52 protein-coding genes and 2 pseudogenes (2 of these 54 cut by a window edge) are annotated in these 57,671 nt (G+C 63.1%); 41 read left to right on the top strand and 13 right to left on the bottom strand.

The window, feature by feature from the left end; all coding sequences use genetic code 11:
- Window positions 1-2,687 carry the 5' portion of an alpha-2-macroglobulin gene (locus PSH87_RS03245; RefSeq protein ID WP_305432514.1) on the bottom strand. 2,212 nt of this gene lie to the left of the window's left edge, so the window shows 2,687 of its 4,899 coding nt (coding positions 1-2,687); its start codon is at window positions 2,685-2,687; its stop codon lies off the left edge, out of view.
- A 284-nt stretch (window positions 2,688-2,971) separates the two neighbouring features.
- Here PSH87_RS03245 and PSH87_RS03240 point away from each other — a divergent pair, with 284 nt between their 5' ends.
- Window positions 2,972-4,309: an MATE family efflux transporter gene (locus PSH87_RS03240; RefSeq protein WP_305432512.1), complete on the top strand. Its 1,338-nt coding sequence runs from the start codon at window positions 2,972-2,974 to the stop codon at window positions 4,307-4,309.
- Here the strand turns inward: PSH87_RS03240 and PSH87_RS03235 are convergent.
- The 5 genes from PSH87_RS03235 to PSH87_RS03215 all read right to left on the bottom strand — a co-directional run bounded on the left by PSH87_RS03235 (window position 4,254) and on the right by PSH87_RS03215 (window position 9,548).
- Window positions 4,254-5,147, bottom strand: a complete 894-nt coding sequence (locus tag PSH87_RS03235) for an alpha/beta hydrolase (RefSeq protein ID WP_305432510.1) — start codon at window positions 5,145-5,147, stop codon at window positions 4,254-4,256. The genes PSH87_RS03240 and PSH87_RS03235 overlap by 56 nt on opposite strands.
- Window positions 5,148-5,317: 170 nt before the next feature.
- Entirely contained in the window at window positions 5,318-7,231 is a 1,914-nt protein-coding gene (speA, locus tag PSH87_RS03230) for an arginine decarboxylase (RefSeq protein ID WP_305432508.1), read from the bottom strand.
- Between the two features lie 143 nt (window positions 7,232-7,374).
- Complete coding sequence (locus PSH87_RS03225; protein ID WP_012722004.1) at window positions 7,375-7,746, bottom strand: translation initiation factor Sui1; 372 nt, start codon at window positions 7,744-7,746, stop codon at window positions 7,375-7,377.
- A 195-nt stretch (window positions 7,747-7,941) separates the two neighbouring features.
- Window positions 7,942-8,478 carry an NUDIX hydrolase gene (locus PSH87_RS03220; RefSeq protein WP_026137018.1) on the bottom strand — a complete coding sequence of 179 codons (537 nt, stop codon included), beginning with the start codon at window positions 8,476-8,478 and terminating at the stop codon, window positions 7,942-7,944.
- 2 nt (window positions 8,479-8,480) lie between these two features.
- The gene (locus PSH87_RS03215) at window positions 8,481-9,548 is read right to left on the bottom strand and encodes a DUF2333 family protein (protein WP_017738541.1); all 1,068 of its coding nucleotides are present in this window, start codon (window positions 9,546-9,548) and stop codon (window positions 8,481-8,483) included.
- Between the two features lie 280 nt (window positions 9,549-9,828).
- Here PSH87_RS03215 and PSH87_RS03210 point away from each other — a divergent pair, with 280 nt between their 5' ends.
- The 13 genes from PSH87_RS03210 (at window position 9,829) to PSH87_RS03150 (ending at window position 26,753) form a co-directional block, all read left to right on the top strand.
- Window positions 9,829-11,499: a PleD family two-component system response regulator gene (locus PSH87_RS03210; protein WP_017738540.1), complete on the top strand. Its 1,671-nt coding sequence runs from the start codon at window positions 9,829-9,831 to the stop codon at window positions 11,497-11,499.
- Between the two features lie 53 nt (window positions 11,500-11,552).
- The gene (locus PSH87_RS03205; protein WP_305432503.1) at window positions 11,553-13,514 is read left to right on the top strand and encodes a methyl-accepting chemotaxis protein; all 1,962 of its coding nucleotides are present in this window, start codon (window positions 11,553-11,555) and stop codon (window positions 13,512-13,514) included.
- A 262-nt stretch (window positions 13,515-13,776) separates the two neighbouring features.
- The gene (aroQ, locus tag PSH87_RS03200; protein ID WP_305432502.1) at window positions 13,777-14,232 is read left to right on the top strand and encodes a type II 3-dehydroquinate dehydratase; all 456 of its coding nucleotides are present in this window, start codon (window positions 13,777-13,779) and stop codon (window positions 14,230-14,232) included.
- Between the two features lie 24 nt (window positions 14,233-14,256).
- Window positions 14,257-14,718, top strand: coding sequence for an acetyl-CoA carboxylase biotin carboxyl carrier protein (gene accB / locus PSH87_RS03195; RefSeq protein WP_017738537.1), 462 nt, complete (start codon window positions 14,257-14,259; stop codon window positions 14,716-14,718).
- Window positions 14,719-14,735: 17 nt separating this feature from the next.
- Window positions 14,736-16,097, top strand: coding sequence for an acetyl-CoA carboxylase biotin carboxylase subunit (accC, locus tag PSH87_RS03190; protein WP_017738536.1), 1,362 nt, complete (start codon window positions 14,736-14,738; stop codon window positions 16,095-16,097).
- A 284-nt stretch (window positions 16,098-16,381) separates the two neighbouring features.
- Window positions 16,382-17,260, top strand: a complete 879-nt coding sequence (gene prmA, locus PSH87_RS03185; RefSeq protein ID WP_124525625.1) for a 50S ribosomal protein L11 methyltransferase — start codon at window positions 16,382-16,384, stop codon at window positions 17,258-17,260.
- A 30-nt stretch (window positions 17,261-17,290) separates the two neighbouring features.
- Window positions 17,291-18,532, top strand: coding sequence for a DUF3426 domain-containing protein (locus PSH87_RS03180; RefSeq protein WP_305432501.1), 1,242 nt, complete (start codon window positions 17,291-17,293; stop codon window positions 18,530-18,532).
- Between the two features lie 185 nt (window positions 18,533-18,717).
- Window positions 18,718-19,731 (top strand): tRNA dihydrouridine synthase DusB, encoded by a 1,014-nt coding sequence (gene dusB, locus PSH87_RS03175; RefSeq protein WP_257783282.1) that lies wholly within the window; start codon window positions 18,718-18,720, stop codon window positions 19,729-19,731.
- Window positions 19,728-20,048: a DNA-binding transcriptional regulator Fis gene (gene fis / locus PSH87_RS03170; RefSeq protein WP_002555375.1), complete on the top strand. Its 321-nt coding sequence runs from the start codon at window positions 19,728-19,730 to the stop codon at window positions 20,046-20,048. Before dusB ends, fis begins: the two co-directional genes overlap by 4 nt.
- 82 nt (window positions 20,049-20,130) lie before the next feature.
- Entirely contained in the window at window positions 20,131-21,741 is a 1,611-nt protein-coding gene (gene purH / locus PSH87_RS03165) for a bifunctional phosphoribosylaminoimidazolecarboxamide formyltransferase/IMP cyclohydrolase (RefSeq protein ID WP_305432499.1), read from the top strand.
- A 167-nt stretch (window positions 21,742-21,908) separates the two neighbouring features.
- Window positions 21,909-23,201, top strand: coding sequence for a phosphoribosylamine--glycine ligase (gene purD / locus PSH87_RS03160; protein WP_026137017.1), 1,293 nt, complete (start codon window positions 21,909-21,911; stop codon window positions 23,199-23,201).
- Between the two features lie 107 nt (window positions 23,202-23,308).
- On the top strand, window positions 23,309-26,080 hold the full coding sequence (locus PSH87_RS03155; protein ID WP_305432496.1) for a hybrid sensor histidine kinase/response regulator: 2,772 nt from the start codon (window positions 23,309-23,311) through the stop codon (window positions 26,078-26,080).
- A gap of 76 nt (window positions 26,081-26,156) precedes the next feature.
- A complete protein-coding gene (locus PSH87_RS03150; protein ID WP_017738529.1) occupies window positions 26,157-26,753 on the top strand; it encodes a MarC family protein in 597 nt (198 codons plus the stop codon).
- Here the strand turns inward: PSH87_RS03150 and PSH87_RS03145 are convergent.
- From PSH87_RS03145 to cobG, 5 genes are all read right to left on the bottom strand, one after another.
- The gene (locus PSH87_RS03145; RefSeq protein WP_017738528.1) at window positions 26,750-27,529 is read right to left on the bottom strand and encodes a hypothetical protein; all 780 of its coding nucleotides are present in this window, start codon (window positions 27,527-27,529) and stop codon (window positions 26,750-26,752) included. The genes PSH87_RS03150 and PSH87_RS03145 overlap by 4 nt on opposite strands.
- A gap of 236 nt (window positions 27,530-27,765) precedes the next feature.
- Window positions 27,766-29,403 carry a precorrin-3B C(17)-methyltransferase gene (gene cobJ, locus PSH87_RS03140; protein WP_305432491.1) on the bottom strand — a complete coding sequence of 546 codons (1,638 nt, stop codon included), beginning with the start codon at window positions 29,401-29,403 and terminating at the stop codon, window positions 27,766-27,768.
- Window positions 29,403-30,134 carry a precorrin-2 C(20)-methyltransferase gene (locus PSH87_RS03135; protein WP_305432490.1) on the bottom strand — a complete coding sequence of 244 codons (732 nt, stop codon included), beginning with the start codon at window positions 30,132-30,134 and terminating at the stop codon, window positions 29,403-29,405. The genes cobJ and PSH87_RS03135 overlap by 1 nt, the downstream gene beginning before the upstream one ends.
- Complete coding sequence (locus PSH87_RS03130; RefSeq protein ID WP_017738525.1) at window positions 30,134-30,760, bottom strand: precorrin-8X methylmutase; 627 nt, start codon at window positions 30,758-30,760, stop codon at window positions 30,134-30,136. Before PSH87_RS03130 ends, PSH87_RS03135 begins: the two co-directional genes overlap by 1 nt.
- On the bottom strand, window positions 30,753-32,099 hold the full coding sequence (gene cobG, locus PSH87_RS03125) for a precorrin-3B synthase (RefSeq protein WP_305432489.1): 1,347 nt from the start codon (window positions 32,097-32,099) through the stop codon (window positions 30,753-30,755). The genes PSH87_RS03130 and cobG overlap by 8 nt, the downstream gene beginning before the upstream one ends.
- A gap of 38 nt (window positions 32,100-32,137) precedes the next feature.
- On the opposite strand from cobG, the gene cbiE reads away from it, so the two are divergent.
- Genes cbiE through PSH87_RS03105 form a run of 4 tightly spaced genes read left to right on the top strand, consistent with a single transcriptional unit; the run spans window position 32,138 to window position 34,956 of the window.
- Window positions 32,138-33,343 (top strand): precorrin-6y C5,15-methyltransferase (decarboxylating) subunit CbiE, encoded by a 1,206-nt coding sequence (cbiE, locus tag PSH87_RS03120; protein WP_305432488.1) that lies wholly within the window; start codon window positions 32,138-32,140, stop codon window positions 33,341-33,343.
- Complete coding sequence (locus PSH87_RS03115) at window positions 33,340-34,065, top strand: cobalt-precorrin-6A reductase (RefSeq protein WP_305432486.1); 726 nt, start codon at window positions 33,340-33,342, stop codon at window positions 34,063-34,065. The genes cbiE and PSH87_RS03115 overlap by 4 nt, the downstream gene beginning before the upstream one ends.
- Window positions 34,066-34,120: 55 nt before the next feature.
- Window positions 34,121-34,471 carry a hypothetical protein gene (locus PSH87_RS03110; protein WP_305432484.1) on the top strand — a complete coding sequence of 117 codons (351 nt, stop codon included), beginning with the start codon at window positions 34,121-34,123 and terminating at the stop codon, window positions 34,469-34,471.
- Window positions 34,468-34,956 carry a PIN domain-containing protein gene (locus tag PSH87_RS03105; RefSeq protein WP_305432482.1) on the top strand — a complete coding sequence of 163 codons (489 nt, stop codon included), beginning with the start codon at window positions 34,468-34,470 and terminating at the stop codon, window positions 34,954-34,956. Before PSH87_RS03110 ends, PSH87_RS03105 begins: the two co-directional genes overlap by 4 nt.
- A 92-nt stretch (window positions 34,957-35,048) precedes the next feature.
- On the opposite strand, the gene PSH87_RS03100 is transcribed toward PSH87_RS03105, so the two are convergent.
- Entirely contained in the window at window positions 35,049-35,225 is a 177-nt protein-coding gene (locus PSH87_RS03100; RefSeq protein WP_305434387.1) for a hypothetical protein, read from the bottom strand.
- A 144-nt stretch (window positions 35,226-35,369) separates the two neighbouring features.
- Here PSH87_RS03100 and PSH87_RS03095 point away from each other — a divergent pair, with 144 nt between their 5' ends.
- From PSH87_RS03095 to ureC, 23 genes and pseudogenes are all read left to right on the top strand, one after another.
- Window positions 35,370-35,678, top strand: coding sequence for a type II toxin-antitoxin system RelE/ParE family toxin (locus PSH87_RS03095; RefSeq protein ID WP_185705212.1), 309 nt, complete (start codon window positions 35,370-35,372; stop codon window positions 35,676-35,678).
- Window positions 35,675-35,962: an addiction module antidote protein gene (locus PSH87_RS03090; protein ID WP_207043650.1), complete on the top strand. Its 288-nt coding sequence runs from the start codon at window positions 35,675-35,677 to the stop codon at window positions 35,960-35,962. Before PSH87_RS03095 ends, PSH87_RS03090 begins: the two co-directional genes overlap by 4 nt.
- 97 nt (window positions 35,963-36,059) lie before the next feature.
- Window positions 36,060-36,455, top strand: a complete 396-nt coding sequence (locus tag PSH87_RS03085; RefSeq protein WP_017738519.1) for a DUF2946 domain-containing protein — start codon at window positions 36,060-36,062, stop codon at window positions 36,453-36,455.
- A 46-nt stretch (window positions 36,456-36,501) separates the two neighbouring features.
- Window positions 36,502-36,984, top strand: a complete 483-nt coding sequence (locus PSH87_RS03080) for a copper chaperone PCu(A)C (RefSeq protein WP_017738518.1) — start codon at window positions 36,502-36,504, stop codon at window positions 36,982-36,984.
- Window positions 36,985-36,995: 11 nt separating this feature from the next.
- Entirely contained in the window at window positions 36,996-37,397 is a 402-nt protein-coding gene (locus tag PSH87_RS03075) for a DUF2946 domain-containing protein (RefSeq protein WP_305432472.1), read from the top strand.
- A 93-nt stretch (window positions 37,398-37,490) separates the two neighbouring features.
- Entirely contained in the window at window positions 37,491-39,551 is a 2,061-nt protein-coding gene (locus PSH87_RS03070) for a TonB-dependent copper receptor (RefSeq protein WP_305432470.1), read from the top strand.
- Between the two features lie 116 nt (window positions 39,552-39,667).
- Entirely contained in the window at window positions 39,668-41,050 is a 1,383-nt protein-coding gene (locus PSH87_RS03065) for a PepSY domain-containing protein (protein WP_305432468.1), read from the top strand.
- A gap of 150 nt (window positions 41,051-41,200) precedes the next feature.
- A pseudogene (locus PSH87_RS03060) lies at window positions 41,201-42,834 on the top strand (TonB-dependent receptor); the annotation flags it as partial.
- A gap of 31 nt (window positions 42,835-42,865) precedes the next feature.
- A complete protein-coding gene (locus PSH87_RS28750) occupies window positions 42,866-43,312 on the top strand; it encodes a TonB-dependent receptor domain-containing protein (protein WP_370695290.1) in 447 nt (148 codons plus the stop codon).
- Window positions 43,313-43,454: 142 nt separating this feature from the next.
- The gene (locus PSH87_RS03055) at window positions 43,455-44,237 is read left to right on the top strand and encodes an ABC transporter ATP-binding protein (protein WP_305432466.1); all 783 of its coding nucleotides are present in this window, start codon (window positions 43,455-43,457) and stop codon (window positions 44,235-44,237) included.
- Window positions 44,234-45,181 carry an ABC transporter substrate-binding protein gene (locus PSH87_RS03050; RefSeq protein ID WP_305432464.1) on the top strand — a complete coding sequence of 316 codons (948 nt, stop codon included), beginning with the start codon at window positions 44,234-44,236 and terminating at the stop codon, window positions 45,179-45,181. Before PSH87_RS03055 ends, PSH87_RS03050 begins: the two co-directional genes overlap by 4 nt.
- Window positions 45,178-46,189, top strand: a pseudogene (locus PSH87_RS03045) (FecCD family ABC transporter permease). Before PSH87_RS03050 ends, PSH87_RS03045 begins: the two are co-directional and overlap by 4 nt.
- Before the next feature lie 186 nt (window positions 46,190-46,375).
- Window positions 46,376-47,641, top strand: a complete 1,266-nt coding sequence (gene urtA / locus PSH87_RS03040) for an urea ABC transporter substrate-binding protein (protein WP_305432462.1) — start codon at window positions 46,376-46,378, stop codon at window positions 47,639-47,641.
- Window positions 47,642-47,781: 140 nt separating this feature from the next.
- Window positions 47,782-49,284: an urea ABC transporter permease subunit UrtB gene (urtB, locus tag PSH87_RS03035; RefSeq protein WP_305432460.1), complete on the top strand. Its 1,503-nt coding sequence runs from the start codon at window positions 47,782-47,784 to the stop codon at window positions 49,282-49,284.
- Window positions 49,284-50,351 (top strand): urea ABC transporter permease subunit UrtC, encoded by a 1,068-nt coding sequence (gene urtC / locus PSH87_RS03030; RefSeq protein WP_305432458.1) that lies wholly within the window; start codon window positions 49,284-49,286, stop codon window positions 50,349-50,351. Before urtB ends, urtC begins: the two co-directional genes overlap by 1 nt.
- A complete protein-coding gene (gene urtD / locus PSH87_RS03025) occupies window positions 50,348-51,181 on the top strand; it encodes an urea ABC transporter ATP-binding protein UrtD (RefSeq protein WP_026137014.1) in 834 nt (277 codons plus the stop codon). Before urtC ends, urtD begins: the two co-directional genes overlap by 4 nt.
- Before the next feature lie 132 nt (window positions 51,182-51,313).
- A complete protein-coding gene (gene urtE / locus PSH87_RS03020; RefSeq protein WP_017738506.1) occupies window positions 51,314-52,012 on the top strand; it encodes an urea ABC transporter ATP-binding subunit UrtE in 699 nt (232 codons plus the stop codon).
- Between the two features lie 31 nt (window positions 52,013-52,043).
- Complete coding sequence (locus tag PSH87_RS03015; RefSeq protein ID WP_017738505.1) at window positions 52,044-52,877, top strand: urease accessory protein UreD; 834 nt, start codon at window positions 52,044-52,046, stop codon at window positions 52,875-52,877.
- 146 nt (window positions 52,878-53,023) lie between these two features.
- Entirely contained in the window at window positions 53,024-53,326 is a 303-nt protein-coding gene (locus PSH87_RS03010) for an urease subunit gamma (RefSeq protein ID WP_010213535.1), read from the top strand.
- A 9-nt stretch (window positions 53,327-53,335) separates the two neighbouring features.
- Window positions 53,336-53,848, top strand: a complete 513-nt coding sequence (locus PSH87_RS03005; RefSeq protein WP_305432454.1) for a GNAT family N-acetyltransferase — start codon at window positions 53,336-53,338, stop codon at window positions 53,846-53,848.
- Between the two features lie 5 nt (window positions 53,849-53,853).
- Window positions 53,854-54,387 (top strand): GNAT family N-acetyltransferase, encoded by a 534-nt coding sequence (locus PSH87_RS03000; protein WP_305432452.1) that lies wholly within the window; start codon window positions 53,854-53,856, stop codon window positions 54,385-54,387.
- Window positions 54,384-54,689: an urease subunit beta gene (locus PSH87_RS02995; protein WP_017737512.1), complete on the top strand. Its 306-nt coding sequence runs from the start codon at window positions 54,384-54,386 to the stop codon at window positions 54,687-54,689. Before PSH87_RS03000 ends, PSH87_RS02995 begins: the two co-directional genes overlap by 4 nt.
- 128 nt (window positions 54,690-54,817) lie before the next feature.
- A complete protein-coding gene (gene ureC, locus PSH87_RS02990; RefSeq protein WP_305432450.1) occupies window positions 54,818-56,518 on the top strand; it encodes an urease subunit alpha in 1,701 nt (566 codons plus the stop codon).
- A gap of 72 nt (window positions 56,519-56,590) precedes the next feature.
- Here the strand turns inward: ureC and PSH87_RS02985 are convergent, their stop codons facing one another.
- Window positions 56,591-57,671: the 3' end of an NEL-type E3 ubiquitin ligase domain-containing protein gene (locus tag PSH87_RS02985; RefSeq protein WP_305432448.1), read on the bottom strand. 5,918 nt of this gene lie beyond the right edge of the window; the window shows 1,081 of its 6,999 coding nt (coding positions 5,919-6,999); its start codon lies beyond the right edge, outside the window — the gene reads right to left on this strand; the stop codon is at window positions 56,591-56,593.

The raw sequence follows: 57,671 nt of genomic DNA, 5'->3' as shown, positions 1-57,671 counted from the left end.
AGGCTGGAGTACGGTTCGGGCGTCGGGTATTCGGTGATATTGAGGATGCCGACGTCTACCGCCGCCACCAGCACATGCACCTGTTTCGGCACGCTGCCATCGGCATTTTTCGCCGCGACTTTCACCGTCAGCGGTTGTTTGGGGCGCATTTTTTCCGGCGCGGTGAGGGTCAGGCCCAGTTTGCGCTGGGTGCGATCCAGCGGCAGGTGCAGCAAGCCCACCGCACGTTTGGGGGTGATATTGGCTTTGCGCTCGCCGGGACGGATCACCAGGGCGCTCACGTACAAGTCATGGCGCGACCATTTCGGGTCCAGCTTCACGGCGAAGCTTTTGCCCTCGGCCGGCACCTCGATTTCCTGCCACCACAACGGGCCTTCGGCGGACTCCACCAACAGGTAGCCTTTACCGGCAGCGGGCGGCGTGACCGTGACGTTGGCGGTGTCGCCGTCGCCATACGCCGGTTTATCCAGCGCCAGCTTGACCTGGTCGGGGCGCACGGCGCCGCCTTCGGTGTTGTCCTGGGCCTGGTAGCCGGCCCAGAAGCGCAGGCTGCTGACCAGCCCGGTCTGCGGATCTTCGACCTCAACACGGTACGGCCCCCACTCGACCTGGAAGCTGACCTTGGCGGTGTCGCCGGCCTTGATGTTCAGGGTCTGCTCATCGAGGTTGAGGAATTTCTCGTTGAAGTGATAGCTCCAGCCATCGTTCTCGGAGTAGTTCCAGTAGTAGTCGCGGCGCTCGCGCACCAGGCGCACCTTGAGGTTTTGCGCGGCGAGTTTCTGCCCGTCCTGGTTGGCCAGCAGCACTTCGAATTCTGCCGGGCCGTCGCCATTGGTTTCCTTGCCGTCAAACAACCCGCGCAGGCCCGGCAGTTGCTCGGCCGGCCAGATCGGCTGCACCAGGCGCCGGGTGATCGGCCGCCCGCCGGACTCTTGCAGGCTGGCCTGCACGATCAATTGCAGCGGCGACTTGGCGTCGGCCCATTTGCTTTCCAGGGTCAGTTCTTCCTGGCCCTTGGCGTCGAGCACGCTTTCGTCCAGTTCGAAGTCCTGGCTCAGTTCTTCTTCGGTGACGGAGCCGAACTGGTAGCCCGGCAGCGATTTGACCGCCTCGCGCAACGGCCGCACATAGACCTGGCCGCTGACCCGATTGCCGGACGCCGGCGCGCCATACAGGTAACGCCCGTTGACCTGGATCACCGGGTTTTCCGCAGGGCTCAATGGCGTGTCGCTGCCCCTGAGTTCCAGCGCCAGGCGTTCGGGCAGGAAGTCTTCGACGAGGAATTCATACAGCTGCGGCTTGCCGTCACCCAGGTCGAACACCAGTTGCCAGCGCCCGGTCGGTGCTTCGCCGGCCAGTTGCAGTGGGTATTGATAGAGGCCGGAAGCGTCGGCGTCCCAGACGAATTTGCGGCTGACCTGCTCGTCCGGGCGGCGCACTTCGACGCTCACCGGTTGCGGTTTGACCGCGTTGCCGTCCTTGTCCCGCAGCAGCGCGTTGAGCAGTACGGTTTCGCCGGGGCGGTACAGGTCGCGCGGGCCGAACACAAAGAACTGCAACGGATGGGACGGCTGGCCGCCGATGTCGAACTCCGCCAGGTCCAGCGCGGCGCTGTCGAGGCGCAGCATGCTGGTCTGCTCGCCCTGCTTGGCCAGCAACACCTGGGCCTTTTTCGGCAACGGCAACTCGGCGTGGCCGCCCTTTTCGGTCTTGCCCTGGCCCAATACGCGGCCGTCGGCATCGAGCACTTCGAGATCGACGCCCTCCAGCGCCTTGCCGCCTTCCAGGGCCTGGGTAAACACGTCCAGGCGATTGGCGTAGCGGTGCACCGACAGGCCGATATCACTCAGGGTGAACAGCGTGGCCGGCTGGGAATAGTTGTAGGTGCCCGACGCACGCATCACCGCCAGGTACACGCCCGGCTGTTGCAGTTGCTTGAGACCGGCGATGGGCAGCAACAGGGTTTCGCGGGTATTGCGCGCCGGGTTCAGGTCGAAGCGGCCGCCGTAGACCAGATCGGCCAGGGGCAGCAGTTCGCGGGATTCATAACTTTGCAGGCTGGTGTTACGCCCCCACTGCGCGAGAAAGGTGGGCAGGGATTCAGGCTTGATGCGGAAGAATTCGACGTCGATCTTGTCAACGTTCAGCGCGATCACCGGCAGGCCTTCGGCCAGACGCGTCGGCAGCAGGGTGCCACGGCTGGCGAAGCCGACGGTGGCTTGCAGGTCGCGGGTTTCCAGGCGGGCGATGTATTCGGCGGCGAGTGTGTTGCCGTTGACCGCCTGCACGCCGGCATCGACGGTGAGCACCAGCTTGCGCTGCGGCTCCAGATGGCGAAGGCGTAATTCCATCAGGTTGTCGGAGATTTCCCAGGCGCCATCGACCTTGCCGGACTTGCTGTCCACCAGGTGGAGCTCGTCGGCGAATTTCTGCTCGGGGTCCAGGGGAATGGAAAAACTCACGGAGAGCGTGCTGGCCCCGTCGAGTTGCACCTCGGACACGTCCACCACGCTCAGCTCGCGCCCGGCGTAGCGCTGCTTCAGCGCTGCCACGTCCACGGCGGCTTTGGCAGGCTTGGGCGCAACCGCCGCTGCTGCTGGGGCCGGCGGGGCTGCCGGTTTATCGGAAGAATCGCAGGCGCTCAGCAGGGCCAGCGCGCAGGCCAGGAACAGTCCTTTGTTAAGCATGGGGCACTCGTAGTGGGAAGGGCCGAGGGGTGAACTATATATCAGCCTGTGGGGGGCCGATGAGGTGCTGGTCACATTGACCGACGGAGGGTGGTTTGGTTCTCAAGCCGAGCCAAATCCTACAAGCACAGAAGATCAAACTGTGGGAGCAAGTTTGTGTGGGAGCTGGCTTGCCTGCGATGCAGGCACCTCGGTACATCAGTTACACCGATGTGATGCTATCGCAGGCAAGCCAGCTCCCACAGGGCTCAACAGTTACAATGCCGCTCTACCAAGGAGCCCTCATGACTGCCCTGCTTACCGACTGGCGCCACCGCCCCACCCACCGCAAGGTCTGGGCTCTGGCCGCGCCGATGATCCTGTCGAATATCTCGGTGCCCTTGGTCGCCCTGGTAGACAGCATGGTCATCGGCCACCTACCCCACGCCCATCAACTGGGCGCCGTGGCCGTCGGCGCCAGCCTGTACACCTTCCTGGCCTGGGCCATGGGCTTCCTGCGCATGGGCTCCACCGGTTTCGCCGCGCAGGCCGCCGGGCGCAATGATGGTGCGGCGTTGCGGCAAATCCTCCTGCAAGGCTTGTTGCTGGCGGTGGGGCTGGCGATGTTGCTGGGCACGGTAGGCATTCCCTTCAGCCATCTGGCCCTGGAGTGGATGCAGCCCTCCCCCGAGCTCAATCAACTGACCGAGGATTTTTTCCACACCCGCCTGTTCGGCCTGCCCGCCGCCCTGGCCAGCTATGCGCTGGTCGGTTGGTTCCTCGGCACGCAAAACGCCCGCGCGCCGCTGGCGATTCTGTTGACCACCAACCTGGTGAATATTGCGCTGAACCTGTGGTTCGTCCTCGGCCTGGATTGGGGCGTAGTCGGCTCGGCACGCGCCTCGGTGATCGCCGAGTGGACCGGCGCCCTGCTCGGCCTCGCCCTCACGCAAAAAGCCCTGCGCGCCTATCCCGGGCATATCGCCTGGGCCGCGCTGAAACTATGGGAGAGCTGGCGCCCGCTGCTGGCGGTGAACCGCGACATCTTTATCCGCAGCCTCGCGTTGCAGTCGGTGTTTTTCATGATCACCGTGCAAGGCGCACGGTTGGGCGATGCCACCGTGGCGGCCAACGCGCTGCTGCTTAACGGCCTGCTGCTGACGGCGCACGCGCTGGACGGGCTGGCCCATGCGGTCGAAGCCCTGTGCGGCCACGCCATCGGCGCCCATGACCGCCAAGCGCTGCGCCGCTCTTTGGTGGTGGCTGGCGGCTGGTCGTTGATCGCCAGCGTCGGCTTTGCCCTGCTCTTTACCGTGGCCGGGCATTTGTTCATCGCCATGCAGACCGATATCCCCAGCGTGCGGGCAACGGCTGATATCTACCTGCCGTATCTGGCAGTGCTGCCGTTGATTGCGGTGTGGAGCTACTTGCTCGACGGCCTGTTCATCGGCGCCACCCGCGCGCGGGAAATGCGCAACGGCATGCTGCTGACCGTGCTGCTCACCCTGCCATTCGCCTGGGCGCTGCAAGGCTTGGGCAACCACGGCCTGTGGATAACCTTCCTGCTGTTCATGGCGTTGCGCAGCCTTACTTTGTGGGCGATTGCCTGGCGCTTGAACCGGCAGGACCAGTGGCTTGGATAAACGCGGTGACGCGGTCCAGCACCGGCGCCAGCCAACGCAGCGGCCTGGAGAGCGAGGCCACCAGCGTCGCGTGGCTGGTTTTATCGAAGTAGAACACTTCCACCGGCACGCCTGCCGTGCGCAGCTTCTGCGCCAGCCCGCCGGTATTGCGCGTGGGGTTGACCAGGTCGTCATCCGTCGAGGCGATCAACAGGCTCGGTGGCGCGCCGGCACTCACATGGTTGATCGGCTGGGACTCCGGCGGCGAGTCGGGGAAGAAAAACACCGGCCGCACGTCGCGGTTTTCAATCGGCAGGAAGTCATAGGGCCCGGCCAGGCCGATCCAGCCTTTGAAGATGGCCGGCGACAAGCCCACTTCATTCAGCCAGCGCGCATCCAGCGCCAGCATCGACGCGTTGTAGGCGCCGGAGCTGTGGCCCATCACGTAGAGCTGCCGGGGGTCGGCGCCGTACTCGGCGCTGTGTTGATACGTCCAGGCCACCGCTTGGGCGCCGTCCTGGAGAAAGGCGGGGTAACGCACTTGCGGGTAGAGGCGGTAATCGGCGATGACCACGACGATGCCGCGTGAAGCCAGGGCTTCGCCGACGAAACCGTAATCGTCCTTGGAACCGTTGTTCCAGCTGCCGCCGTAGAAAAACACCACCACGGGGGCGTTGGCAATCGCCGGGGCAGGCCGGTAGATATCGAGCTGTTGCCGGGGATCGGTGCCGTAGGCGATGGCGGAAGTTTTGGTGTATGTGCTGGAAGGGGTGAGTGCGTTGAGCACTTTGATCGGGGAGCAGGCCGCGAGGAAAGCGGTGAGTGCCAGGGTGAATGCTTGCAGGAGTTTGCTCGACATCGTCTAGCCCTCACACAGAAGCTACTACTAAATACCGATTCAAATGTGGGAGCTGGCTTGCCTGCGATGTAGACACCTCGGTCTATCTGATAAACCGAGGCGATGCCATCGCAGGCAAGCCAGCTCCCACACAAGCCAGCTCACACATTCTAGATGTGTGTAAGCTCAGGTTATGAGGACAGGTACGAAGAACGGGTCAGCCCCAGACGCAACGCGTCGAGGAACTGGGTACGCTCCGCCGCAGTGATCTTCGCGCTCGCGCACTTGTCACGGTAGTGGGTCATCAACTCCTCCGGCGACAAGTGCACATAGCGCAGCATGTCTTCGATGGTGTCGTGGGTCTCGATCCCGGCGCTGTACACCGAACCGTCTTCACGCTGGTAGATGTTCACCGAGTCGGTGTCACCGAACAGGTTGTGCATGTCGCCAAGGATCTCTTGGTAAGCCCCCACCAGGAAGATGCCCAGCAAGTAGTCTTCACCTTCGTTCAAGCCGTGCACGGGCAGGCTGGTCTCGATCGACTGCTCATCGACGTACTGCTTGATCTTGCCGTCGGAGTCGCAGGTCAGGTCTTGCAACACGGCGCGGCGCAGCGGCTCTTCGTCGAGGCGGTGCAGCGGCAGGATCGGCAGGACCTGGCCGATGGCCCAGGTGTCCGGCAGGCTCTGGAATACCGAGAAGTTGCAGATGTACTTGTCGGCCAGCTTGTCGTTGAGTTCGTCCAGCACCTGGCGGTGCGAGCGCTGGCGGGCTTTCAACGAGTTGTGCAGGCGGCGGCACACGGCGAAGTAGCACTGTTCGGCCAAGGCTTTTTCCGCCAGGGTCAGTTTGCCGTCGGCGTACTGGGTGGCCACGTCGCTCATGTAGTGGGTGGCGCGCCAGTAGGTTTCGGTGACCATCTCGATGTCGGTCGGGCCCAGCAGGTCCACCAGCCATTGCACGGTTTCCGGCAGGTTTTCCTTGTTCTCGATCACTGGCACGTCGTCGTTGTGTTTCTCGACGTCGGTCACTTGCACCACCAGCATGGCGTGGTGGGCGGTCAGGGAACGGCCGCTCTCGGAGAAGATGTTCGGGTGCGGCAGGCTCTGCGCGTCGCAGAATTCCTTGAGCATGCCCACGACCACGCCGGCGTAGTCGTCCATGTCGTAGTTGATCGAGCTGGCGTTACGCGAGTGGGTACCGTCGTAGTCCACGCCGAGGCCGCCGCCGACGTCGATGTGGTCCACCGGCAGGCCGAGGTTGCGCAGTTCGCCGTAGTAACGAATGGCTTCCTTGAACCCGTGCTGGTAGTCGGCCAGGTTGGCGATCTGCGAACCCATGTGGAAGTGCAGCAGGCGAATGCCCTGGTCCAGGCCGGCCGCGCGGAAGCGCTCGACCACGGACAGCAGTTGCGCCGCCGACAAGCCGAACTTGGACTTCTCGCCACCGGTGTCTGCCCATTTGCTCGACGCCAGGGACGACAACCGCACACGCAGGCCAACCTGCGGCTTGACCTTGAGGTTGGCGGCTTCTTCGATCACCAGCTCAACTTCGGATTCTTTCTCGATCACGATAAAGACGTTGTGGCCGAGCTTCTGGCCCATCAGCGCGAGGCGGATGAACTCACGGTCCTTGTAACCGTTGCAGACGATGGTGCCGCCCTTCGGCGCCAACGCCAGCACGGCCAGCAGCTCAGGCTTGGAGCCGGCTTCGAGGCCAATGGAGACGTCCTGGGTGGCGATGATGTTCTCGATCACCGCTTCCTGCTGGTTCACCTTGATCGGGTACAGCGCGGTGTACTTGCTCTGGTATTCCAGGCGCTCGATGTTCGCATCGAAGGCGCCGGTCAGCTGGCGTACACGGTCTTGCAGGATGTCGGGGAAACGCACCAGCAACGGCAAGGACAGGCCGCTTTTGCGCAGCTCGTCCACTTGCTCGTACAGGTCGACCGGCGTGCTGTTCGGGCCGTTCGGACGGACTTCAACGCGACCGGCATCATTGATCGCGAAATACCCGGCCCCCCAATGGCGAATCCCATAAACACTGCGGCTGTCCGCAACTGTCCATTGGCTGCCATCGTCTTTGCGTGTGCGTCGTACGGACATCGAAGTCCCCTATAAATGAAGTCGAAGGCGCCGCCCCTATCAGAGGCTGGCGCAGTCTAAAGAATGAAAATGACGATTTGCCTGCGTGCAAGGTAGGACCCCATGCGCAGGACAGAGTTTAGACACAGGTTGGGAAGAGGCTTTCAGCCGCCGGACTTCTTGGCCTTGTAACCGAGCTTGATCAGCTCGGCCAACAGCAGCTCGACGTGATCGCCCTGGATCTCGATGACGCCGTCTTTCAACGCGCCACCGGTGCCACAGCGCTTTTTCAGCGTGGTGGCGAGTTCCTTCAGGGCCTCTTCGGCCAGCGGCACGCCGGTGATGGTGGTCACCGTCTTGCCGCCACGGCCCTTGCTCTCGCGGCGTACGCGGGCAATACCGTCGCCTTCGGGGATCAGGGTCTGTTTGCAGGTACACGAATCCACGGGCTGACGACAGTCCGGGCAGTGGCGACCTGCGTCGGTGGAAAATACCAGGCCACCAAGGGCGGCGAAGGATGCGGCTTTTTTGGCCACCGGCAATCCTCTTGGGAGGACAAAGACAGATCGGTACCCGCAACGGGACTACCGACCGCGAAGCCCCACTCAGGCAGGGGCAGCGCTACCGAACCGCCTTACTCCTAATAGCAGGGTGGCTCGGGTGAAAAGTCGCGCAGTGTAACGGCAAAAAGCCGACTTGCTAAGGGCCAAAACGCGCCAATTTATGCAACTTTAGCGACGCAGGTCCAGATAGCGGCGCAAGCCTTCCTGGGCGTCCGGGCAGTAGGGCTTTTGTTCCGCTTCCTGAAGGACCGTTTCGAGGGGTAAAAAGCGCGCTTCCATGACTTCTTCGGGCTGCAAACGCAGGGGCCCGTCCCACACGGCAGAGTAGGATCGGCACCAGAGCCGGCTGTCGCCGTCGGCAAAGTAAAAGTGGTCATGCTCGACCAGCTCTACCCCGGCCACGCCGAGTTCCTCTTCCAGCTCACGGGCCGCCGAAGCGGCATAACTCTCCCCTGCCGCGACCATCCCACCCGCCGCCGTGTCCCAGAAACCGGGGTACATGGCTTTGCTCAGGGTGCGTCGGTGCACACACAGCTCGCCTAGGGAGTTGAACAGGAAGATAAAGGTGCAACGGCCGATAAGGCCGCGCTGGCGCAGGTCGGACCGGACCAGGTGACCAAGGAGGTTGTCCTCTTCGTCCACCCAGCAGATCAGTTCAGCATCAGAGGCCGCACGGTGCGCGGCCTCTTTTTCAGTAGCGTCCATCATCAACCCTGGTTGAGGAGCTGACGCAAGTCGATCACTGCAGCGTTGGCCCGGGAAATATAGTTGGCCATCACCAGCGAATGATTCGCCAGTACACCGAAGCCACTGCCGTTAAGAATCATAGGACTCCATACCGGTTCCTGCGAGGCCTCCAGCTCACGAATGATCTGGCGCACGCTGACCGTGGCGTTTTTCTTCGCCAGTACGTCGGCAAAATCCACTTCGATGGCGCGCAACAGGTGGGATAACGCCCAGGCCTGGCCACGGGCTTCGTAGAACACGTTGTCGATCTGCATCCATGGGGTTTCCACCACTTCTTCATCGACCTGCGGCACTTCACCCGGCGCCAGGGCTTCGGTTTTCAGTGCGGTGTTCAATTTGACCCGGCCAACGCTGGCCGACAGGCGTTGCGACAGCGAACCCAGGCGGGTCGCCACGTCACCCAGCCAGTTGTTGAGGTTGTCGGCACGGGCATAGAACAGCGCGCCGCGCTGGTTCGGGTCGGACAGGCGCGCTTCATAGCGGCTGAGGGAATTGATGCCTTCCTGGTATTCCGACTCGCTGGACGGCAGCACCCAGCTCTTGTTGTCGAAGTTGAAGCGCGGCTCGGCCTTGGCCAGGTCCGCATCTTCAGCCGACTGCGACTGGGAGCGGGCGAAGTCTTTGCGCAGGGCGCGGGTCAGGTCGCGCACCTGCACCAGCACGCCGTATTCCCAGCTCGGCATGTTGTCCATCCACAGGCCAGGCGGGAAACGGTCGTTGGAAATATAACCACCGGGCTTGTTCAGCAAGGTGCCGACCACGGTCTTGAGGGTTTCGACGGTGGTGTAGCCCACCACCATCTGCTTGCCTTCCTTCTCGGCGGCAATCTGCGCGTTTTGCTGGACCGGGAACAGCGCCGGTTCCTGGCTCCAGTACCACCCCAGGCCGCCGGTGACCAACAGGTACAAGCCCAGCAGGCTGAGCACGGCCCGGCTCATCAGCAGGGTGCGAAAGTAGCTGCGGTTGGCCGACTTGGGCTCAGGGGCGGGGCCTTTGGCACTGTCTGCACGGTTTTTCCAGTCCAGCATGGCGATATCCTTTCAATCACTTGAGTTCATGCACGTCTATAGTCCGGGTGCGTTCAAACACTCCGACCACAACCCTACCCCATCGTGCCCGTCGGCGCGGGGCTTTTAGCGCAAGCACTATAAAGGATGCACGCTTTTCGCGCTGCGCGACCCTTGAGTCAAAAATTGAATGCACAAGTCTCGCAGTTAATTGACGCATGACACTCATGTAACAGAAAAGAGGTGCTAGCATAGAGCCATCAGTTCGACCTCAGCATGCAGCCTAACTAGTAGTCAGGATATGACCGAGCCAGAAGACCCCAGCCGTGAGCGTCTCAAGCACCATTTTGCCCAGCGGGTAATTCATCAGGCACGTCAAATTCTTGAGATCTGGCAGCGCCTGCAACGCAGTGAATGGTCCAACGCCGACCTCTCCGAACTCAGCGAGGCCAACCTGCGCCTGCTGCGTTTTGCCGAACGTTTCGAACAGCCCGAGCACGGCCAGTTGGCCCGGCACATCGGCGAGTCGCTCAAGCTGGTGGACGAAAACCGTGGCCGCCTGAGCAGCCAGCTGATCACCGAACTCAATCGCTTGATGCAGCGCCTGTCGCGCACCGGCCTGCGCCAGGGCGACCAGCTGGAACAAACCTTCCTGCCGCCGATGCGCAAGCCGATCTACGTGATGCTTGCCGATCACGACCGCGCCGAGCGCCTGGCCAAGCAGCTGGAATTCTTTGGCATGAGCGCCCAGTCCCTGGACAGTGTGGCGGCGTTTCGTGCGTCGATGGCCGAGCGCCTGCCCTCGGCCATCGTCATGGACGTGGACTTCTGCGGCCCGGGCCTGGGCCTGCAACTCGCCGCCGAAGCCCAGGAAGGCCTGGAGCAAAAGCTGCCGCTGCTGTTTTTCAGCCTGCACGAGACCGACACCCCGACCCGCCTCGCCGCCGTGCGCGCCGGCGGCCAGGAATTCCTCACCGGCACCCTGGAAGCCTCCAGCCTGCTGGAAAAAATCGAAGTGCTCACCTGCGTCGCCCAGTACGAACCCTACAAAGTCCTGATCATCGATGACTCGCGGGCCCAGGCGCTGCATACCGAGCGGCTGCTCAACAGTGCCGGCATCGTCACCCGCACGCTGATCGAGCCGATCCAGGCCATGGCCGAGCTGGCCGACTTCCAGCCCGACCTGATCATCCTCGACATGTATATGCCCGCCTGTACCGGTACCGAACTGGCCAAGGTGATCCGCCACAACGACCGCTACGTCAGCGTGCCGATCATCTACCTGTCGGCCGAAGACGACCTGGACAAGCAGCTGGACGCCATGAGCGAAGGCGGCGACGACTTCCTCACCAAGCCGATCAAGCCGCGCCACCTGATCACCACCGTGCGCAACCGCGCGGCGCGTGCGCGCCACCTCAAGGCGCGGATGGTGCGCGACAGCCTGACCGGCCTGTACAACCACACCCATATCCTGCAATTGCTCGAAGACTGCAGCTTCCGCGCACGCCGCGAGAACAAGCCGTTGAGCTTTGCCATGCTCGACATCGACCACTTCAAGCGGGTCAACGACAGCCACGGCCACCCCATGGGCGACCGCGTGATCAAGAGCCTGGCGCTGTTTCTCAAGCAGCGGCTGCGCAAGACCGATTACATCGGGCGCTACGGTGGCGAAGAATTTGCCATCGTCATGCCGGACACCGACCTGGAATCGGCCTGCAAGGTGCTGGATGAAATCCGTGGGCGCTTTGCCGAAATTCACTACCCGGCCCAACCGCAAGACCTGTGGTGCACCTTCAGCGCCGGCCTGGTGGAGCTGTGCGACGATTCCGACAGCCTGATGATGGCCGCCCAGGCCGACGAGGCGCTGTACCGCGCCAAGCACGCCGGACGCAACCGGGTACAGGCTGCGCGCACGTCAAAGCAAAGTGCCACCTTTTCACCAGATTCCACTGATACCGTCATAACCCTGTAACTAAAACGCAATAACTTCAGGCACTTACCTTTTGCTGTCGGTTGAAACCACGCATGCGCCTGAAGCTGCTGACCAATCTCAATACCCTTCTGCTGGTGGCCGTGTGCCTGGCGCTCGGGGCGACACTCTGGTGGTCGCAACGGGCACTGGAGCGCCCGTATTTGTTGATGGAACGCTACCTGGGCCTGTCCCAGACCTTCCAGAACCAGGCCGCGCGCAATATCGACGACTACCTCGCCAGCGGCGACGCCCTGCGTTTGAGCAGCGCCAGCCAAAGCCTGGAAAGCCTGCTGCAGCATCTGGATGAACTGCCCGCCGACCTCGCGCAAAACCTGCGCCCGAGCCTTGCCGACCTGGACACCTTCGGCAAGACCGACCTGCTCGCCGCCGGCAAGCTGGCCGGCGACCCGCAAGCCTTGCTGCTGCAAGCCGAGCGCGAACTGGGCGCCAATCTGGAGCAACTGAGCCAATACGCCCTCGGCGTGAACTCCGCGGACGCCGCGCGTTACCTGCCGCCGCTGCTGGCCGCGTCGCAGCACCTGGGCAAGCTGTCCCTGGCCCGCGACAAGCTGGTCAGCAGCGGTCGCGCCGAGCTGGCGGATGATGTGGAACGCGAAGTCGGCAATATCCGCAGCCAGGCCGACGTGCTGGGGCAACTGCCGCTGCTGGGCGTGAAGGCCAGCGCCGAGTCCAGCGCCGACGACTTTTCCGCCTTGATGGGCCTGGAAAACAGCGAAAAAGCCGAAGTTCAGGACACTGGCGTCGACCTCAAGCGCGAACTCAACAGCCTGCTGACCCGCTACCCCGCCGAACTCAAGCGCACCCGCGAACAGATCCAGCAACGCGCCGACCTCGCCGCCAGCACCCACCTGAAAATCAACGCCGTGCAGCAAGCCATCGCCGGCCTGGAGCCGGTGGTGCGTGCGCAACACGGCAGGATCCAGGGCGAAGTGCGGGTGATGCAAGGCGTGATGATCGGCCTGATCCTGCTGATCGCGCTGCTGATCGACACCCTGCAACGCCGTTTGGCGCGGGTGCTGACCAACCTGGCGCCAGCGCTGTCCACTTGGGCCGAAGGCGACTTCAGCCAGCCAATCGCCTTGGGCAAGACCAACCGCGAATTGCACGACATCGAGGCGTCCCTGAACCGCCTGCGCGCCTATCTGGTGGCGTTGGTGGGCACCATTCGCGGCAATGCCGAGGAAGTCGCCGGCAGCAGCCGCGCCCTCGCCGAGCTGAGCAGCGGCCTGCATGACGGCGCCGAGCGCCAGGCCGGCGACACCGCGCAGATCCGCGACTCCCTGGGCGAGCTGGAAGCGACCATTCAACAAGTGGCCGGCGACGCCAGCCAGGCCGCCGGCGCCAGCCGCAGCGCCGGTGAAGCCGTGGAACAGGGCCAGCGGGTAATCGGCCTGAGCCTCACCGGGCTGCACGCGTTGGTGGGTGAAGTGCAGCAAAATGCGCAGATGATCGAGAAACTCGCCGCAGAATCCGCCACCATCGGCGGCGTCCTCACGGTGATCCGCTCGATTGCCGACCAGACCAACCTGCTGGCGCTCAACGCCGCCATCGAAGCCGCCCGCGCCGGTGAAGCCGGGCGTGGCTTTGCCGTGGTCGCTGACGAAGTGCGTTCCCTGGCCCAACGCACCGCCGGCGCCACCGCCGAGATCCAGACCCTGATCGCCGGCCTGCAAACCGCCGCGCACCAATCGGTGCAAGGCATGCGCGCCCAGGTCGAACACGCCGAAGCCACCGCCCAGCAAGCGCAAGCGGCCGACGGCGCGCTGGATGAAATCGTCGGGGCGATCCAGACCATTTCCGACACGGCGGTGCGCATTGCCGATGTGACCGCACAGCAGAGTGGCGCGGTGAGTGAGATTCGTGACAACAGTGAGCGGATTCATCAGCTGGGTGAGGACAATCTGCTGCGCATCGGCCAGGGCCGTAGCCAGGGCGAGCACTTACTGGTACTCGGTGGACAGCTCAACACGGCGGTGCAAGCTTTCCGCGTTTAACACGGCCTCAGCCTGGATGGAGACCAAATGTGGGAGCTGGCTTGCCTGCGATAGCGGCATATCAGTCAAAGATGCATCAACTGACAGACAGCTATCGCAGGCAAGCCAGCTCCCACACTGACCGGATCCAGCCCGGCAGTCACAAATTTTGCGCTATCCTCGCTAATCGTGCTGCCTACTGCATAGAACTGGACAGTCACAAAGGCTTTGCGGCATAGTCGCCGGGTTCTGCCGTACCCCTATCAATAACAAGGAACAGCCGATGGCGACCTTTCTGGTTCTGCACGGACCCAACCTGAACCTGCTCGGCACCCGTGAACCGGGCGTCTACGGGGCAGTGACCCTGGAACAGATCAACCTCGATCTGGAACGCCGGGCCCGTGAAGCCGGCCACCATCTGCTCTACCTGCAAAGCAACGCCGAGTACGAATTGATTGATCGCATCCATGCCGCGCGCGGCGAAGGCGTGGACTTTATCCTGATCAATCCCGCCGCTTTTACGCATACAAGCGTTGCATTACGTGACGCGCTGCTGGCGGTGAGCATCCCATTCATCGAAGTGCATTTGTCCAACGTGCACAAACGCGAAGCTTTCCGCCATCACTCCTACTTCTCCGATGTAGCGGTAGGTGTGATCTGCGGCCTTGGCGCCAGCGGTTACCGACTGGCCCTGGAGGCCGCCCTGGAACACATTGAACAACCGGCCAAGTGCCCCTGACCGACCCTTGGGAGTTGATGATTCATGGATATCCGTAAAGTTAAGAAACTGATCGAGCTGCTGGAAGAGTCCGGTATCGACGAGCTGGAAATCAAGGAAGGCGAAGAATCCGTACGGATCAGCCGCCACAGCAAGACCCCGGCCCAACAGTTCTACGCACCGCAAATGCAAGCACCGGCTCCAGCCGCTGCCGCTCCGGCTGCTGCACCGGCCGCCGCTGCTCCTGCTGCGCCAGCTGCCCCTGTGTTGAACGGTTTCGTGGTCAAGTCGCCAATGGTCGGTACGTTCTACCGCACCCCGGCACCGACCTCGCCAGCCTTCGTTGAAGTCGGCGCAACCGTGAAAGTGGGCGACACCATCTGCATCGTCGAAGCGATGAAGATGATGAACCACATCACCGCTGAAAAAGCCGGCGTGATCGAATCCATCCTGGTAGAAAACGGTCAGCCGGTTGAGTACGACCAGCCGCTGTTCACCATCGTTTGAACCGCGGAGCGCCTTCGATGTTGAAACCTGCGAAGAAACTGCAAAAAGTCCTGATCGCCAACCGCGGCGAGATCGCGCTGCGGATCCTGCGCGCCTGTAAGGAAGAGGGCATCAAGACCGTCGCTGTTTACTCGACGGCCGATACCGAACTGATGCACGTGAAACTGGCGGACGAAAGCATCTGCATCGGCCCGCCACTGGCCACGAACTCGTACCTGAAAGTCTCCAACATCATCGCGGCCGCTGAAGTGACCGGCGCTGATGGCATCCACCCGGGCTACGGCTTCCTCGCGGAAAACGCCGATTTCGCCGAACAGGTGGAAAAATCCGGCTTCGCCTTCATCGGCCCGAAAGCCGAAACCATTCGCCTGATGGGCGACAAGGTGTCGGCCAAGGACGCGATGATCGCGGCCGGCGTGCCAACCGTTCCAGGTTCCGACGGCCCGCTGCCGGAAGACGAGGAAACCGCTCTGCGCATTGGTCGTGAAGTCGGTTACCCGGTGATCATCAAGGCCGCCGGTGGCGGTGGTGGTCGCGGCATGCGCGTGGTGCACAAGGAAGAAGACCTGATCGAAGCGGCCAAGCAGACTCGCTCCGAAGCGGGCGCCTGGTTCGGCAACCCGATGGTCTACCTGGAAAAGTACCTGACCAACCCACGTCACGTGGAAGTGCAAGTACTGTCCGACGGCCAGGGCCACGCCATCCACCTGGGCGACCGCGATTGCTCGCTGCAACGTCGTCACCAGAAGGTACTGGAAGAAGCGCCGGCACCGGGCCTGGACGAAAAAGCGCGCGAAGAAGTCCTGGCTCGCTGCGTCAAGGCGTGCATCGACATCAACTACCGTGGCGCCGGTACCTTTGAGTTCCTCTACGAGAACGGTCGTTTCTACTTCATCGAGATGAACACTCGTGTGCAGGTAGAGCACCCGGTTTCGGAGATGGTCACCGGTATCGACATCGTCAAGGAGATGCTGAGCATCGCCGCTGGCAACCCGCTGTCCTTCACCCAGGACGACGTGAAGATGCACGGCCACTCCCTGGAGTGCCGTATCAACGCCGAAGACCCGAAAACCTTTATCCCAAGCCCTGGCCTGGTCAAGCATTTCCACGCGCCCGGCGGCAACGGCGTACGTGTGGATTCGCACCTGTACAGCGGCTACAAGGTTCCGTCCAACTACGACTCGCTGATCGGCAAGCTGATCACCTGGGGCGCGACCCGCGACGAGGCCATGGCCCGTATGCGCAACGCCCTGGACGAAATCGTGGTAGACGGCATCAAGACCAACATCCCGCTGCACCGGGACCTGGTCCGCGATGAAGGCTTCTGCGAAGGTGGTGTGAACATTCACTACCTGGAACACAAGCTGGCCAACCAGTAAGTGCTCCACCCAACAAAACCGCCTTCGGGCGGTTTTGTTGTTTGTGGGATAGCAAAACACAGCCAATCTTCTGCGGGAGCTGGCTTCTGTGGGAGCTGGCTTGCCTGCGATGCAGGCACCTCGGTTTGTCAGCCAAACCGAGTCGATGCTATCGCAGGCAAGCCAGCTCCCACACAACCCCGCTCCCACATTTGTTATGTGTACACCCCTCCCGCCGCTCGCGTAAACTTGCGCCCTTTCGCGACCCACCCGTCGCACATTCAATTTTTTCAAAGGTGCCCGCCATGCCTTGGCTGCAAGTCCGTCTCGCCATCAGCCCAGAACAAGCCGAAACCTACGAAGACGCGTTCCTCGAAGTGGGCGCCGTGTCGGTGACCTTCATGGACGCCGAAGACCAGCCGATCTTCGAACCCGAACTCAACACCACCCCGCTGTGGTCCCACACCCACTTGCTGGCCCTGTTCGAAGACGGCACCGATGCCGCCGCCGTCCTGGCCCATATGGAACTGCTCACCGGCGGCCCGCTGCCGGAGCATCACAGCGAAGTCATCGAAGACCAGGACTGGGAACGCAGCTGGATGGACAACTTCCAGCCGATGCGTTTCGGCCAGCGCCTGTGGATCGTGCCGAGCTGGCACGCCGCGCCGGAGCCTGACGCCGTCAACCTGCTGCTGGACCCGGGCCTGGCGTTCGGCACCGGCACCCACCCCACCACCGCGCTGTGCCTGGAATGGCTGGACGGCCAGGACCTGGCTGACAGCAACGTGCTGGACTTCGGCTGCGGCTCGGGCATCCTGGCGATTGCCGCCCTGCTGCTGGGCGCCAAGGAAGCTGTCGGCACCGATATCGACGTGCAGGCCCTGGAAGCCTCCCGCGATAACGCCGGGCGCAACAATATTCCCGAAGGCAAATTCCCACTCTACCTGCCGCAAGACCTGCCACAGGTGCAGGCCGACGTGCTGGTGGCGAATATCCTCGCCGGGCCGCTGGTTTCCCTGGCCCCGCAGCTGTCGAGCCTGGTCAAGCCGGGTGGCCGCCTGGCCCTGTCGGGCATCCTCGCCGAGCAAGGTGAAGACGTGGCCGCCGCCTACGCCAAGGATTTCGAACTGGACCCGATCGCCAACCGTGATGGCTGGGTACGCATCAGCGGGCGTCGGCGCTAGAATGAGCGCTTGCCTGAATCGGATGGCCGCATGACCGACAGTTTCGTCACCCAGTGCCCACATTGCCAAGCGCGCTTTCGCGTCAACCACGCTCAACTGAGCGTGGCCCGCGGCGTGGTGCGCTGCGGCTCGTGCCTGCAAGTGTTCAATGCGGTGCGCCAGCTGCTGGAGCAGCGCGCCAGCGCCACGGCGGCGGAACCCGAGGTGCCGATCAGCGTTGAACCGGCCCCCGAGCCGCCCCGCGCCATCAGCCAGAAGCAGTGGACCGCCGAAGAGCTGGACCTCGATAACCTGGACCTGGACCAGGAACTGGCCAAGCTCGAACGCCGCGAGATTCAGCACACCCAACCGTTGGGCGCAGAACGTCGCCAACCGGGCACCGACCGCCGCCAAAAGGACGAACCCCTCAGCGCCAGCCGCGACACCGTCAAGGCCGAGGAAGAGAAGTGGGCCGCCAGCCTGTTCAGCGAACCGCCGGCAGAACGCGTCGCCGCCGACGAAAATGACGCCGAACCGACGAACGCACCTGCGACCCGGCAGCGCACCGAACCATCCATGTCCTTGCACACCGACGATCTGGACGACGAGCCGCCACTGCGCTCGACGCCGGACGAGGACGACATCGACCCGCCGTTCACACCGCTGACCCATGCCGCAGAAGAATCGGAACCCGAAGAGCGCCCGACCTCGCGCCGCAAGCGCCCACGCGCGACCACCAGCGTGCACGACGAAGTGCTGCAGGACCTGGAAGACGACCCGCTGCACCTCTACGCGCAAAAACGCCCGCAGGGCTGGGGCCGCCGCCTGATCTGGATCCTGCTGGTGTTGATCGCCGCCGCAGGCCTCGCCGGCCAGTACATCGCCTATCAATTCGACGACCTGGCCCGCCAGGACGCCTATCGTCCATGGTTCCAGCAACTGTGCCCGACCCTCGGCTGCACCGTGCCATCACGGGTCGACATCGCCCATATCAAGAGCAGCAACCTGGTGGTGCGCAGCCACCCGGAGTTCGCCGGCGCGCTGGTGGTCGATGCCATCATCTATAACCGCGCCACGTTCTCCCAGCCCTTCCCGCTGCTGGAGCTGCGCTTTGCCGACCTCAACGGCAGCCTGATTGCCAGTCGTCGCTTCAAGCCTGCCGAATATCTGAGCGGCGAGTTGGCCGGGGTCAGCGAGATGCCGTCGCAAACGCCGATCCATATCTCCCTGGACATCCTTGATCCAGGCAACAAAGCCGTGAACTACAGCCTGAGCTTCCACTCGCCCGAGTGAATCGGCCGGCATACAAAGGCTTGACGGCGGTTTGTTGACTTTTCGCCGCGCAACCAAACCGGCGGCGATAAAGAAATAACTGTTCAGATTTTATCCAATTCAGCCTTTATCCAGTCATCGAGAGCGGGTATCATGCCAACCCTTTTTCGAACTCTAATGATCCGGCCCCACAACAGGGAAGTCCTATGTCGGCGGTACGCATCGGCCCATACACATTGCACAACGGCTTGATTCTCGCCCCGATGGCGGGCGTCACCGACCAGCCCTTTCGTCAGCTGTGCAAGCGGTTGGGCGCAGGTCTTGTAGTCTCGGAAATGGTCACCAGCGACATGAGCTTGTGGAACACCCGCAAATCGCGGATGCGCATGATCCACGAAGGTGATCCCGAGCCCCGCTCGGTACAGATCGCCGGGGGTGATGCGCAGATGCTGGCGGATGCGGCCCGGGCCAACGTGGAGTTGGGGGCGCAGATCATCGACATCAACATGGGCTGCCCGGCCAAGAAGGTCTGCAACAAGGCCGCCGGTTCCGCGCTGTTGAAAGATGAGCAGTTGGTTGCCGAGATCCTGCAGGCCGTTGTCGCCGCAGTGGATGTGCCGGTGACCCTGAAGATCCGTACCGGCTGGGACCGGGACAACAAGAACGGCCTGACGGTGGCGAAGATCGCCGAACAGGCAGGAATTACAGCGCTGGCGGTGCATGGCCGCACCCGCGCCGACCTTTACACCGGTGAGGCCGAGTACGACACCATCGCTGCGATCAAGCAGGCGGTGTCGATGCCGGTGTTTGCCAATGGCGACATCGACTCAGCCGAGAAAGCCCGGCGCGTGCTCAACGCAACCGGTGCCGATGGCTTGTTGATCGGCCGGGCTGCCCAGGGGCGGCCATGGATTTTCCGTGAGATCGAGCATTTTCTGCGTACCGGCGAAGTGTTGCCGGCACCGGAGTTGATCGAGGTGGAACGTATTCTGCTAGAGCATCTGGCCGCCCTGCACGCCTTCTACGGAGACGTGATGGGAGTACGCATTGCTCGCAAGCATGTCGGCTGGTATCTCGCAACCCTGCCGGGCGCCAGGGAGTTTCGCGCCCACTTCAATCGTTTGGATGATACGGAAGCACAGTGCGCCAACGTTCGTGAGTTCTTCAGCGAGCGTTACAAGAGCCTGGGGACAGGGGACGGAGAGGGGGTGGCCGCATGACGATGATGACCGAGACTTTAGTGAGTGGAACAACACCCGTGAGCGACAACGTCAATTTGAAACAGCACCTGAACACGCCAAGCGAAGAAGGCCAGACCCTTCGCGGGAGTGTCGAGAAGGCGCTGCACAATTATTTCGCCCACCTTGAGGGCGCTTCCGTCACGGACGTGTACAACCTGGTGCTCTCCGAAGTCGAGGCGCCCTTGCTCGAAAGCGTGATGAACTACGTCAAGGGCAACCAGACCAAAGCCAGTGAGCTCTTGGGCCTCAACCGTGGCACCTTGCGCAAAAAGCTCAAGCAGTACGATTTGTTGTAAGCATTCAATCAAACCAGAAAGGCGCCCGCGTAAAAAACGGTCGCCTTTTTTGCTGACTCCTTTGCTTTTGATGGAAATTGAAATGACCGACCAGACTACCCGCCTGCCGATCCGCCGCGCCTTGATCAGCGTTTCCGACAAGACCGGCATCCTCGAATTTGCCCGGGAGCTGGAAGCCCTGGGCGTGGAAATCCTCTCCACGGGCGGGACCTTCAAACTGCTGCAGGACAACGGCGTGGCCGCAGTGGAAGTGGCGGACTACACCGGTTTCGCAGAAATGATGGACGGTCGGGTCAAGACCCTGCACCCGAAAATCCACGGCGGCATCCTCGGCCGTCGCGGCACCGACGACGCGATCATGGCCGAGCACGGCATCAAGCCGATCGACCTGGTGGCCGTCAACCTGTACCCGTTCGAAGCCACCATCAACAAGCCAGGCTGCGACCTGCCGACCGCTATCGAAAACATCGATATCGGCGGCCCGACCATGGTGCGCTCGGCAGCCAAGAACCACAAAGACGTGGCCATCGTGGTCAACGCCAGCGACTACGCCAATGTGCTGGAAGGCCTGAAAGCCGGCGGCCTGACCTACGCCCAGCGTTTCGACCTGATGCTCAAGGCGTTCGAACACACCGCCGCCTACGACGGCATGATCGCCAACTACATGGGCACCGTTAACCAGGCCGCTGAAACCCTGTCGACCGAAGGCCGCAGCCAGTTCCCGCGCACCTTCAACAGCCAGTTCATCAAGGCCCAGGAAATGCGCTATGGCGAGAACCCGCACCAGAGCGCGGCGTTCTACGTGGAAGCCAAGCCCGCCGAAGTGGGCATCGCCACCGCGACCCAGCTGCAAGGCAAGGAACTGTCCTACAACAACGTGGCCGACACCGACGCCGCGCTGGAATGTGTGAAGAGCTTCGTCAAGCCGGCCTGTGTGATCGTCAAGCACGCCAACCCGTGCGGCGTGGCCGTAAGCCCGGACGCTGAAGGCGGTATCCGCCAGGCGTACGAACTGGCCTACGCCACCGACACCGAATCCGCGTTCGGCGGCATCATCGCCTTCAACCGTGAGCTGGATGCCGAGACCGCCAAGGCGATCGTCGAGCGTCAGTTCGTGGAAGTGATCATCGCCCCAAGCGTCAGCGAAGAAGCCCGCGCCATCGTCGCCGCCAAAGCCAACGTGCGCCTGCTGGCCTGCGGCGAGTGGTCGGCTGACCGTGCTGCCGCCTGGGACTACAAGCGCGTCAACGGTGGCCTGCTGGTACAGAGCCGCGACATCGGCATGATCGGCAGCGAAGACCTCAAGGTTGTGACCAAGCGCGCACCGACCGAGCAAGAGATCAACGACCTGATCTTCGCCTGGAAAGTGGCCAAGTACGTTAAATCCAACGCCATCATCGTCTACGCCAAGAACCGCCAGACCATCGGTGTCGGCGCCGGCCAGATGAGCCGCGTGAACTCGGCGCGTATCGCCGCGATCAAGGCTGAGCACGCGGGTTTGCAGGTAGTGGGCTCGGTGATGGCTTCCGATGCGTTCTTCCCGTTCCGTGATGGTTTGGACAATGCCGCAAAAGCGGGCGTGACTGCCGTGATTCAACCGGGTGGTTCGATGCGCGACGCCGAAGTGATTGCTGCGGCTGATGAAGCCGGCATCGCCATGGTCTTCACTGGCATGCGCCACTTCCGCCACTGATCCAATTTGCCTGGTGGGCACTGGCTTGTGTGGGAGCTGGCTTGCCTGCGATGCGGGCGACTCGATGTATCAGATGCACCGAGTCGATGCCATCGCAGGCAAGCCAGCTCCCACAAAAAAGCAGCCCGCATTGTTTCCAGAATTCAGCGTCATCCGAGGTTTTTGAAATGAATGTTTTGATCATTGGCAGCGGTGGCCGTGAACACGCCCTGGCCTGGAAAGTAGCCCAGGACCCACGCGTCCAGAAGGTTTTCGTCGCACCCGGCAACGCCGGCACCGCCATTGAAGCCAAGTGCGAGAACGTCGCTATCGACGTGCTGGCCCTTGAGCAACTGGCCGATTTTGCGCAAAAGAATGTCTCCCTGACCATCGTCGGCCCGGAAGTGCCGCTGGTTGCCGGCGTCGTGGACCTGTTCCGCAGCCGTGGCCTGGACTGCTTCGGCCCTACCGCTGGCGCTGCCCAGCTGGAAGGCTCCAAGGCGTTCACCAAGGATTTCCTCGCGCGCCACAAGATCCCGACCGCCGACTACCAGAACTTCACCGAGATCGAGCCAGCCCTGGCTTACCTGCGTGAAAAAGGTGCGCCGATCGTGATCAAGGCCGATGGCCTGGCCGCCGGCAAAGGCGTGATCGTCGCCATGACCCTGCAAGAAGCCGAAGACGCCGTGCGCGACATGCTCGCCGGCAACGCCTTTGGTGAAGCCGGTTCGCGCGTAGTCATCGAGGAATTCCTCGACGGCGAAGAAGCCAGCTTCATCGTGATGGTCGACGGCAAGAACGTCTTGCCGATGGCCACCAGCCAGGACCACAAACGCGTCGGCGACGGCGACAGCGGCCCGAACACCGGCGGCATGGGTGCGTACTCCCCGGCTCCGGTGGTCACCGCTGACGTGCACCAGCGCGTCATGGACCTGGTGATCTGGCCAACCGTGCGCGGCATGGCCGACGAAGGCAACGTGTACACCGGTTTCCTCTACGCTGGCCTGATGATCGACAAGGCGGGCAACCCGAAGGTCATCGAGTTCAACTGCCGCTTCGGCGACCCGGAAACCCAACCAGTGATGCTGCGCCTGCAGTCGAGCCTGGTATTGCTGGTGGAAGCCGCCCTGGCCCAGGCCCTGGACAAGGTTGAAGCGCAGTGGGACCCACGCCCGAGCGTCGGTATTGTGCTGGCCGCCGGCGGTTACCCGGCCGACTACGCCAAGGGCGATGTGATTGAAGGCCTCGACGCAGCTGCTACGCTGGAAGGCAAGGTGTTCCATGCGGGCACCGCGCTCAAGGATGGCAAGGTTGTGACCGCAGGTGGCCGCGTACTGTGCGCCACCGCGATGGGTGCCAGTGTGGACGCCGCGCAACAGCAGGCGTACAAGCTGGCCGCGAAGATCGACTGGAAAGGCTGTTTCTACCGCACCGACATCGGCTATCGCGCGATTGCCCGTGAACGTGGCGAGAACAACTGATCAGTCGTAGCTATCCGTTCGGTTAGGCAAGGGCCCCTGGCCCTTGCCGTACACATGTCGCCCCGCGCATAGTTAACCCGTGCATCAACCTACGAAGGGATTTCGCCGTGCGCTGGCTCAGGATCGCCATAGGTTTCACAGTCAGTCTGCTGACACTGCTCTGCTTGTTCCCGGCCCAGGCTGCGGCACAAGGCAGTGGTTGGGCGGTATTGCTTGATGAACAGGCCGATCTGCAACTGAGCGACATCCGTTCCCCCCGCTACACCAATCAATTCAGCCCCATCGAACTCGACCGGATCACGGCCGCACAGCCGGACGGTGCGTTGTGGGTACGCTTCAAGCTGCAACCCGGCAGGCACGAACAAGTGCTGCGGGTGTTTGCCCCGGACCTGTCCCACCTGAGCCTCTACGTCCTGGACGGCGACACCCTGGTGGAACAACAGAGCACCGGCACGCGCCAGCCCCAGGCTGAGCGCCCGCTGCCCAGCAGCGATTTCATGCTGCCCATGCCCCAGAGCCAGAAACCCCTCGAGGTCTACCTGCGCCTGGTCTCCGAACACGAACTGCGCCCCTACATCACCCTGGAACCGGCCGTCCTCGCCGCCGCCAACCAGACCCAGACGCTGATCTACGGCCTGCTGTTCGGCTGCCTGCTGATGCTGATCCTGCACAACCTCACGCGCTTCGCCTACCACCGCTCACGCAGCAGCCTGTGGCTGGCGGCGTGCGAAGTGCTGCTGATGCTGAGCCTGGCACTGCTGCTCAACGTAATCGGGCCGTGGCTGCCGAACTGGCATGCGATCCAGACCCCAGGCGCCTACCTCGCCCTGTTGCTGACGGCGCCGTGCGGGCTGATGTTTGCCTACCGCTTCTTCATGCCGCTGGGCCCGCACCCGCTGAACAAGCTGCTGATGGCCGACATCCTGTTCATCGTGCTGTGCGGCCTGCTGCTGTTGTTCGTCAACACCCTGCCGCTGAACATCATCACCTACGCCCTGGTGGCCCTGGCCGGCCTGAGCATGCTGTTTGTCTCGGCCTATCACTGGCAGAAAGGCTACCGCCCGGCGCGCCTGTTCGTGGCCGCGATGGTGGTGTTCAACACCGGTACGCTGATCATCCTCCCCGCCCTGCTCGGCCTGACGCTGCTGGCGCCGCAAGGCTTGATCGTCACCCTGCTCGCCTTTATCTGCCTCAGCGGCTTGCTGATGAGCCTGGCCCTCGGCGAACGCCAGCGCGCCATCGTCGAAACCCGCTTCAGCCTCAGCCGCGACCTCGCCGCCAGCAACGCCGAAATCGCGGCCAAGGCCGAGTTCCTGGCGAAGATCAGCCACGAGATCCGCACCCCCATGAACGGCGTGCTCGGCATGACCGAGTTGCTGCTGGGCACGCCGCTGTCGGTGAAACAGCGCGACTACGTGCAGACCATCCACAGCGCCGGCAACGAACTGCTCACGCTGATCAACGAGATCCTCGATATCTCCAAGCTCGAATCCGGGCAGATCGAACTGGACGACGTGCAGTTCGACCTCAACGCCTTGATCGAAGATTGCCTGAGCATCTTCCGCGCCAAGGCCGAGCAGCAGAACGTCGAGCTGATCAGCTTTATCCAGCCCCAGGTGCCACGTGTCATCAGCGGCGACCCGACCCGCCTGCGCCAGGCGCTGTTGAGCCTGCTGGAAAACGCCTTGCAAAAGACCGACGAAGGCGAAGTGCTGATCGTCGTCGCCCTGGACGAGCGCAGCACCAAGCCGCGCCTGCGCATTGCCGTGCAAGACAGCGGCCTGCCGATGGAAGCGGCCGAGCGTGACGCCCTCTTGCACAGCGAACTGCACAGCAAGAACTTCCTCTCGGCCACCCGCTTGAGCGGCCACCTGGGTTTGGTCATCGCCCGCCAACTGATCCTGCTGATGAACGGCGAGTTCGGCATCAAGAGCGGCAGCCACCAGGGCAGCACCCTGTGGCTGACCTTGCCGCTGGACCCCGAACGCCTGGAACACCCGACCTCCGACCTCGACGGCCCGCTCAAGGACGCGCGCGTGCTGGTGGTGGACGACAACGACACCTGCCGCAAAGTGCTGGTGCAGCAATGCACCGCCTGGGGCTTGAACGTCAGCGCCGTGCCGTCCGGCAAAGAAGCCCTGGCGCTGCTGCGCACCAAGGCGCACCTGCGTGATTACTTCGACGTGGTGCTGCTGGACCAGAACATGCCCGGCATGACCGGCATGCAATTGGCGGCGAAGATCAAGGAAGACCCGAGCCTGAACCACGACATCCTGTTGATCATGCTCACCGGCATCAGCAATGCGCCGAGCAAGATCATCGCGCGCAACTGCGGGATCAAGCGCATCCTCGCCAAGCCGGTGGCGGGCTACACCCTCAAGACCACCCTGGCCGACGAACTGACCCAACGCAGCAAGGGCAACACCCAACCACGCCCGCTGCCCAGCGCGCCGGCCGCGGTGACCGTCCCCGCCGACTTCCGCATCCTGGTGGCCGAGGACAACAGCATCTCCACCAAGGTGATCCGGGGCATGCTCGGCAAGCTCAACCTCAACCCGGACACCGCCAGCAATGGCGAGGAAGCGCTGGAAGCGATGAAAGCCCAGCGCTATGACCTGGTGCTGATGGACTGCGAAATGCCGATCCTCGACGGGTTCTCGGCGACCCAGCAACTGCGCGCGTGGGAAGTCAGCCACCAGCGCATCCGCACGCCGGTGGTGGCGCTCACCGCGCACATCCTCTCGGAACACAAGGAGCGCGCGCGCCAGGCCGGGATGGACGGGCACATGGCCAAGCCGGTGGAATTGTCGCAGCTGCGTGAGCTGGTGGAGTACTGGGTGGCGCAGCGCCAACAAAGGCCTGAACACGCGCCTTCCTGACCTGAGATGCAGCTCCCACATTTGATCTGCGTCGCCTGATAGACTCGACACACTTCTCCCGCCGCGAGCCGCCCCCATGCTCCACGTGTTATTCAGCGTCTACCTGAAAATGCTGGTGCTCTACAGCCCGTTCTTCGTGCTGTCCTGCTTTATCAGCCTCACCCGCGGCTACTCCAACAAAGAACGGCGGCGCCTGGCCTGGAAAGTCGCCTTGGCAACCCTGGTATCGAGCGTGCTGCTCTACCTGTTCGGTCGCGTGATCTTCAGTGTGTTCGGCATCACCGTGGATGCGTTCCGCATCGGCGCCGGCAGTGTGCTGTTCATCTCCGCCCTGGGCATGGCCCAAGGCAAGTCGGCGGTGCAGAGCGACAACGTGCAGCAGGACGTGACCATCGTGCCGCTGACCATCCCCCTCACCGTCGGCCCCGGCACCATCGGTGCGCTGCTGGTGATGGGCGTCAGCCAGCCACACTGGGATGACAAGCTCACCGCCATCCTCAGCATCGCCCTGGCCAGCCTCACGGTGGGTGTGGTGTTGTACCTGTCCAACCGCATCGAACGCATTCTCGGTGACCAGGGCTTGCAGATTGTCAGTCGGTTGATGGGCTTGTTCGTGTGCGCCCTCGCCGCGCAAATCATCTTTACCGGGGTGCGCGGCTACCTGGTGCCTTAGATCCGGTATTTGGCGATGGCCAGCTGCACCTTGTCACCCGCGCTCTCGCGCATCAGCTGGATGGTTTTTTCATTGACCACCGAGGTATTCAATACCAGGCAGGTCTGCCCGCTGAAAGCCTCGGAAGATGAGCTGTCCCACTCAAGGAACGGCAGGCCGACCTGCTTGCTCACGCCACGGGTGCTGTAGGTCACCAGCACCATCGTCACTTCGCCATCGGTCTGCGCGCACGACGCGAGGCCGAAGTCGCCCCCCTCCTGCACCGTGCTGTTGCGCTTGAACAGCTCAAAGGACGCCGGAGCCTGTTTCATGGCCTCCAGCGCATCTGCCGCCAACTTCGGCAACGCCGCCAATAGCGGCGAGGCCAATGAGGTGGAAGCCAGCATCGCGGCAATCATGTTCAGCGCCGCCAGTTGCACCGTCAGGCCCCTGCCGGAACTGGCCACCCGCTCAAAGCTGCTGCGCAGCGGCAGCCAGCCCAGGCTGATCATCACCTTGATAAATTCGTCGTACCACGCTTCGGTCCCTCGGTGGACCTTCAACACATCGCTGACGTAACTGCTCGCCAGCAGGTAGCTCTTGCGAATGTATTCCCGATTCAACGCCGACATGCCCGCGACGAACGAGATCACGCCGTTGTTGACCACCGCCGCATTACTGTCATCCGCCATGTCCACCGGCGCTGAGCTATTCGCTCCCGGCGAGCCTGGCAGCTTGTAGGCGGCAATCAACTTGCGCCGTTTTGCACTGATGATCCTTTTGTGATGTCGCTCCATTTTCAGTTCTCCACAAGCACCCCACATGGGGCTTGCCCTCACACTAGTCCAGTGGCCGCCAGGCTTTCCACGCCACAAACATAGCTTGGCGCCACCCGCCAAAACCCAGCGCCCAGCAATCGCGCGGGGTAGCTGTGGGCCTTCCGGATTTCATTGCGTAAAAAAGAAAAAGCCCCGGACAACCGCAGGTGAATCCCTGGGTCATTCGGAGCTTTCCGGCAGCCGCGAGGCTGTTTTCAGGAGGCGGGTTTCTCGCCGTACCAACGCGGCGTGTACACCCATTCACCGCCACCGGCGCGCGGAAACACGCATGTGGTGGATGAGCCGACCAGCACCATGGTGCGCATGTCCACCTGCTCAGGTGTCAGTTGCCCAAGGGTGGTGACGCGCAGGGTCTGGCCCGGGCGCCCGATATCACGGCCCAACACCACCGGCGTTTCCGGCGTGCGATGCAGCGCGACGATTTCCAGGGCGCGCCCCAGTTGCCACGGCCGCGAGCGCGAGATCGGGTTGTAGAACGCCAGCGCCAGGTCGGCCTGGGACGCGAGGTCCAGGCGCTTTTCGATGATCGACCAGGGCTTGAGGTTGTCCGACAGCGACATCACGCAGAAGTCATGCCCCAACGGCGCGCCCGCCTGGGCAGCGGTGGCGAGGGACGCCGAGACGCCCGGCAGGATCTGCAGGTCAACCTGATGCCACGCCGGCTCACTGGACTCATGCAACGCTTCGAGCACCGCAGCGGCCATGGCAAACACCCCCGGATCGCCGGACGACACCACCACCACCGAGCGGCCTTGGGCGGCCAGCTCGAACGCGTGGCGCGCGCGCTGCATTTCTTCGCGGTTATCGGTGCAGTGCTGCACTTGATCGTCACGGAACGGCCCGGCCATGCGCACGTAGGTTTCGTAGCCGAGCACGTCGGTGCAGCGGGCCAGCTCGGCCTTCACCGCTGGCACCATCAGTTCGGCCGCGCCGGGGCCCAGGCCGATCACGGCGAGACGGCCGCGCACACGCCCGACCTGGGACAGGTCCAACGGCTGCTCGGCAACGTTGACCACGATATCGGCATCCTGGCTGACGCGGGCAAACCGCAGCGGCACACCCAGCTCCAGCGCCGCTTCATGCAACGAGGCTTCGGCCATCTGCGTGTCGCTGGCCAACAGGCACGCCAGGGATTGCACGGCAATGCCCGCGTCATGCAACGCCGAGCGCACACGCTCGGCCAACTGCGCGCCCGGCTTGCAGGCCACGCTGACGTTCTTCGGATAGATCAGCAATTCGTTGGCGGCCGGCACACGCGCGGCACTGCCCACATGAATCGCCAGGTGCGCCTGCTGATCCTGCGGCAAGTCGGCCTGGTCCAGCCACGGAGCCGCGCCTTCGATGCGCACGCTGGCGCCGGCCAGCAGGTCGGAGACGAAGCGTTTGCCCAACTCCAGGTCGGCCAGTTCATAACCGCTTGGCGGGTTGAGCAGGCAGGTGCCAAATCGCAGCTCGCCACTGGTGGTGATCGCAGCGGCCACGTCCAGCGCAGCGGCAATCTCCCGCGCCATCACGTTCACACCGCCCAGGCCACCGAGCAGCGGCACCACGGCGCTGCCGTCTTCGGCCACGGCCAGCACGGCTGGTTCTTCGCCCTTTTCCAGCAGCAGCGGCGCGAGGGTGCGGATCACGATGCCAGCAGCGCACAGCGCAATCAGCGGCGTGCCCTGTTGATACAGCTGACGCAGGGTCGCGCCGAATTCGCTGCAGGTCTGGTCCGCGCCTTCAACCCGTGTAGCCAAGCCGTGGATCAACGCGCCGGGGTAAACCTGCTGGATCTTGCGCGCAGTGGCCAGGCTGCCCTGGCCCAGAATGACAATCGCCGGGCTCATCAACCTTGCCACCGTTCACCGGGCACGATGATCAGCGAGAAGTACGGCGACGACGACGGATCCACCTGATCCAGCGCCACGATCTTCTGATTGGCCATGGTGGCGCGTTCCACATACAACGCGCGCCCGGCCAGGCCGAGTTCCTCCAGCACCTGGCGCACTTTCGGGAAGTTGCGGCCCAGCTTCATGATCACCGCCGCATCGGCATCGGCCAAACGGCGCTTGAGATCGTCATGGGGCAACACGCCCGAGAGCACCGACAGGCTCTGGTTGCGATACACCAGCGGCGCGCCGAGCACCGAGGCGCCGCCGAGCATCGAGCACACGCCAGGGATGACTTGCGCGTCGTAACGCTCGGCCAGGCGGTCGTGCAGGTACATGTAGGAGCCGTAGAAGAACGGGTCACCTTCGCAGATCACCGCCACATCATGCCCGGCGTCCAGGTGCGCAGCCACGTCCACACTGGCGGCGTCGTAGAAGTCGCTGATCACTTGCTCGTACGACATCGGCGCCGGCAAGGCTTCGGTGGTCACCGGGTACACCAGCGGCATCAGGGTCTGCTGAGGCACCAGGTGGTCCTCGATGATGCCGAAGGCGTTGCCCTTCTTGCCCTTGGCCACGAAGTACGCCACCACCGGCGACTCACGCAACAGGCGCAAGGCCTTGAGGGTGATCAGTTCCGGGTCGCCGGGGCCGACGCCCAGGCCGATCAAACGTCCGCGCGCCTGCATTATTCGACCTCCGTGGCCAGGGCATTCACCGCGGCGGCGGCCATCGCACTGCCGCCCAGGCGGCCCTGCATGATCACGAACGGCACGCCACGGCTGTCAGCGGCGAGCATCGCCTTGGATTCTGCGGCGCCGACAAAGCCCACCGGGAAGCCGAGGATCAGTGCCGGTTTCGGCGCGCCGGCATCAATCATTTCCAGCAGGTAGAACAACGCGGTCGGTGCGTTGCCGATCACCACCACGCTGCCTTCCAAATGCGGGCGCCACAGCTCCAGCGCGGCAGCGGAACGGGTGTTGCCCAGCTCCCGCGCCAGCTCCGGCACGCTGTCGTCGCGCAGGGTGCAGATCACCTCGTTGTTGGCCGGCAGGCGCGCACGGGTCACGCCTTCGGAGACCATCCGCGCATCGCACAAGATCGGCGCGCCAGCGGCCAGCGCATCGCGCCCGGCCTTGCCTGCACCTTCGGAGAATTGCAGGCCGTCGATGGCGTCGACCATGCCGCAGGCATGAATCACCCGCACCGCGAGTTTTTCCAGGTCGGCCGGGATGCGCTCCAACTTGGCTTCCGCGCGAATAATGGCGAAGGAGTTGCGATAGATCTCCTGACCGTCGCGGATGTAATCAATCATCGGTGTTGCTCCGTGGGCGGGCGCGCAGCAAGGCGCCCGTCGCTTCAATAGAAAGGGCATGCGCGTGCAGCCGGCCGAAACCGGGCTGGGCTGCATCGCGAAAATAGAGGTCGTAGTGGCCGGGGCTCACGGCCAGCAAGGTCACCGGCGCGGTGTGCGCGGCGGCGCAGGAGCGCGGGCAGCCAGACAGGTGCACGTCATGCTCCACTTGCAGGGCGGCGAGCTGAACGGCGTCGGCCTTGGTGTCGGCCAGGGCCTTGCCGCAGCCGCTGGAGCCGGTGCAGGCGGTCATGCGCGCCAGGGGCTGGTCGATTGAACACAGAAAGCCCAGCTGCATGAGGCGTTCGGTCACGGCGTGGGGTTTTTCGACGCAGGGCAGCAGCACGCCTTGCCAAGGGGTGAAGCGCAACGTGCCGTCGCCGTAGTCGCTGGCCAGTTGCGCAGCGCCTTTGAGCATCGTCGCGTCCAGGCGGCCCAACGGTGCGATGGCAGCCACGTAGAACTGATTTTTTTGCACCTGTGGATAAGTGCCGAGGTGCAGCAAAGCGCCGCTGGGCGGGCGTTTGAAGCCGTCGGCCGGTAGCAACGGCAGGCTGACGCGGCTCAATAACTTATCCACAGCCAGATGACGCATGCGGGTCTGCTCTGGCGTGGCGAGGTCGAGAAACGCCTCCAACACGCCCACCACCAGTGCATGTCCTTGCTCCAGCGGCACGGCAGCCAGCGGCGCATCCAGCCCCGGGCAACCGGCCAGGCCAAACGCAAGCAGCGTCTGGCCATCGCGCACGAACGCCGACAGCCACAGGTCATGGTGATGTTCAAGCATCGCCAGGTCCTCGCCGCCATCCAGTTGCACGGCGAACTTGGCCGACAGCTCATGGAAACGCGGATGGCCTTGCAGGGTATCGAGGATCTGATCGGCCAGCGGGCGCGTGTCGAACAGCATCTGCGGGTCGATCCCGGCACTGGGGCTGAGCATCAGGTTGCGCACGTCGTCGCCCGCGGCGTTGTTGGGGCCCAGGTCGGCGGCCAGCAACATGGCGATCAACGCGCCCTCTTCGCTGCCGATCCCGCGAATCTGCAGGTTGGCGCGGTTGGTCGCCTCGATCACCCCGCCCGCATAGGCCTGGGCCGCGTCCGCCACCGCATGGGCTTGCGCGGCGGTGATGGAACCGCCGGCCAGTTTGATCCGGCAAATGCCGCCGTCCAACGCCTGGACAATACGCAGCAACCCCGGACAAGCCGAGGGGCGCAAGGTATTCACAGCGGGCGATGGTTTCACGGGGCTACCGGTCGATGGGTAAAGGCGCGGTATTATGCCTGCTTTGTCCGGCGGCATGAAAAGCCTGCCCGTCGGATGTCGCTCAAGGAATCTTTATGTCGCCCTGGCTGACGGTTGTAGGCATCGGTGAAGACGGCTTCAAGGGCCTGGGCCGCAATGCCCGGCACGCCCTGTTGCGCGCCACGCGGATTATAGGTGCTCAGCGCCAGTTAGACCTGTTGCCGGTGTGTATTCGTGGCGCGCGCGAGGTGTGGCCGAGCCCGTTTTCACTGGAGCCGCTGCTGGCGCGGCGCGGCGAGCCCGTGTGCGTGCTGGCCAGCGGCGATCCGATGTTCTACGGCGTGGGCGCGAGCCTGGCACGGCAGGTGGCGGCGGATGAGCTGCTGATCCTGCCGGCACCGTCGTCGGTGTCGTTGGCGGCGGCGCGCTTGGGCTGGCCGTTGCAGGACGTGGTGACGCTGTCCGTGGTGGCGCGGCCGTTGGCGGCGTTGAATGCGCATCTGGCCAGTGGCGTGCGGTTGTTGGTGTTGAGCAATGACGGCGGCAGTCCGGCGTTGATTGCCGCGTTGTTGGCCGCGTCCGGGTTTGGGCCGAGCCGCATGTCTGTGTTTGAGCACTTGGGCGGCTCGGATGAACGGCGTCTTGATGGGCGAGCTGTGGATTGGCAACACGCGTCAGTCGCCGATTTGAATCTGGTTGCCATCGACTGTGTGGCCTCTGGCGAAACACCCCGCCTGTCACGTCTGGCCGGCCTGCCCGATTCGGCATTCAAACACGACGGCCAACTGACCAAACGGGATGTGCGCGCCATGACCCTCGCCCGCCTCGCGCCGATGCCCGGCGAATTGCTGTGGGATGTGGGCGCGGGCAGCGGTTCCATCGGGATTGAGTGGATGCGTGCGCAACCGAGTTGCCGCGCGCTGGCGATTGAAGCCGACGAAGGTCGCCAAGGCCTGATCGAACACAACCGCGACGCCCTCGGCGTGCCCGGCCTGCAACTGATTCGCGGCAAGGCGCCCGAGGCGTTGAGTAGCCTGGAAGCCCCGGATGCGATCTTCATCGGCGGCGGCGTGACCCGCGAGGGCGTGCTCGACACCTGCTGGCAACACCTGCGGCCGGGCGGGCGCCTCGTCGCCAACGCCGTGACCCTGCAAAGTGAAATGACCCTGATGGACTGGCGCGCCCGGCATGGCGGCGAACTGACGCGCATCCACGTGGCCCAGGCGCAGCCGCTGGGGGAGTTTGATACGTGGCGGCAGGCGTTGCCGATTACGTTGCTGGAAGTGGTCAAGCCACTATGAAACGTATCCTGCTGCTGGGCGGCGTGACGGAAGCGCTGGCCATCGCCCGCACCTTGGGCTCGGAACATATCTACAGTTTGGCCGGTGTTGGGCGCGTGCCCACCGACCTGACCTGCCAGGTGCGGGTCGGCGGTTATGGCGGCGCTGAGGGCTTGGCGCAGTTTGTCCGGGATGAGGGCATTGGCCTGATTCTCGACGCCACCCATCCGTATGCAGCGCAGATCAGCCGCAATGCTGCCGAGGCCGCGCAGTTGAGCGGCGTGCCCTGTTGGGCCTTGCGCCGCCCGGCGTGGCAGCCGCAGGCGGGGGATGATTGGCGGGAGGTCAGTGATTGGACGTCGTTGATTGAAGCGTTGAAACCCTTCAAGCGCCCGTTGTTCACGTTGGGGCGGGAGCCATTGCAGCACCTTGATGAAATCCCGCCGGAGCAGTTCTGGACGTTGCGCGCGCTGGATGTGTATCCGGGAAATGAGCGCTGCGAAGTGATCGGCGCGCGCGGGCCGTTTCTGATCGAGGATGAGCGGGTGCTGTTCGAGCGGCGTGGGATTGATGTGCTGATCAGCAAGAACAGCGGGAGCACGGCAACGGAGCCGAAGCTGGAAGTGGCAAGGGAGCTTGGAGTGCCGGTGTTGGTGTTGAAGCGGCCGGTGTTGGCGGCGGTGGATCGAGAGCTTTTGTCGCCCGCAGAAACAATCGATTCGTTGGCAGATTTCATGCGATAGATCAGGATCATCCGCCAGCCTCTATCCACTCTATTTGTTACCTCAAGGGACGGCGATGAACCCACAACATGAAGTGCTACACTCCAAAAACAGTTCAAGCCAGACTCAACTCTATTCAGGGGCTGACATGATAGAAGTAAAAGAAGCGGTGAAAGTTGCCAAGGCGGCGGCAAACGACTTTCTCGGGCAAGAAACTGTGCTACAGGACCTGATGCTTGAAGAAGTTGAGTTGAGCCCCGACAACAAGACATGGGCAATAACACTCGGCTTTAACGCCCCAAACCCTGATAAATATGAGCGGTTAGGTGCCACCTTGGCTGGGCAAATGTATTCGAGAAAATATAAAACCTTCATTATCGACTCGGAGACGGGTGAGTTCCGCTCCATGAAGATCCGCGAAGTATGATGGATGCTTATATAAAGCAATATCGAAGAAAGGGAATCATAGTCGACACCAACCTGTTACTCTTGGCACTGATAGGTGGCACGTCCAGCATCATGGAATTCAAGAGAACAAGCGGTTATACCGATGATGACTACAAGCTTCTTCTCAAACTGATTGATCAATTCGAAAAACTTATCTCAACCCCTCATATTCTTGCAGAAGTCAGCAACCTGACAAATGGGCTGTATGGGAGCAAGCTGCACGACTTCTATGAAACTTTGAAAAATTCACTATCAACAATAATTGAAATCCATCACCCGGCCTCGGATATAAGTCGCGACTATGAGCTGGCTCCCTACGGTCTTACTGATGTGGGCATTGTCGCTGCCGCAAAAGATAAATATCTGGTTTTGACGGATGATCTTAGAGTGGCTGGTTTTGCTCATCAACATTGCGTGGATGTCGTGAACTTCAATCACATCCGCGAAGCGAGTTGGGAAGTCTAAGGCGCGATGCCATTGTGGGCGCTGGCTTGCCAGCGATGAGGCCCACATGTTCACTGCAAGTTTCAAAGGCCTCATCGGCGGCAAGCCGGCTCTTACAGTGGAGAGGCGACGCGCACACGATCCGCGAGCAACTGCGCCAGTTCAATCAAATGCGCAACGCCGAGCAATTCCTCTCGTTTCGAGCCTTCCAGATTAAACGCCAGGTCGCAGCTCAGCGCATTGGCGGAGGCCAGGTTTTCGTCGGAAAAGCCGAATCCACCTACAAACACTTCCGAACCAGCTGGCTGGCTCAGCCAAAAGTCCCCGCCCTAACCTCCCCCATGCGGTTTCGCATCAGCTAGCAGCAATGGGGATGCCTGCGTTTGCAGTGCGTCGCAACTTGCCATCGTGTATCCCAAGGAATACGATCAGAGATGATTCATTTCAAGAAATCCAAGGAGTTTCAGGAGTGGCTCGTTTCATTACGCAGAAATCCTGCCCGCGCCCGCGTAATGACAAGGCTAGATAACGCAACGTATGGCAATTTCGGAGACTGCGTTTCAGTAGGAAACGGCGTATCAGAAATGCGCATCCACTATGGTCCTGGGTATCGGATTTACTTCACGCGTAAGGGCGATGTGGTTTACCTACTGCTGATAGGAGGCGATAAATCAACTCAGAAGCGCGACATCCAACACGCGAAGAAAATTGCTGAAGACTTTGAAAAAAGGAGTAACCCATGACTGAATTTACAGATTTCGACGTCGCGGACTACCTCAAGACCCCCGAGGACATGGCCGAGTACCTTGAAGCCGCTTTCGAAGAGGATTGCGGGGATGGACTGCTGATTCGTACGGCCCTGAACAACATCGCCCGTGCCCAAGGCATGACCCAAATCGCCCGCGACGCCGGCCTCGGCCGCGAAAGCCTATACAAAGCCCTATCCACCACTGGCAACCCCGAATTCGCAACTATCATGAAGGTCATGAAAGCACTGGGCCTCAAGCTTCACGCCACAGCGATCTGATAGCACTGCGACACCAAACCACACCACCCCTTTTTACTTATCCCCTACGATCAGGCTAAATACCCACCTGATCGTTTAACCCTACGGATTGTCCGCCATGGCCCGTCAACGCTTTGCAATCGCCTGGATCGCCTGCCTTGCAGTGCTGTTCAACGCCTTTGCCATGCCAATGGCCAGCGCGATGCAGCAATCCCAGGACCCGGTGCAGCAATTGTTGTGGGGCAGTTTCTGTTCCTCCAATGGCGCCACGCTCAAGACCATCGCCCTGGGCAAGCTGGACATCCCGGCACCGCAGCAGGACGATCACTCCACCATGCAGCATTGCTGGTGTTGCTCGGGCTCCGCGCCGTTGGTGGCGTTGCCGGGGCATGTGCCGCAGTTGTACCTCACCCAATTCAACACCGCTCAAAGCTTGCCGCCGCCCCAGTTGCAAAGCCCGACCCCGCGCCAGCAATGGCCGAGCCTCAACCCGCGCGCCTCTCCAACGGCCTGATGTCTTCGCAAGTGAACTGCGTTTAGAACCGTTCTGGAGAACTGCCATGCTCAAATCTTCCCTGCTTCTGGCCGCGTTGCTGCTGCCGGTGTTCAGTGCTGCCAATGCCGATGACTACAAGGCCGGCGACCTGCTGGTCAGCGACCCCTGGTCCCAGGAGTTGCCGCCGAATGCGCCAACGGTGGCGGCGTACTTTGTGATTCATAACACCGGCGAAACGCCGGACCGCCTGCTCAGCGTCGAGACGCCCGTCGCCGACAAGGCCGAGTTGCATGAACACGTCATGCAGGGCGACCTGATGAAGATGCAGCAAGTCCCCAACGTCGCCGTGCCCGCCAAGGGCGAGCTGACTTTCGCGCCGATGGCCTACCACGTCATGCTGCTGGGCCTCAAAGACCGCAGCCTGTTGGCCGACGGCAAGCAATTCCCGCTGACCCTCACCTTCGAAAAAGCCGGCAAGGTCGAGGTCGAAGTGTCGGTGCAAAAGGTGCCGCCGATGGCCGCCCACGAGCATAAACACGCCCACTAGGCCAACACTCGATGGGCGCCCCCCGCGCCAGGTTGTCGCCACACGCCCGCGTAACGCGCGGCAGTTGGATCAGCCTGTTCGCCATGCTGATGATCTTTATCGGTCCGCTGATTTCCCAAGCGATGCCGATGGATCATCACGCCGGTATGTCGATGAGCATGTCCATGGACATGCCGATGGACCACGGCGAATCCCATCACCCCAAAGCCCCTGACGAACACCACGCCCTCTGGGCCAAGTGCGGCTATTGCGACCTGCTCTACAGCTGCCCCGCCCTGCCCGGCGGCGTTTCCACGCTCACCCTCGGCGCCCCATCGCCGGCCACCGCCCTCACCCCCGCCACGCGCCTCGGACATGCCCGGCAGAGCATCTTCCCCGGCGCCCGCAGCCGCGCGCCGCCCATCATCGCGTAAGCACTTCACAGCGTTACTTCACCCCGGCCGACTTTAGACAGACAGCCGCAGGCTGCTGGCCGTGTTGTTTACGATTGATTGATGGAATTTGTCATGTCCAGGTTTACTGCTGACTCCCGTTTGGGATGTACCCCCGTGTTCGCCGTTCTGTGCGGCGCACTCTTGGTGCCACTGGCTCACGCCGATGAAAACGAACTGAGCCCCACCGTCATCACCGCGATTGCCCCCAGCTCACCGCTGACCGTGATCACCAACCCCAAGGACCCGCGCCAACCGGTGCCCGCCAGCGATGGCGGCGACTACCTCAAGACCATCCCGGGCTTTGCCCTGGTGCGCAACGGCGGCACCAACGGCGACCCGGTGCTGCGCGGCATGTTTGGCTCGCGCCTGAATATCCTCACCAATGGCAGCATGATGCTCGGCGCCTGCCCCGGCCGCATGGACGCGCCGACCTCGTACATTTCCCCGGAAACCTACGACAAGCTCACCGTGATCAAAGGCCCGCAAACCGTGCTCTGGGGCCCGGGCGCTTCCGCCGGCACCATCCTGTTCGAACGTGAACCGGAGCAGTTCGGCGAGTTGGGCACACGCCTCAACGCCAGCGTGCTGGCCGGCTCCAACGGGCGCTTCGACAAGGTCATCGATGCCGCCGCCGGTGGCCCGCTTGGCTATGTGCGAGTGATCGGCAACCAGGCCCACGCCGATGACTACAAGGACGGCAACAACGACACCGTCGCCTCGCGCTACGACAAGTGGAACGGTGACGTGGCCGTCGGCTTCACCCCCGACGCCGACACCCTGCTGGAACTCACCGCCGGCCGTGGCGATGGCGAAGCGCGCTACGCCGGACGCGGCATGGACGGCTCGCAGTTCCTGCGGGAAAGCCTCGGGTTGCGCTTCGAAAAATCCAACATCGGCGAGGTGCTGGACAAGGTCGAGGCCCAGGTCTACTACAACTACGCCGACCATGTGATGGACAACTACACACTGCGCACGCCGTCCGGCACCGGGATGATGGCCGGGCCGATGGCGTCCAACGTCGACCGCCGCACTCTTGGCGCGCGGATCAAGGCCACCTGGCGCTGGGCCGATGTGCAGTTGATCAGCGGCCTCGATGCGCAGACCAACGAACACCGCCAGCGCAGCAGCATGGGCATCGACACCTACAAGGACCTGCCCCGGGTCAAGGACGCCAACTTCCACAACTACGGGGTGTTCGGCGAACTCACCTGGTACGCCGCCGACCGCGAGCGCCTGATCACCGGCGCGCGCCTGGACCGCGCCTCGGCCAAGGATTTCCGCCAGCGCACCGGCTCCGGCATGAGCGCCCGCGCCAACCCGACGGCCGACAACACCCGCGCCGACACCTTGCCGTCCGGCTTCGTGCGTTATGAACACGACTTGGCCGACAGCCCCACCACCCTCTACGCCGGCCTGGGCCATTCGGAACGCTTCCCCGACTACTGGGAACTGTTTTCGCCGAACACCGGCGCAGCGGGTGCGGTGAATGCCTTCGACGGCGTGAAACCGGAGAAGACCACCCAACTCGACTTCGGCGCGCAGTACAAAAGCGCCGACCTCGAAGCCTGGGCCTCGGGCTACATCGGCCGCGTGCAGGACTTCATCCTGTTCGACTACAAGCCTGGGATGATGGGCACCACCTCCCAGGCGCGCAATGTCGACGCACGGATCATGGGCGGCGAACTGGGCGCGGCGTACAAGCTGACGCGCCACTGGAAAACCGACGCCACCCTCGCCTACGCCTGGGGCAAGAACAGCAGCGACGGCAAGGCCCTGCCCCAAATGCCGCCGCTGGACGCGCGCCTGGGCCTCACCTACAGCGAAGACGACTGGAGCGCCGGCGCCTTGTGGCGGGTGGTCGCGGCACAAAACCGCATCGACCCGAACAAGGGCAACGTGGTCGGCAAGGACTACGACAAGAGCGGCGGCTTTGGCGTGTTCTCGTTGAACGCGGCGTACCGCATCAACAAAAACTTCAAGGTCAGCACCGGTGTGGACAACCTGTTCGGCAAGGCCTACGCCGAGCATTTGAACCTGGCGGGCAACGCCGGGTTCGGCTACCCGGCCAATGACCCGCAGGCCATCAAGGAGCCTGGTCGCACGCTGTGGACCAAGGTCGACATGAGCTTCTAAAAGCATCGCGGGCAAGCCCGCTCCCACAGGGAAACGCATTCCAACTGTGGGAGCTGGCTTGCCTGCGATGGCGGCCTGACTAACTACAATAAATCTAGCTTTGCGGAGCATCCCTGATGAGCACCCCAAAAGTTTCCTTCTACAACCTGGCCTGGCGCTGGCATTTCTACGCCGGCCTCTTCGTCGCCCCCTTCATGGTGCTGCTGGCCCTGACCGGCATCATCTACCTGTTCAAACCCCAGCTCGACCCGCTGATGTACGGCGACTTGCTCACCGTCCCGGCCGCCGAACACGCGCTGACCGCCGACGAGCAACTGCAACGCGCCAAAGCCGCCTACCCCCAGGCCGCCATCAGCCAATACCTGCCGCCCGCGACCGCCACCCGCAGCGCGCAATTCGTGCTGCACGACAAAGGCCGCGAACTCACGGTATTCATCGACCCCTATCGCGGCAGCGTCCTCGGTGAGCAGGACGCCAAGTACAACCTGCAAGCCATCGCCCGCGCCCTGCACGGTGAGCTGATGATCGGCACCGTCGGCGACCGCCTGGTGGAGCTCGCCGCCGGTTGGGGCGTGATGTTGGTGGTGTCCGGCGTGTACCTCTGGTGGCCGCGCGGTAGATCGCCGGCCGGTGTGTTGTGGCCACGCTTCAGCAGTCGCGGCCGCGTGCTCTGGCGCGACCTGCACGCCGTCACCGGTTTCTGGGGCGCGGCGCTGTTGCTGGTGATGCTGCTCAGCGGCATGACCTGGACCGGCTTCTGGGGCAAGCAATACGCCGACCTGTGGAACAAATTCCCCGCCGCGATGTGGAACGACGTGCCGCAGTCAGACCAGCAGGCGCGCGTGCTCAATACCGCGAGCCAACAGACCGTGCCCTGGGCCATGGAAAACACGCCGATGCCGATGTCCGGCGACCACGCCGAGCACATGAACCACGGCGCCATGCATTCTGCTCCCGCCGCGCCGACCCTGCGTCTGCAACAGGTGGTGGATTTGGCCAACGCACGCAAGGTCGAGCCCGGCTACAGCATCACCTTCCCCACCACCGCCGAAGGCGTGTTCACCGTCGCGGTGTTCGCCGACGACCCGCGCAACGACGCCACCCTGCATGTGGACCAGTACACCGGCAAGGTCCTCGCCGATGTGCGCTGGCAGCACTACAACACCGTCGCCCGCGCCACCGAAACCGGGGTGATGCTGCACGAAGGCAAGATGTTCGGCTGGGTCAACCAACTGATCGTGTTGCTGATCTGCCTGATGATCCTGCTCAGCGCCGTCAGCGGCGTGGTGATCTGGTGGAAGCGCAAACCCCAGGGCAAGCTCGGGGTGCCGCCGCTGCGCCATGACCTGCCGAAGTGGAAAACCGCGATGGTGATCATGCTCGGCCTGGCGATAATTTTCCCGTTGGTGGGCGCGTCGTTGATCCTCGTGTGGGCCTTGGATCGCCTGGTGCTGTCACGGTTTTTCAACCGACATGAATCTGCCTCAGGTTCGACATGAAACCCGTGAGATGCCCGCCATAGACCACTTCTGTAGCCTTGCGCGACGTTTTGCCGCGCAGCGAATAAGTGTTAACTTATAACACTTACTGCGTTATCGTTGCTCGCCGCGCCCTGCGGCGAGCACCCTGCCAAGAAGACTGATCAACCGATGAACAAGTACCTCGCGTCCGGGCTGTGCCTGCTCGCCCTGCACACCAGCGCCCAGGCCCTGACCCTGCCCGCCAGCCCCGTCACCGCTCCGGCTGTCGATGATGAACACATCGACCTGAAGACCCCGACCACCGCCGGTTCGCGCCTGAACCTCACGGCCCTGCAAACCCCCGGCAGCGTCGAAAGCCAGACCGGCGCGCAAATCCGTGAACGGGGCGACGCCAGCGTGCAGGACGCGATTTCCCGCGCCACCGGCATCAGCCGCACCGGCACGCCGGGCGACGGCGGCACCTCGCTGTCGGCCCGTGGCTTTACCGGCCAGGGCTCGGTGATGCAGCTCTACGACGGCACCCGCATGTACATGGGCATGGGCACCTCGACCTTCCCGGTGGACACCTGGGCAGTGGAACGCGTGGATGTTTTGCGCGGCCCGGCCTCGGTGCTGTACGGCGAAGGCGCCACCGGCGCGGTGATCAACACCCTGCCGAAAAAGCCCTTCGAAGGCGAGATCGAAAACCACATCCGCCTCGGCTACGGTTCCTATGACCGCCAGCAACAGGCCCTCGACAGCGGCGGTTCGCTGACCGACACCCTGAGCTATCGCCTCAACCTCAACCGCCTGCGCAGCAACGGTTTCATCGACCGTGGCGAATCCAGCAGCGACTTCATCAGCGGCGCCCTGCGCTGGCAGGCGGCGGACAACCTCAGCTTCACCCTCGCCAGCGATTACGGCGACCAGCGCCCGCAAAACTACTTCGGCACGCCGCTGATCAACGGCCAATTGCACAAAGGCCTGCGCGAGAAAAACTACAACGTCCGCGACGACATCCAACACTACAACGACCAGTGGACGCGCCTGACCAGCGAGTGGCAGATCAGCGATAACGTCAGCGCCAGCAACGAGCTGTTCTACCTGAAAAACCAGCGCCGCTGGCAGAACGCCGAGAACTACAACTTCACCGACGGCCAGCTCACCCGCAGCGGCAACTACGGGATCAAGCACAACCAGGAACAGGTCGGCGACCGCCAGACGTTCACCTTCAAGCACACCCTGTTCGGCCTCGACAGCCAGACCGTGAGCGGCGTGGAATACAACCGCATCCGCTTCCGCCTGGCCAGCAACTCGCCGTTCACCGACAGCTTTGCCGATGGCCAACCCATCGACGTGAACCATCCGGCACCCGGCCAGTTCGCAAGCGACAGCGCGTTCCAACCGCTGTTCGCCACCACCACCAAAACCGTCGCCGGCTTCGCCGAAAACCGCCTGCAACTCACCGATCAACTGGCGCTGGTCACCGGCATCCGTCGCGACTACGCGCCCACGTCGACCGCGACAACCTGCGCACCGGCGAGCAGTCCGACAAGACCCTCACCGGCAATAACTGGAAAGCCGGCCTGGTCTACGCGATCACCCCGGACACCTCGCTCTACGGCCAGTACGCCACCAGCACCGACGGCGTCGGCGGCCTGATTTCCCTGAGCCCCGGTCAGCAGCAGTTCGACCTGTCCACCGCCAAGCAAACCGAGATCGGTATCAAGCAAGCCTTCTGGGACCAGCGTGGCGAGTGGACCCTGGCCGCGTACCACATCGTCAAAAAGAAACTGCTCACCGACGTACCGGGCGACCCGAGCCGCCAGCAGCAAGTCGGCCAGCAATCCTCTCGTGGCCTGGAAGCCAGCCTCGACCTGCAACTGCCCCCACGCCTGGGCCCTGCAAGCCAACGCGGCGCTGGTGCATGCGCAATACGACGACTTCAAGCAGGACGTCAACGGCGTGCAAGTCTCCCGCGACGGCAACCGCCCGGTGGACGTACCGCGCCGCACCGCCAACCTGTGGCTGAGCAAGGCCGTGACCGACGACATCCGCGCCGGTGCCGGCGTGCGGTATGTGGATGCGCGGTATGCCGACATGGCTAATCAAAATGAGCTGCCGAGCTATACCGTGGTGGATGCGACGGTGTCGTGGAAGGCGATGCGCAATACCACGCTGGGGTTGCAGTTGAATAACCTGTTTGATCGCACCTATGCGGTCAGCCAATACAATGATGGGCAGCAGTGGATCCTCGGTGAACCGCGCTCGTTCTTCGTCACGGCGGACTACACCTTCTAACCGAACACACCACAGAGCCCCATGTGGGAGCTGGCTTGCCTGCGATAGCGGTCAACCTGGCAGAGATGTATTGCCTGATCCACCGCTATCGCAGGCAAGCCAGCTCCCACAGTTTTGATCTGCGTTGGACCTGAGAGTATTGATGACATCGCTAACCCTAACTGACCTCAATTGGTCCCCCGCAGGCCACTGCCATCACCAGTTCCACCTGCGTGACGCCAGCCTGCAGGTCGGTGCGGGGGAGTTCGTCGGCCTGATCGGCCCCAACGGCAGCGGCAAGACCAGCCTGCTGCGCTGCGCCTATCGCTTTACCCAGCCGGCGCGCGGCGACGTCATGTTCGACCACCAGAACGTGTGGAAGCAAAGCGCCAAATGGTGCGCGCAACGCATCGCCGTGGTGCTCCAGGAATTTCCCGATGCCTTCGGCCTACGGGTGGATGAAGTGGTCGCCATGGGCCGCACGCCCCACAAAGGCGTGTTCGATGGCGATACGCTGCACGACCAGCAGCTGGTGCAAACCGCGCTCGAATCAGTGGGCATGCACGGCTTCGAAGACCACGCCTTCGCCACCCTTTCCGGCGGTGAAAAACAACGGGGGATCCTCGCCCGCGCCCTGGCCCAGCAACCGCAATTGCTGATTCTCGACGAGCCCACCAACCACCTCGACCCGCGCTACCAGCTGGAGCTGCTGCGGTTGGTCAAGCGCCTGAACATCGGCACCCTGGCGAGCATCCACGACCTGAACCTGGCCGCCGCTTTCTGTGACCGCCTGTACGTGATCCACCACGGGCGCATCGTCGCCAGCGGCACGCCCCATGAAGTGCTGACCGCCGAACTGCTGCGCGAAGTGTTTGGCGTCGAAGCCTTGATCGACCGCCATCCCTTGTCCGACCACCCCCGAATCACCTGGATAACCCAACCATGATCCTGCGTTCCCTGCTGGCTGTAGCCCTGTTGTCCGGTGCCGCTGAAGCCTTCGCCGAGGCCACCCATTACCCGGTCACCGTGAAAAGCTGCAACCGCGACGTAACCTTTCAGGAAGCGCCCAAGCACGCCGTCAGCCACGACATCAACATGACCCAGATGATGCTCGCCCTCGGCCTCAAGCCGCGCATGGCCGGCTACAGCGGCGTGACCGGCTGGAAGTCGGTGACGCCGGAAATGGCCAATACCCTCGACGGTTTGCCGGAACTGGCGAGCAAATATCCCTCGGTAGAAACCCTGCTCAACGCCAACGTGGATTTCTTCTTCGCCGGCTGGGACTACGGCATGCGCGTCGGCGGCGACCTCACGCCAGCCACGCTGCAACCCTTGGGCATCAACGTGTACGAGCTGACCGAATCCTGCGCCTTCGTGATGAAGCGCCCGGCCGCGACACTGGAGGACACCTATAACGACCTGCGCAACCTGGGCAGGATCTTCGACGTGCAAGACCGCGCCAACACCCTGATCGCGCAGATGCAGGCCCAGGTCGATGAGGTGCAAAAAGACCTGCCGGCCGATAAACCCCGCGTGTTCCTCTTCGACAGCGGCGAAGACCGCGCCATGACCTCCGGCCGCCTGGGCATGCCCCAGGCGCTGATTGCGGCGGCCGGTGGGCGCAATATCCTCGATGACGTGGACGCCAGCTGGACCCGCGTCAACTGGGAAACCGTGGTAGAGCGCAACCCGCAGGTGATCGTGATCGTCGATTACAGCGAAATCACCGCCGAGCAGAAACAGGCGTTCCTGCTGAACAGCCCCGCATTGCAAGGCGTGGATGCGATCAAGAACCAGCGTTTTATCGTGATCCCGTATGTGCAGGCCACGCCGGGCATCGACAACGTGCTGGCCGTCGAGACGCTGGCCAAGGGGTTCCACGGCGAATGATCAGCCGTCGCTATGCCTTGTTGCTCGCGGCCCTGGCTGCGCTGTTGCTGGTGTCCTGCGTCCTCTCGCTGGGCTTTGGACCGGCGCGGGTGCCGGTGGACGTGGTGTGGCGGATCATGCTGCACAAGGCCTTTGGCATCGGCGAGGTGAATTGGCCGGCGGGGCAGGAACATATCGTCTGTCTGATTCGCGTGCCGCGCATGTTGCTGGGCGCGTTGGTCGGCGCCGGGTTGGCCTTGATTGGCGCGGTGTTGCAGGCCGTCACGCGCAATCCCGCTGGCTGATCCGCACCTGCTGGGCGTCACGTCCGGCGCCACTTTGGGCGCAGTGATCGTGGTGCTGCACGTGGGTGAAATCGTCGGCCTGCTGACCTTGCCCATCGCCGCCTTCATCGGCGCCTTGGCAAGCATGCTGGTGGTGCTGGCGGTGGCCAGTCGCAATGGCCGCCTGGAGAGTGATCGCCTGCTGCTGTGCGGCGTGGCTGTGTCGTTTGTGATGATGGCCGCGGCCAATCTGTTGCTGTTCATGGGCGACCATCGCGCCGCGTCGGCGGTGATGTTCTGGATGCTCGGCGGCCTGGGCCTGGCGCGCTGGGAACTGCTGGCGATCCCCACCGCGACGGTGCTGCTGGGGCTGCTGGTGCTGGTCGGCATGGCCCGCCCGCTCAACGCCCTGATGGCCGGCGAGCAGACCGCCGTGACCCTCGGCATCAACGCCCGCACGGTGCGTTTGAAGGTGTTCCTGGTGGCCTCGCTGATGACCGGTGTATTGGTGTCTATCAGCGGCTCCATCGGCTTTGTCGGGCTGATGATCCCGCACATCGCGCGGCGTCTGGTGGGCGCCGAACATCGCCGTTTGTTGCGGGTGTGTGCGCTGCTGGGCAGCCTGTTCCTGGTGTGGGTGGACGTGGCCGCACGCACCCTGATCGCCCCCGAAGACCTGCCCATCGGCGTGGCCACGGCGGCCATCGGCGGGCTGTTTTTCATCGGCCTGATGCGCAAGCGCTGAACGCGCCCCGTTGTAGCGCACTGCGGCGCACCTGGCAGCCCGGCTTGCCATTTCATGGTGCGCCAACCCCTCGTCGCCCCGGGCGAAACGACCATTTCATGCCGTTTCCCGACTAGGCACAGCGCTTGCAATCACCTCCTCGACTTGCACCCCTCATAACAATGTTGAGTTCTCGGAGATTGCACCATGAAGCGTCGCAGCTTGATCAAGGCTTTCACTCTCTCGGCATCCATTGCCGCCATGGGCATGACCTGGACCATCCAGGCCGCCGAGACCATCAAGGTCGGCATCCTGCATTCGCTGTCCGGGACCATGGCCATCTCCGAAACGTCGCTCAAAGACATGGCGCTGATGACCATCGACGAGATCAACGCCAAGGGCGGGGTGAACGGCAAGATGCTTGAACCGGTGGTAGTGGACCCGGCGTCGAACTGGCCGCTGTTTGCCGAGAAAGGCCGGCAGTTGCTGACCCAGGACAAGGTCGCCGTGGTGTTCGGCTGCTGGACCTCGGTGTCGCGCAAATCGGTGTTGCCGGTGTTTGAAGAACTCAACGGCCTGCTGTTCTACCCGGTGCAATACGAAGGCGAAGAGATGTCGCCGAACGTGTTCTACACCGGCGCAGCGCCGAACCAGCAAGCCATCCCGGCCGTGGAATACCTGATGAGCGAAGAAGGCGGCAGCGCCAAGCGCTTCTTCCTGTTGGGCACCGACTACGTGTACCCGCGCACCACCAACAAGATCCTGCGCGCGTTCCTGCATTCCAAAGGCGTGGCGGATAAAGATATCGAAGAGGTCTACACCCCGTTCGGCCACGCCGATTACCAGACCATCGTCGCCAACATCAAGAAATTCTCCGCCGGCGGCAAGACCGCCGTGATCTCCACCGTCAACGGCGACTCCAACGTGCCGTTCTACAAGGAACTGGCCAACCAGGGCCTGAAAGCCACCGACGTACCGGTGGTGGCCTTCTCCGTGGGCGAAGAAGAACTGCGCGGCATCGACACCAAGCCGCTGGTGGGCAACCTCGCCGCCTGGAACTACTTCCAGTCGGTGGAGAACCCGGTGAACAAGAAATTCGTCGCCGACTGGAAAGCCTACGCGAAGAAACATAACCTGCCGGGCGCCGACAAGGCCGTGACCAACGACCCGATGGAAGCCACCTACGTGGGCATCCACATGTGGGCGCAGGCGGCGGAGAAAGCCAAGTCCACCGACGTCGACAAAGTGCGTGAGGCTCTCGGCGGCCAAACCTTCGCCGCGCCGTCGGGCTTCACCCTGACCATGGACAAGACCAACCACCACCTGCACAAGCCGGTGATGATCGGCGAGATCCAGGCCGATGGGCAGTTCTCGGTGGTGTGGCAGACCAATGAGCCGATCCGTGCACAGCCGTGGAGCCCGTACATTCCGGGCAATGACAAGAAGCCGGATTACGCCGTCAAGAGCAACTGATCCGAGGGGTGTCGGCACGTGAGGCCGACACGATCCCTGTGGGAGCTGGCTTGCCTGCGATAGCGGTGCATCAGGCACACCGAGTCGCCGCCATCGCAGGCAAGCCAGCTCCCACATTAGTTTGAGCAAGGCCCAAGACTATGCCCACTGCCCTGTACCGCTTCATCCTCGCCGCCCTGCTGTTGCTGCCTTTCGCCGCACACGCCAGCGACGCCGAAGATTTCCTCGCCGCCAACCCGGCGCAACAAGCCAAGCTTTTGCAAGACTGGGCTGCCCAGCCCGACCCGGCGCGCATCGAGCTGGTGGACGCCCTGCAACAAGGCCAACTCACGCTCAACGGCGAAACCAGGACCGTGCGCCTGAACAACCGCCTGCGCGGCCTGATCGACAACGTCCGCGCCAGCCAGCAATTGCTCGCAGCCGATCCCAAGGTGCGTTTGGCTGCCGCGCAAGCCCTGCAAAAAACCGCGCAACCCGCGCAATTGAAATTCCTCGACCAGCAGGTCGCCAGCGAGACCGATGAGGACGTGCACACCGCCCTCAGCCTGGCCCTGGCCAACCTGCAACTGGTGGACAGCGACCCGGCCGTGCGCCTCGCCGCCGTGCGTTTGCTCGGCAACACCGGCGACCCGCTGGCCCGCACGCGCCTGGAAGCCTTGCTCGCCCCCGGCGTGGAAACCGACGCCGCCGTGCACACCGCCGCCGAAACCAGCCTGGCCCAGGTCAAGCGCAAGTTGATGGTCGGCGAGATCCTCGGCCAGGCCTTCAGCGGCATGTCCCTGGGCTCGATCCTGCTGCTCGCGGCCCTGGGTCTGGCGATCACCTTCGGCCTGCTCGGCGTGATCAACATGGCCCACGGCGAGATGCTGATGCTCGGTGCCTACTCCACCTATGTCGTGCAGATGCTCATGCAGCGTTATGTGCCGCAGGCCATCGAGTTCTACCCGCTGATCGCGCTGCCAGTGGCGTTTTTTGTCACCGCCGCCATCGGCATGGCACTGGAGCGCACGGTGATTCGTCACCTGTATGGCCGGCCGCTGGAAACCCTGCTCGCCACGTGGGGCATCAGCCTGATGCTGATCCAACTGGTACGCCTGGTGTTTGGTGCGCAGAACGTCGAAGTGTCTAACCCCGCCTGGCTGTCCGGCGGCATTCAAGTGCTGCCCAACCTGGTGCTGCCGTACAACCGCATCGTCATCATCGCGTTTGCGCTGTGCGTGGTGGTGCTGACCTGGCTGCTGCTGAACAAGACGCGCCTGGGCCTCAACGTGCGCGCCGTGACCCAGAACCGCAACATGGCGGCCTGCTGCGGCGTGCCCACCGGGCGCGTGGACATGCTCGCGTTTGGCCTCGGTTCCGGTATCGCCGGTTTGGGCGGCGTCGCCCTGAGCCAGATCGGCAACGTCGGCCCGGACCTGGGCCAGAGCTACATCATCGACTCCTTCCTGGTGGTGGTATTGGGCGGTGTCGGCCAGTTGGCCGGTAGCGTCATGGCCGCCTTCGGCCTGGGCATCGCCAACAAGATCCTGGAACCGCAGATCGGCGCCGTGCTCGGCAAGATCCTGATCCTCGCGCTCATCATTCTGTTTATCCAGAAACGCCCGCAAGGACTCTTCGCACTGAAAGGACGGGTGATCGACTGATGAACCAGCCATTGATGCTTACCGCCACGCAAAAAGCCGGGCCCAAGGTGACGATTGCCGTGGGTGCAGTGATCCTGGTCCTGCTGCTGGCGCTGCCGTTGCTGTCGCTGCTGCCGGCCGACAGCGCCTTTCATGTCTCCGCCTACACCCTGACGCTGGTGGGCAAGATCCTCTGCTACGCCATCGTCGCCCTCGCCCTGGATCTGGTGTGGGGCTATGCGGGGATGTTGTCCCTCGGCCACGGTTTGTTCTTTGCCCTCGGCGGTTATGCGATGGGCATGTACCTGATGCGCCAGGCGTCCGGAGATGAGCTGCCGGCGTTCATGACCTTTTTGTCGTGGACCGAACTGCCGTGGTATTGGGTCGGCACCGAACACTTCCTCTGGGCCATGTGCCTGGTTGTATTGGCGCCGGGGTTGCTGGCGCTGGTGTTCGGTTTCTTCGCCTTCCGCTCGCGGATCAAGGGCGTGTATTTCTCGATCATGACCCAGGCCCTGACCTTTGCCGGGATGCTGTTGTTCTTCAGGAACGAGACCGGCTTTGGCGGCAATAACGGCTTCACCAATTTCCGCAGCATCCTCGGTTTTGGCATCACCGAACCGGGCACCCGGGCGGTGCTGTTTGTCGCGACGGTGTTGCTGCTGGTGACGAGCCTGTACATCGGCTGGCGCCTGGCGCAAAGCAAGTTCGGCCGCGTGCTGACGGCGCTGCGCGATGCGGAGAACCGCCTGATGTTCTGTGGCTACGACCCGCGTGGTTTCAAGCTGTTCGTGTGGGTGTTGAGCGCGGTGCTGTGTGGTTTGGCCGGGGCGTTGTATGTGCCGCAGGTGGGCATTATCAACCCCAGTGAGATGTCGCCGACCAACTCCATCGAAGCCGCCGTGTGGGTCGCCCTCGGCGGGCGCGGCACGTTGATCGGCCCGCTGCTCGGCGCCGGCGTGGTCAATGGCATGAAGAGCTGGTTCACCGTGGCCTTCCCGGAATACTGGCTGTTCTTCCTGGGGGCGCTGTTCATCATCGTCACCCTGTACCTGCCCAAGGGCGTGATCGGGCTGCTGAAGAAATGAGGAACGTCATGCTGGAACCTATTTTCGACGCCGGCAGCGGCCGCGATGCCATCGGTATTGGCCAGGCCGCCGGCAAGGGCTTGAACACGCGCCACGGCACCATCCTGACCCTGGAAGACATCAGCGTCAGCTTCGACGGGTTCAAGGCCCTCAACAACTTGAACCTGTACATCGGCGTGGGCGAGTTGCGCTGCATTATCGGCCCCAACGGCGCGGGCAAGACCACGCTGATGGACGTGATCACCGGCAAGACCCGGCCCAGCCATGGCACCGCCTGGTTTGGCGAAAACCTCGACCTCACCGGCATGAGCGAAGTGCAGATCGCCCAGGCCGGCATCGGCCGCAAGTTCCAGAAACCCACGGTGTTCGAAGCCCTCAGCGTGTTCGAAAACCTGGAGCTGGCGCAGAAGACCGACAAGTCCGTGTGGGCCAGCCTGCGCGCGCGCCTGAGTGGCGAGCAGAAGGACCGCATCGACGAAGTCCTCGACACCATCCGCCTGACCGCCTCGGTACAGCGTCCGGCCGGGTTGCTGTCCCACGGGCAGAAGCAGTTCCTCGAGATCGGCATGCTGCTGATGCAGGACCCGCAACTGTTGCTGCTGGACGAACCGGTGGCGGGCATGACCGACGCCGAAACCGAATTCACCGCCGACCTGTTCAAGCGCCTGGCGGGCAAGCACTCGTTGATGGTGGTGGAGCACGACATGGGCTTTGTCGGCGCGATTGCCGACCATGTGACCGTGTTGCACCAGGGCAGCGTGCTGGCTGAAGGGTCGTTGGAGCAGGTGCAGGAAAACGAGCGGGTGATCGAAGTCTATCTCGGTCGCTAACCCAGACACGGACTGCTTTATGTGGGAGCTGGCTTGCCTGCGATAGCGGTGCATCAGGTACACCGCCATCGCAGGCAAGCCAGCTCCCACATTTGAACCGGTTCCCACAGGGGGATCGAGGAGGTTTTGAAGATGTTGCAAGTCGACAAATTGCACCAGTACTACGGCGGCAGCCACATCCTGCGCGGCCTGTCTTTTGACGTGAAGGTCGGCGAAGTCACCTGCCTGCTCGGCCGTAACGGCGTGGGCAAGACCACCCTGCTCAAGTGCCTGATGGGTCTGTTGCCCGCCAAGGAAGGCGCAGTGAACTGGGAAGGCAAGGCCATCACCACGTTCAAGCCGCACCAGCGCGTCTACGCCGGCATCGCCTACGTGCCCCAGGGCCGCGAGATTTTTGGCCGGCTCACGGTGGAAGAAAACCTGCTGATGGGCCTCGCACGTTTCCCCGGCTCGGAAGCCAAGGAAGTCCCGGCGTTTATCTACGAGCTGTTCCCGGTGCTGCTGCAAATGAAACACCGGCGCGGCGGTGACTTGTCCGGCGGCCAGCAGCAACAGTTGGCGATTGGCCGCGCACTGGCCAGCCGTCCACGCTTGCTGATCCTCGATGAGCCCACCGAAGGCATCCAACCCTCGGTGATCAAGGAGATCGGCGCGGTGATCAAAAAACTCGCGGCCCGTGGCGATATGGCGATCCTGCTGGTGGAGCAGTTCTACGATTTTGCCGCCGAACTGGCCGACCAGTACCTGGTGATGTCCCGGGGGGAAATCGTCGCCCAGGGCCGTGGCGAAAACATGGAAAGCGAGGGTGTGCGCGGCCTCGTTACGATCTAATCTGTAGCGTCCTAACGATAAGCACAACGACATGAACCTGCCCTCTGCCCTCTTCACCCCCAGCTGGCACGCCGAGCTGAACCTCGGCTACGCGCGTTTCGGCGACACCACGCGCCCGGTGATGCGCCGCCACCTCGGCCCGCTGCGGGTGCAAAAGCACCTGTACGCCGAAGGCCCCGAGGTGTGCCAGCACATCATCGTGCACCCGCCCGGCGGGATTGCCGGCGGTGATCGCCTGGACATCAGCGCCCACGTCGGCGCGGGTGCCTGGGCGCAGTTGACCAGCCCCGGCGCGGCCAAGTGGTACCGCGCCAGCGGCCCGGCGTTCCAGCAGCTTGACCTCACGGTCGAAGCGGGTGCGACGCTGGAATGGCTGCCCCAGGAAACCATCGTGTTCAGCGCGGCCCAGGCCGAACTCACCACCCGCATCGAGCTGCAAGGCGATGCGCACCTGTTCTACTGGGACGTGGTCGCCCTCGGCCGCCCCGCCAGCGGCGAGCGCTTTGACCTGGGACACTTTCAATCCCAGCTGGATATCCGCCGCGACGGCCAGTTGCTCTGGCACGAGCGCCAGCGCATTGTCGGCGCCGATGGTTTGCTCGACTCGCCGATTGGGCTGGATGGGCAACCGGTGTTTGCCACGTTGCTGCTGACGGGCGAGATTGACCCTGAATTACTGGAAACCTGCCGCGCCCTGCCCCATGCCGTTCGCGGCGACTTGAGCCAATTGCCGGGCCTGTTGGTTGCCCGCTGCCTGGCCAGTGAGGCGTTGTTGGCGCGGGCATGGTTGATTGATTTATGGAAATTGCTACGCCCGGCAGTGCTAGGCCGGGAAGCCATTGCACCGAGAATCTGGAGCACATGAAGATCAAAACTGTGGGAGCTGGCTTGCCTGCGATAGCGGTGGGTCAGCAACAAATACATTGCCTGATGTACCGCTATCGCAGGCAAGCCAGCTCCCACATTGGATCTCCAGTGTTTTTATGAATGTTGTTTGAAGGACCTTGAACCATGGACCTGACCCCACGGGAAAAAGACAAACTGCTGATCTTCACCGCAGGCTTGGTGGCCGAGCGCCGCCTCGCGCGCGGGGTGAAGCTCAACTACCCGGAAACCATCGCCTACATCTCCGCCGCGCTGATGGAAGGCGCCCGCGATGGCCGCACCGTCGCCGACCTGATGCACTTCGGCACCACCCTGCTCAGCCGCGAACAGGTGATGGAAGGCATCCCGGAAATGATCCCGGACATTCAGGTGGAAGCCACCTTCCCCGACGGCACCAAGCTCGTCACCGTCCACCAGCCGATTGCCTGAGAAGCCGCCATGATTCGTGATGCACTTGAAAGCGACCTGCCGGCGATCCGCGCTATCTACAACGATGCGGTGCTGAATACGACGGCGATCTGGAACGAACAACCGGTGGACCTGGCCAACCGCCAGAGCTGGTTCAACGCGCGCCAGGCGCAGCAGTATCCGATCCTGGTGTCGGTGGAAAATGGCGAAGTCACCGGCTACGCCTCGTTCGGCGACTGGCGGCCCTTCGAGGGTTTCCGCTACAGCGTCGAGCACTCGGTGTACGTGCGCAACGACCAGCGCGGCAAGGGCCTTGGCCCGTTGCTGATGCAAGCGCTGATCGAACGCGCGCGCAGCGGCGGCAAGCACGTGATGGTCGCCGCCATCGAAAGCGGCAACCACGCCTCGATCCGCCTGCATGAGCGCCTGGGTTTCATCACCACCGGGCAGATGCCGCAAGTGGGCATCAAGTTCGGTCGCTGGCTGGACCTGACCTTCATGCAACTGGCCTTGAACCCGGGTGCCGAGCCGCCCAAGGAGTGAGAGCGATGAGCGCTACACAACTGCGTCGAGTCAATGCCGAAAGTTTCGCCCACTACCGCCTGGGCTTGATCGAACTGTTGCTGGACGCGGTCAGGCACGGCGCGTCCGTTGGTTTCATGGACGACTTCGACGAGGCCCAGGCCCGCGCCTATTTGAGCGGCGTGCAGGCCAGCATCGAAGACGCCAGCCTGCTGCTGTGGGTGGTGGTGCGCGATGAACAGGTGATCGCCAGCGTGCAATTGGCGCTGTGCCAGAAAGCCAACGGCCGCAACCGCGCCGAGGTGCAAAAGCTGTTGGTGCACAGCAGCGCCCGCCGCCACGGCCTCGGCCAACAGCTGATGAACACCCTGGAACTCGCCGCCCGCCAACACAAGCGCGGCCTGTTGTACCTGGACACCGAAGCCGGCTCCCCGGCCGAAGCCTTCTACCAGTCGCTGCGCTACACCAGGATCGGTGAGTTGCCCGACTACTGCCAAAGCCCGGACGGGCGCTACAGCCCGACCGCCATCTACTTCAAGACCCTGGGGCAACCTGCATGATTCCTGGCGAATATCAGATCCAGCCTGGCGATATCGAACTCAACGTCGGCCGCCGCACGATCAGCCTGAGCGTGGCAAACAGCGGCGACCGGCCGATCCAGGTGGGTTCGCACTACCATTTTTTCGAGACCAATGACGCGCTGACGTTTGACCGTGCGGCGAGTCGCGGCATGCGCTTGAACATTCCGGCGGGGACGGCGGTGCGGTTCGAGCCGGGGCAGAGTCGGGAGGTGGAGTTGGTGGACTTGAGCGGGGGGCGGCGGGTGTTTGGGTTTGCCGGGCGGGTCATGGGCGATCTTTAGGGCCTTATCGCAGGCAAGCCAGCTCCCACAGGTGATCGCATTCCAACGTGACAACTCGGTCCACTGTGGGAGCTGGCTTGCCTGCGATAGCTATCTCACATTCAACACAAATATTTCAGGGCACACACATGAAAATCAGCCGCCAAGCCTACGCCGACATGTACGGCCCCACCGTCGGTGACAAGGTCCGCCTGGCCGACACCGAGCTGTTTGTCGAAGTCGAACAGGACTTCACCGTCTACGGCGAAGAAGTGAAATTCGGCGGCGGCAAAGTCATCCGCGACGGCCAGGGCCAAAGCCAACTGCTCGCCCACGAAGTAGTCGACACCCTGATCACCAACGCGCTGATCATCGACCATTGGGGCATCGTCAAAGCCGATGTCGGCCTGAAGAACGGGCGCATCCACGCCATCGGCAAAGCCGGCAACCCGGACATCCAGCCCGGCGTGACCATGGCCATCGGCGCCAGCACCGAGGTGATTGCCGGCGAAGGCATGATCCTCACCGCCGGCGGCATCGACAGCCACGTGCATTTCATCTGCCCGCAGCAGATCGAAGAAGCGCTGACCAGCGGCGTCACCACCATGATCGGCGGCGGCACCGGGCCGGCCACCGGCACCAATGCGACTACTTGCACCTCCGGCCCGTGGCACCTGGCGCGCATGCTCCAGGCCAGTGATTCGTTCCCGATGAACATCGGCTTTACCGGCAAGGGCAACGCCAGTTTGCCGGAGCCGTTGATCGAACAGGTCAAGGCCGGCGCCATCGGCTTGAAGCTGCATGAAGACTGGGGCACCACCCCGGCGAGCATCGACAATTGCCTGAGCGTCGCCGACGAATACGACGTGCAGGTGGCGATCCACAGCGACACCCTCAACGAGTCGGGCTTTGTCGAAACCACCCTCGCCGCGCTCAAGGGCCGCACCATCCACACCTACCACACCGAAGGTGCCGGTGGCGGCCACGCGCCGGACATCATCAAGGCCTGCGGTTTCCCGAACGTGCTGCCCAGTTCGACCAACCCGACGCGGCCATTCACGCGCAACACCATCGACGAACACCTCGACATGCTGATGGTCTGCCATCACCTCGACCCGAGCATTGCCGAAGACGTGGCCTTCGCCGAAAGCCGCATCCGCCGCGAGACCATCGCCGCCGAGGACATCCTGCACGACCTCGGCGCGTTCTCCATGATCAGCTCCGACAGCCAGGCCATGGGCCGCGTCGGCGAAGTCATCACGCGCACCTGGCAGACCGCCGACAAGATGAAAAAACAGCGCGGCCCGTTGCCAGGCGATGGCCCGGGCAACGACAACTTCCGCGCCAAGCGCTACATCGCCAAGTACACCATCAACCCGGCGATCACCCACGGCGTGAGCCACATTGTCGGTTCCATCGAAGTGGGCAAGTGGGCCGACCTGGTGCTGTGGCGCCCGGCGTTCTTTGGTATCAAGCCAACCCTGATCCTCAAGGGCGGCGCGATTGCCTCGAGCCTGATGGGCGACGCCAACGCCTCGATCCCCACGCCGCAACCGGTGCACTACCGCCCGATGTTCGCCAGTTTCGGCAGTTCATTGCACGCCACCAGCCTGACCTTCATCAGCCAGGCCGCCCAGGACGCCGGCTTGCCCGAAGCCCTGGGTTTGAAAAAGCAGATCGCCGTGGTCAAGGGTTGCCGCAACGTGCAGAAAACCGACCTGATCCACAACGATTACCTGCCTGAAATCGAGGTGGACCCGCAGACCTATCAGGTCAAGGCTGACGGGGTGTTGTTGTGGTGTGAGCCGGCAGAGGTGTTGCCGATGGCCCAGCGCTATTTCCTGTTTTAGGCCAGTGCGGGCCAGGTCATCGGCGCCGGGCAGTTGATCGGCGCATGCGTTTCGGGCAACTGCGCCAGGGGGTTAGCCTCCCAGCAGCTCGGCGGAAGTGCCCGGTTGGTTGGGGTCGCGGACCGCTGCGGTCAATGCCGCCTCTGCTTGTTGCGAGAGGGCGACCCTGGTGTTGGTGTCATCCGCCTGAATCTGTGCGGCCAACTCCTGCGCCGCTGCGGCGTAGTCCTCGGCGTGATGGTCTGGATGCTCCAGCCCAAACGTGATGCGGCGCTCTTCATTGCGCTCTGCCAAGGCCGCGAAGGCCTCGGGATAGCGCTCTTGCAGGTAGCCCACCCAGAAGTCACGCAGGATCAGGTTTTGGTGAAAGGCGGGCAGCTTTTCCTTGTCTTTGATCTCTTTGGCAGCCTTCTTCATGGGCTCGCCGGTGATCGGCCGGTCATAAATCATGCTTTTGGGCACGCCCGGCAACTTCAATTCGCCCTCAAGCCCAATCAGGTATTTAAGGCGCACTTCCGCCGGGTCTCCGGGCTTGCCACCGGCCAAAAGCTCGACCTGTTCCAGGCGGAACAGGCTACGGGACAAGTCCAGCAACGCCTTGCCTTTGAGCGTGAGGTCGGTTGGGTTCACACCGTTCAAGGCATTGAACACATAGACGCGGGTTTCCATCTGGCTGAAACCGAGCGCCCGCCCATCGGCGCAGGTGTTTTGGGTCCTGGCGATCTCGAACAGCTCTTCGCGCAGCTCGGCATTGCTCGCCGCCGCTTCCATCACGCCCCACATGCGGTGCGTCAACGAGGCGCGGAAGGATTGGTAGTCCCGGGTCTGGCGCGCCAACGACAACAGATTGAAAAACGCCGCGTTGTCGGGCTCTTCCGCCAGGCTGTTCCACAGTTGCGTGTTGTGCGCGCGCTCGCCGTTTGGCAAGTGTTCGATCCACGGTTGCAGATCCCCTGCCGTGACCTGCGGCGCACCCAGCGCCTCGTCGGGCACAAACGGTTGCGGGGCGGCGCCCCAGTCATTGCTGTCACTTTCGTTGCCGCTGTCACTGTTTTGCGGGTGCTCCAGATCATTGACCAACTGCTGGATATCCGCAGCACTCAACCCCAGCGCATGATCCCTGCCGGTGCGCTCGGCATAGGCCTGCAGGCGC

Source organism: Pseudomonas sp. FP453 (assembly GCF_030687495.1).
Lineage (GTDB): Bacteria > Pseudomonadota > Gammaproteobacteria > Pseudomonadales > Pseudomonadaceae > Aquipseudomonas.
The sequence above is the reverse complement of the archived record's forward strand: the minus strand, read 5'-3'. Positions and strand labels throughout refer to the sequence as shown.

Coding starts and splice junctions, on each gene's coding strand:
- PSH87_RS03240 (WP_305432512.1), top strand. CDS start 2,972: ATGACTGCCCTGCTTACCGACTGGCGCCACCGCCCCACCCACCGCAAG.
- PSH87_RS03235 (WP_305432510.1), bottom strand. CDS start 5,147: ATGTCGAGCAAACTCCTGCAAGCATTCACCCTGGCACTCACCGCTTTC.
- speA (WP_305432508.1), bottom strand. CDS start 7,231: ATGTCCGTACGACGCACACGCAAAGACGATGGCAGCCAATGGACAGTT.
- PSH87_RS03220 (WP_026137018.1), bottom strand. CDS start 8,478: ATGGACGCTACTGAAAAAGAGGCCGCGCACCGTGCGGCCTCTGATGCT.
- PSH87_RS03215 (WP_017738541.1), bottom strand. CDS start 9,548: ATGCTGGACTGGAAAAACCGTGCAGACAGTGCCAAAGGCCCCGCCCCT.
- PSH87_RS03210 (WP_017738540.1), top strand. CDS start 9,829: ATGACCGAGCCAGAAGACCCCAGCCGTGAGCGTCTCAAGCACCATTTT.
- PSH87_RS03205 (WP_305432503.1), top strand. CDS start 11,553: ATGCGCCTGAAGCTGCTGACCAATCTCAATACCCTTCTGCTGGTGGCC.
- aroQ (WP_305432502.1), top strand. CDS start 13,777: ATGGCGACCTTTCTGGTTCTGCACGGACCCAACCTGAACCTGCTCGGC.
- accB (WP_017738537.1), top strand. CDS start 14,257: ATGGATATCCGTAAAGTTAAGAAACTGATCGAGCTGCTGGAAGAGTCC.
- accC (WP_017738536.1), top strand. CDS start 14,736: ATGTTGAAACCTGCGAAGAAACTGCAAAAAGTCCTGATCGCCAACCGC.
- prmA (WP_124525625.1), top strand. CDS start 16,382: ATGCCTTGGCTGCAAGTCCGTCTCGCCATCAGCCCAGAACAAGCCGAA.
- PSH87_RS03180 (WP_305432501.1), top strand. CDS start 17,291: ATGACCGACAGTTTCGTCACCCAGTGCCCACATTGCCAAGCGCGCTTT.
- dusB (WP_257783282.1), top strand. CDS start 18,718: ATGTCGGCGGTACGCATCGGCCCATACACATTGCACAACGGCTTGATT.
- fis (WP_002555375.1), top strand. CDS start 19,728: ATGACGATGATGACCGAGACTTTAGTGAGTGGAACAACACCCGTGAGC.
- purH (WP_305432499.1), top strand. CDS start 20,131: ATGACCGACCAGACTACCCGCCTGCCGATCCGCCGCGCCTTGATCAGC.
- purD (WP_026137017.1), top strand. CDS start 21,909: ATGAATGTTTTGATCATTGGCAGCGGTGGCCGTGAACACGCCCTGGCC.
- PSH87_RS03150 (WP_017738529.1), top strand. CDS start 26,157: ATGCTCCACGTGTTATTCAGCGTCTACCTGAAAATGCTGGTGCTCTAC.
- PSH87_RS03145 (WP_017738528.1), bottom strand. CDS start 27,529: ATGGAGCGACATCACAAAAGGATCATCAGTGCAAAACGGCGCAAGTTG.
- cobJ (WP_305432491.1), bottom strand. CDS start 29,403: ATGAGCCCGGCGATTGTCATTCTGGGCCAGGGCAGCCTGGCCACTGCG.
- PSH87_RS03135 (WP_305432490.1), bottom strand. CDS start 30,134: ATGCAGGCGCGCGGACGTTTGATCGGCCTGGGCGTCGGCCCCGGCGAC.
- PSH87_RS03130 (WP_017738525.1), bottom strand. CDS start 30,760: ATGATTGATTACATCCGCGACGGTCAGGAGATCTATCGCAACTCCTTC.
- cobG (WP_305432489.1), bottom strand. CDS start 32,099: ATGCCGCCGGACAAAGCAGGCATAATACCGCGCCTTTACCCATCGACC.
- cbiE (WP_305432488.1), top strand. CDS start 32,138: ATGTCGCCCTGGCTGACGGTTGTAGGCATCGGTGAAGACGGCTTCAAG.
- PSH87_RS03115 (WP_305432486.1), top strand. CDS start 33,340: ATGAAACGTATCCTGCTGCTGGGCGGCGTGACGGAAGCGCTGGCCATC.
- PSH87_RS03110 (WP_305432484.1), top strand. CDS start 34,121: ATGAACCCACAACATGAAGTGCTACACTCCAAAAACAGTTCAAGCCAG.
- PSH87_RS03105 (WP_305432482.1), top strand. CDS start 34,468: ATGATGGATGCTTATATAAAGCAATATCGAAGAAAGGGAATCATAGTC.
- PSH87_RS03095 (WP_185705212.1), top strand. CDS start 35,370: ATGATTCATTTCAAGAAATCCAAGGAGTTTCAGGAGTGGCTCGTTTCA.
- PSH87_RS03090 (WP_207043650.1), top strand. CDS start 35,675: ATGACTGAATTTACAGATTTCGACGTCGCGGACTACCTCAAGACCCCC.
- PSH87_RS03085 (WP_017738519.1), top strand. CDS start 36,060: ATGGCCCGTCAACGCTTTGCAATCGCCTGGATCGCCTGCCTTGCAGTG.
- PSH87_RS03080 (WP_017738518.1), top strand. CDS start 36,502: ATGCTCAAATCTTCCCTGCTTCTGGCCGCGTTGCTGCTGCCGGTGTTC.
- PSH87_RS03075 (WP_305432472.1), top strand. CDS start 36,996: ATGGGCGCCCCCCGCGCCAGGTTGTCGCCACACGCCCGCGTAACGCGC.
- PSH87_RS03070 (WP_305432470.1), top strand. CDS start 37,491: ATGTCCAGGTTTACTGCTGACTCCCGTTTGGGATGTACCCCCGTGTTC.
- PSH87_RS03065 (WP_305432468.1), top strand. CDS start 39,668: ATGAGCACCCCAAAAGTTTCCTTCTACAACCTGGCCTGGCGCTGGCAT.
- PSH87_RS03055 (WP_305432466.1), top strand. CDS start 43,455: ATGACATCGCTAACCCTAACTGACCTCAATTGGTCCCCCGCAGGCCAC.
- PSH87_RS03050 (WP_305432464.1), top strand. CDS start 44,234: ATGATCCTGCGTTCCCTGCTGGCTGTAGCCCTGTTGTCCGGTGCCGCT.
- urtA (WP_305432462.1), top strand. CDS start 46,376: ATGAAGCGTCGCAGCTTGATCAAGGCTTTCACTCTCTCGGCATCCATT.
- urtB (WP_305432460.1), top strand. CDS start 47,782: ATGCCCACTGCCCTGTACCGCTTCATCCTCGCCGCCCTGCTGTTGCTG.
- urtC (WP_305432458.1), top strand. CDS start 49,284: ATGAACCAGCCATTGATGCTTACCGCCACGCAAAAAGCCGGGCCCAAG.
- urtD (WP_026137014.1), top strand. CDS start 50,348: ATGAGGAACGTCATGCTGGAACCTATTTTCGACGCCGGCAGCGGCCGC.
- urtE (WP_017738506.1), top strand. CDS start 51,314: ATGTTGCAAGTCGACAAATTGCACCAGTACTACGGCGGCAGCCACATC.
- PSH87_RS03015 (WP_017738505.1), top strand. CDS start 52,044: ATGAACCTGCCCTCTGCCCTCTTCACCCCCAGCTGGCACGCCGAGCTG.
- PSH87_RS03010 (WP_010213535.1), top strand. CDS start 53,024: ATGGACCTGACCCCACGGGAAAAAGACAAACTGCTGATCTTCACCGCA.
- PSH87_RS03005 (WP_305432454.1), top strand. CDS start 53,336: ATGATTCGTGATGCACTTGAAAGCGACCTGCCGGCGATCCGCGCTATC.
- PSH87_RS03000 (WP_305432452.1), top strand. CDS start 53,854: ATGAGCGCTACACAACTGCGTCGAGTCAATGCCGAAAGTTTCGCCCAC.
- PSH87_RS02995 (WP_017737512.1), top strand. CDS start 54,384: ATGATTCCTGGCGAATATCAGATCCAGCCTGGCGATATCGAACTCAAC.
- ureC (WP_305432450.1), top strand. CDS start 54,818: ATGAAAATCAGCCGCCAAGCCTACGCCGACATGTACGGCCCCACCGTC.